The sequence below is a fragment of the Hoeflea sp. BAL378 genome (genome assembly GCF_000759435.1).
Classification (GTDB): domain Bacteria; phylum Pseudomonadota; class Alphaproteobacteria; order Rhizobiales; family Rhizobiaceae; genus Hoeflea.
The window spans coordinates 172,638-230,003 of record NZ_JRJG01000038.1 but is presented as its reverse complement, the minus strand read 5'-3'; the positions used below and the strand labels follow the sequence as shown (position 1 = coordinate 230,003).

Sequence of the window (57,366 nt, the reverse complement as noted above, 5' to 3'; positions counted from 1 at the left end):
CCGTCGCTCGTCGCCGATCTTCGAGGCGGTCGACGGCATGTCCTGGCGCGACGAGCTGCAGTTCTGGCCGCGCCCGCCGGTCCCCGAAATCAGCGACATCATCCGCATCTGCGGCGAGGAACTGCACGACATGCTGCGCGGCCTCATCACACCGCGAGAAGCCCTGCGCAAGGCACAGGCCCGCGCCGATTCAATCATCAAAGACAACAGCGATTAGCTTACCGAGGAGGACATCATGGATCCCACCCGCCTGAAAGGCAAAAACATACTCATCACCGGCGCCGCCCGCGGGATGGGCGCGGCTAATGCCCTCTGCTTTGCCCGGCAGGGCGCTAATGTCTGCCTAGGCGATCTCGACCTCGATGAGGCCGCCAAGGTTGCCGACCAGATCAATGCGGACGGCAATGGCAGGGCGATCGCGGTGCGGATGGATGTCACCCGACGCGAGGACAACAAGGCCGCGGTCGCAGCCACCGTGGAAGCGTTCGGCTCGATCAATGTCGGCCTGTTCAACGCCGGCCTGAACAAGCCCCGTTTCTTCATGGACATCGACGAGGACAACTGGGACCTGATCATGAATGTCAACACCAAGGCCATGTGGCTCGGTATGCAGGAGACCGCCAGGCAGATGATCGCCCAGGGGCCGATGGAAGGCCATCCCTACAAGATCATCAATGTCGGCTCGATCGCCTCGCGCAAGCCGCTGGTCGACGTGACCGTCTACTGCACCTCGAAATATGGCTGCCTGGCGCTGACCCATTGCGGCGCGGTGGCGCTGGGCGAGCACAACATCACCGTCAACGGCTACGCGCCGGGCGTGGTGGTGACGCCGCTCTGGGAACAGCTCGACAAGGATCTCGTCGAGATCGGCTTCAAGCAGCGCGCCGGCCAGGCCTACGAGGACATCGCCAACAACGAGCTGGTGATCAAGCGGGTGTCCTATCCCGACGACATCACCGGCACCGCCTCCTTCCTTGCCAGCGACGACAGCGACTACATGACCGGCCAGATGATCCACATCGATGGCGGCTGGTGCATTCAGTAAGCCAAGACTAACCAAACCACCGAACCAGACCGAAACCGGGTGCGCAGGATCGCACCCAAGGAGAAAGCCATGTCCCGCGCGCTCATGCCCAACCTGTTGACCCCCCAGGACACGGAGCCCCACTGGAAATGGGAGGGCCGGCTGCCGGCCTGGGGTCACACCAGCGTCGACTTCGAGCGCCGGGTGGATCACGACCGGCTGCGCCGCTACCGGCTGGGCCGGACGGTCGAGGCCCTGAAGAAGTCGGGATGCGGCTCGCTGCTGCTCTTCGACGTCAACAACATCCGCTATGTCTCGGCCACCAAGATCGGCGAATGGGAGCGCGACAAGATGTGCCGCTTCTGCCTGCTGACCGGCGACGAGGCGCCCTATGTCTGGGATTTCGGCTCCGCCGCCGTCCACCACAAGAAATACGCCGACTGGCTGGTCGACGAGCACTGCCGCGCCGGCGTCGTCGGCATGCGCGGCACCATCCCGCCGTCCTTCGGCCTGATGAAGCGCTATGCCGAGGAAATCGCCGGCCTGATCCGCGACGCCGGCATGATCGACATGCCGGTGGGCGTCGACTACGCAGAGACCGCGATGTTCTTTGCGCTCAAGGAAGCCGGCATCAATGTCGTCGACGGCCAGCAGATCATGCTCGGCGCCCGCGAGATCAAGAACTGGGACGAGATCCAGCTCCTGACCCAGGCCGCCTCCATGGTCGATGGCGTCTATCACATGATCTACGAGGAGCTCAAACCCGGCATCCGCGAGAACGACATCGTCGCCATGTCCAACAAGCTGCTCTATGAAATGGGCTCGGACGATGTCGAGGCGATCAACGCCATTTCCGGCGAGCGCTGCAATCCGCATCCGCACAATTTCACCGACCGGCTGTTCCGGCCCGGCGACCAGGCCTTCTTCGACATCCTGCAGTCCTATCAGGGCTACCGCACCTGCTACTACCGCACCTTCAACATCGGCATGTCGACGCCGTCGCAGCGCGACGCCTATGTCAAGGCGCGCGAGTGGATCGACGCCTCGATCCAGGCGATCAAGCCCGGCGTGACCACCGACCAGGTCGCCAAGCTCTGGCCCAAGGCCGAGCAATTCGGCTTCCCCGACGAACTGAGCGCCTTCGGCCTGCAGTTCGGCCACGGCCTGGGTCTCGCCCTGCACGAGCGGCCGATCATCAGCCGCGCCGTCAGCCTCGACAATCCGATGGAGATCCAGACCGGCATGGTGTTCGCGCTCGAGACCTATTGCCCGGCCAGTGACGGCTTTTCCGCCGCCCGGATCGAGGAGGAGGTGGTGGTCACCGACACCGGCTGCGAAGTCATCAGCCTGTTTCCGGCGCAGGAACTGCCGATCGCCAACCGCTACTGACCCGGATGGCCCGGCCCCTCGCCGGCCGGGCTTTCCCCCGCATCAATGGAGCCAGACCGATGAGCGCTGCCAAGAAAGACAAGTCGAACCGGGAAGACTACCTCAGAATGTACCGGCAGATGGTGCGGATCCGCGCCTTCGAGGACAACGCCAACCAGCTCTATCTGTCTGCCAAGATGCCCGGCCTCACCCACATGTATTCCGGCCAGGAGGCGGTCGCCGTCGGCATCTGCGAGGCACTGACGCCCGACGACAAGATCACCTCCACCCATCGCGGCCACGGCCATTGCGTGGCCAAGGGCGCGGAGTTCAAGCAGATGTTCTGCGAGCTTCTCGGCAAGGAGGAAGGCTATTGCCGCGGCAAGGGCGGCTCCATGCACATCGCCGACCAGGCCAACGGCAATCTCGGCGCCAATGCGATCGTCGGCGGATCCATGGGCATTGCCACCGGCGCGGCGCTCTCGGCCAAGCGGCTCGGCAAGACCGACGTCACGGTCTGCTTCTTCGGCGACGGGGCCACCGCGCAGGGGCTGCTCTACGAGGTCATGAACATGGCCGCGCTCTGGAACCTGCCGGTGATCTATGCCTGCGAGAACAACGGCTACAGCGAATACACCCGCACCGACGAGATCGCCGCGGGCTCGATCACCGCCCGCGCCGAGGCCTTCGGCATCGAAAGCCACACCGTCGACGGCCAGGATGTGCTCGCCGTCAACAAGCTCGCCACCGATCTTGTCGCCCGCGCCCGCAAGGGCGAGGGCCCGTTCTTCATCGAGCTCATGACCTACCGCTATCACGGCCACCACGTGGGCGACATCAACCGCGAATATTACCGCCGCAAGGACGAGGAGGCCGAGTGGAAGACCGATCGCGACCCGATCACCAATTTCGGCAGATGGCTCGAAGAGCAGAAGATCGCCACCGCGGACGAACTGGCCGGCATCACCACCGGGATCAGGGCGGAAGCGGAAGCAGCCGTCGCCTACGCCGAGAAGGCGCCCTACCCCTCCGTCACCGAAGTGGACATGCACGTGTTCGCATCCAATGCCGCTTAGGAGCAAACCATCATGCGCGAGATAACGCTCTCAAAGGCCGTCAACGAGGCCATCGCCGAGGAAATGCGGCGCGATCCGACGGTTTTCGTCATCGGCGAGGATGTCGCCGAGGCGGGCACGCCCTTCAAGGTTCTGGCCGGTCTGGTCGAGGAATTCGGCACCGGCCGCGTCATCGACACGCCGATCGCCGAGCCCGGCTTCATGGGCATCGCCGTGGGCGCCGCCATGACCGGCAGCCGGCCGATCGTCGACCTGATGTTCGGCGACTTCCTCTATCTGGTGATGGACCAGCTCTGCAACCAGGCCGCCAAGACGCACTACATGTCGGGCGGCAAGCTGAGCGTGCCCCTGGTGCTGCGCACCAATCTCGGCGCCACCCGCCGCTCCGCCGCCCAGCACTCGCAGTCGCTGCACGCCCTCGTCGCCCACATCCCGGGTCTCAAGGTGGCCATGCCCTCCTCGGCCTACGAAGCCAAGGGGCTGATGAAGACCGCCATCCGGGACAACAACCCGGTGGTCATCTTCGAGGACAAGCTGATGTACAACGACAAGGCGCCGGTGCCGGAGGAGGAATACCTCATCCCGTTCGGCGAGGCGGCCATCTTGAGACAGGGCAGCGACATCACCATGGTCGCCACCTCCTCGATGGTGCAGGTGGCGCTCGCCGCCGCCGAACGCCTGGCGAAGGAAGGCATCTCCGCCGAGGTCATCGATCCGCGCACCATCGTGCCGCTCGACGAGGACACCATCCTCGCCTCCGTCCGCAAGACCTCGCGCGCCATCGTCATCGACGAGGGCCACCAGAGCTACGGAATCACCGGCGAGATCGCCAGCCGCATCTCGGACAAGGCGTTCTACCATCTCGATGCGCCGGTGCAGCGCATGGGCGCGATGGATGTGCCGGTGCCCTTCTCGCCCGTGTTGGAGGACATCACCGTGCCGACCGCCGAGACCGTGGCGGAACGGGCCCGCCGGACGCTTCGCGGGGACCTGTTCCATGCCGCATGACGTCATCATGCCCGCCCTGGGAATGGCCCAGGACACCGGCAGGATCGTCGCCTGGCTCAAGCAGCCGGGTGATCCGGTCAGGATCGGGGACGCCCTCATGGAGGTCGAGACCGACAAGGCGACGATGGAAGTCGAGGCCCAAGCCGACGGGTTCCTGACCGGCATCACGGCCCGCGCCGGCGAGGACGTTCCCGTGGGCAAGGCGGTCGCGACGATCTCCGAAAGCGCCGGCGACATCCCGGCCGCCTCGCCGGCCGCGGCAGGGCAGGCGCGGAACCCGGCGCCCTCCGGCTCCGAGCTGCCCGAGGGCAAATCGGTCATCATGCCGGCGCTCGGCATGGCGCAGGACACCGGCCTGATCGTCGCCTGGCGCAAGGCGCCCGGCGACCGCGTTGCTGCCGGCGATGTGCTGCTCGAAGTGGAAACCGACAAGTCCGTGATGGAGGTCGAGGCCGGCCATGACGGCTTCGTCGCGGCGATCCTGGCGCAGGCGAAAGAGGCCGTGCCCGTGGGCAGCGTGATCGCCATCATTTCCGACGCCTCGCCCGAAAACCCGGTGTCGCGCAGCCTTGCCTCAACGCCCGGTCCGGCCGAAAAGCCGGCCCCCGAAACACCCGTCCCTGCATCGGATGCCCCACCGCAGCCGGTGGCGTCCGTCGCGCCGCGCCCGGCTCCGGGACCCTCCCTAAGCCCCGCCCCCGGACTGGCTGCTTCCGGCGGACGCATCCTCGCCTCGCCCAAGGCCCGGCGTCTTGCCCGTGAACAGGGCCTCGACCTCTCCCGCCTGGTCGAGCACGGCGTCGCCCAGCCGTTCCATGTCGCCGATCTCGAGACCTTGCGCGCGCTTGCGCCTGTGGCGCCTGCCGGCAAGCCGGAAGCCCCGGCCGCAGTCGCGCTGCACATCTCCGCGCGCGTTTCCACCAGCGGATGCGACGAGTTCGTCCGGTGGTTTGCCGAGGACGGCAAGATCGAGATGGAGCCGGCCGCGCTCTGGTTGAGCTTCGCCGCGGCCGCCCTGCGCGCCACAAGGAACACGCAGTCCGGACCTCTGGTGATCGGCCTCGACAGGCCAGGCTCGGACCGGGCGCAGTATGCCGATCCCGACCGGACGAGGCTGTCGCACCCCCGGGAAGCCGATCCCGACGCATCAGCCGACCTGATCCTGCGCGATCTGAGCGGCAGCCTGCTGACCGCGGTCCGCCTGACCGCGGGCGAAAGCCCGGTCCTGACCATCAGCCGCGACGACAGCGCCTATGTGCTCGGCCTCGACTTCATGGCGACGCAGCTCGCCGAAAAAGACGCGATCCTGTTCGTCACCGACTTCGCCGGGCGCCTGCAGCAGCCGCTCCGCCACATCCTCTGACCGGGAGAACCCCATGGACCATACACAGCTCTACATCAACGGCGAATGGCGCGAGGGCGCGGCAGGCGCGCGCATCGATGTCATCAATCCCGCCACCGTGGAAGTGCTGGCATCGGTCGCTTCGGCGGAAATCGAGGATGCGGACGCCGCCCTCGAGGCGGCCCAGGCCGCTTTTTCCGACTGGGCGGGCCGCAAGCCGCGCGAACGCTCGGAAATCCTGCGCAAGGCCTGGGAACTGATGACGGCGCGGCGCGAGGATTTCGCCCGGCTGATCACGCTGGAAAACGGCAAGGCCCACGCCGATGCGATCGGCGAAGCGACCTATGCCGCCGAGTTCTTTCGCTGGTTCGCGGAGGAGGCCGTGCGCTCCGACGGCATGGTTGCCCACGCGCCCGCCTCCGGCGCCCGCATCATCGTCCAGCACAAGCCGGCCGGCATCGCCGTGCTGGTCACGCCCTGGAACTATCCCGCCGCCATGGGCACCCGCAAGATCGCCCCGGCGCTCGCCGCCGGCTGCCCGGTCATCATCAAGCCCGCCTCGGAGACACCCCTGACGATGCTGGCGTTGATGCCGCTGCTGGAGGAGGCAGGTGTTCCCAAGGGGCTCGTCAATGTGCTGCCGTCCAGGAACTCGGGCCGGCTCGTCGACCACATGCTGCACGATCCGCGCGTCCGCGTGATCTCCTTCACCGGCTCCACCGACGTGGGCCGCAAGCTTCTGCATTCGGCGGCCGACCAGGTGCTCAAGCCCGCGATGGAACTGGGCGGCAACGCACCGCTGATCGTCTTCGAGGACGCCGATATCGACACCGCGGTCGAGGGCGCCATGCTCGCCAAGATGCGCAATCTCGGCGAGGCCTGCACGGCGGCCAACCGCTTCTATATCCATGAGCGGATCGCGCCTGCCTTCACCGAAAAATTCACCCGCGCCATGGCCGCGCTGAAGATGGGCAACGGCATCGAGAAGGGCATCGATGTCGGCCCCCTGGTCAACGCCGCCACGCGCGACAAGGTCGCGGCCTTTGTCGACGATGCGGTGGCCCAGGGCGCCAGGGTCGAGCTCGGCGGGACCCGCCCGGGCGGCGTGGGCTACTTTTACCCGCCCACCGTCCTGTCCGGCGTGCCCGAAACCGCCGATTGCGTCCGTGACGAGATCTTCGGTCCGGTCGCGGCCCTCCAGACCTTCTCCGATGAGGAAGACGTCATCCGTCGCGCCAACGACACCGAATACGGCCTCGTCGCCTATGTGTTTTGCGGCGACATGAAACGCGCCCTGCGCGTCTGCGAGCGGCTCGACTACGGCATGGTCGGCCTCAACCGCGGCCTCGTTTCCGATCCCGCCGCCCCCTTCGGCGGAGTCAAGCAGTCGGGCCTTGGCCGCGAGGGCGGGCACGAGGGCATGCTGGAATTCATGGAAACCCAATACATCTCGGCAGAGTGGTGAGATGGGCACGGAAACCTATATCGCCAGCCCTTCGGTCGTCGCCTATGCCGGGCGCAATCGGGTCGACCTGTCCGATGTCGCGCGCGCGTCCGGTCGGCTGACGCTCGCCAAGGAGGACGTGGACCATCATCTCAACGGCGGAACCGCCGCAGGAGCCCCCATGCCAGCAGTGGAAAAATACTGGGATGTCGATCATGCGGCCTTCGGCCCGGTGAGCCGCGAGCCGCTGTCGCGCCTGGCGCGGGTGGCGAGCGCGAACCTCGCCGCCGCCAACGCCATGATTCCGCAGGTAACCCATCACGACCGGGCCGACATGCGCCGGCTCGAGGCCTTCCGCGCCTCCCTCAAACCCGAGGCCGCGCGGCGCGGCGTGCGGCTGACGGCACTCGCCTTTCACGTCAAGGCGCTCGCACTCTGCCTTCGGGACTTCCCCCGGTTCAACGCCTCGCTGTCAGCGGACGGGGACACGCTCATTCTCAAGCACTATGTCCATATCGGCATCGCCGTCGACACGCCGCAGGGCCTGATGGTCCCGGTGATCCGCGACGCGGACAATAAGGGCCTGTGGCGGATCGCGGCCGACATCGCCGATCTGGCCGCGCGAGCGCAGGCGCGCAAGATCCGGCCGGACGAGATGGGCGGCGCCTCGATGTCGATCTCCAATTTGGGCGGCATCGGCGGCACGGCGTTCACACCGATCGTCAATCCGCCCGAACTTGCCATTCTCGGCATCACCCGCACGGAGACCGTTCCGGTCTGGGAGAACGAGAGCTGGCAGCCGGTGCCGATGACGCCGCTCGATCTCTCCTACGATCACCGGGTGATCAATGGCGCCGACGCGGCCCGTTTCCTGGCGCACCACGCCCGGCTTCTGGCCGATCCGCGCCGCATGGTGGCCTGATCGATGAGCCTCGCCATCGACCTTTCCGGACAGATCGCGCTCGTCACCGGCTGCAAGCGCGGCATCGGTCTCGCCATCTGCGAGACGCTGGCGGAGGCCGGCGCCGACATCATCGGCGTCAGCGCCTCGCTCGAAGCGCAGGGCAGTGCTGCGGAGGCTGCGGTCCGCTCCGCCGGACGGGAGTTCACGGCCCGCCGGTGCGATTTCTCCGACCGTGACGCGACGCTCGCCTTCGCCGCCGAGATGGAGGCGCGCGACGACATCTCCATCCTGGTCAACAATGCCGGTACGATCCGCCGGGCGCCCGCTGCGACCCATCCGCTTCAGGATTGGGACCACGTCCAGGCCGTCAATTGCGACGCCCCGTTCATCCTCACCCAGGCGCTGGGTCGGTCCATGCTCAAGCGCGGATCCGGCAGGATTGTCTTTGTGGCCTCCGTGCTGAGTTTCCAGGGCGGCATCAACGTGCCGGGCTATGCGGCCAGCAAGGGGGCGATTGCCCAGATGGTGCGGGCGTTTTCCAACGAATGGGCGGCCAGGGGCATCAATGTGAACGGCATCGCGCCGGGCTACATCGCCACCGACAACACCGCGGCACTGCAGGCCGATCCCGATCGCACCCGCGCCTTGATGCAGCGCATTCCGGTCAACCGCTGGGGAACTCCCGAGGAGATCGCCGGGCCGATCGCCTTTCTGTGCAGCGACCTGGCGCGCTTCATCCACGGCGCGATCCTGCCCGCCGATGGCGGCTGGATGTCGAGATAGGGGACGTCCGCGGCCGTTGTCGATTGACGCCGCCGCCGCGCGATCCGACCGGAACGGGATCTACGCCTGATCCGGCAGGTCTCCGACAAGGATGGCACGGAAATCATTGACATTGGTCCCGGTCGGACCGGTGACGTACAGATCGCCGATGGCGCCGAAGGCGGTCCAGGCGTCGTTGGCCGCCAGGCTTGCGAGCGGGTCGATGCCCTTGGCCCGGAGCCGGCTTGCGCTGTCCGGCCCGGCGAAGGCGCCGGCATTGTCTTCCGACCCGTCGATGCCGTCGGTGTCGGCGGCAAGCGCGGCGATCCCCTCGACGCCGTCGATCGCCGATGCGAAGGACAGCAGGAACTCGCTGTTGCGCCCGCCCTTGCCCTTGCCGCGCAAGGTCACCGTGGTCTCGCCGCCCGACAGGATGACCACGGGCTTGGCGAAAGGCCGGTCGCGGCCTGCGACTTCCCTGGCGATCGCCGCATGCACCAGCCCGACATCGCGGGCCTCGCCCTCGATGGCATCCGACAGGATCACGGCGTCAATGCCGGCGCGCCTGGCCTGTTCGGCCGCGGCCTCAAGCGACAGGCCGGCAGAGGCGATGACGCGGACCTCGTTGCGGGCGAACACCGGATCGTCGGGGCGCGGCGGCAGATCCCTTCCGCTCGCCAGATGCGCCCGGATCCGGTCGGGCAGCGCGATGGCGCGGGCGGCGACCATCGCCTGGACTTCCGCCAATGTCAGCGCATCGGGAATGGTCGGGCCGGACGCCACCTGGCAGGCCTCGTCGCCGGGCACGTCGGAGACCACCAGCGACACAATCCGGGCCGGCCAGGCGGCGGCGGCGAGCCGACCGCCCTTGATCCGGCTTGCATGCTTGCGGATCGCGTTCATCACCCCGATCGGCGCGCCCGAGGCGAGCAGCACCCGGTTGAGCTCCTGCTCATCCTCAAGCGTCAGGCCCTCCGGCGGCGCGGGCAGCAGCGCCGAGCCGCCGCCGCAGATGAGCGCCACGACGAGATCGTCCGCGGTCAGGCCGGCAACCGTGTCGAACAGGGCCTGCGAGGCGGCCAGCCCGGCTCTGTCGGGCACCGGGTGGCTGGCTTCGAGCACGGTGATCGCCTTGCAGGGGGCGCCGTAGCCGTAGCGGGTCACCACAGTGCCCGTCAGCGGCCCGTCCCACAGCGTCTCGAAGGCGGCAGCAAGCTGCGCCGCTCCCTTGCCCGCGCCGATGACCACGGTCCTGCCCTCAGGCTTTGGCGGCAGCGCATCGCTGAGCGCGCGCACCGGATCGGCGCGAAGAACCGCGGCCTCGAACAGCCGTGCCAGGAAATCGCGCTTCCGGGGATCAATCACACTTCGACATCACAGACAAACACTCCATCCGCGCCGCCCTCGAGGTGGACCACGATCTCAGCGCCGATGGCCTCATGGACGCTTTCTTCCAGATAGGCATTTCGGACCGAAATGTCGGCGAAGTCAAACCAGAACACATCATTGAAGCCGCGCACCAGCGGCGTCTCGACGCTCACATTGGCCCGGTGCTGGAAATCGATCACCCCGTCGACATGGTCGACCAGGGTGGCGAGCCGATCGTAAAGCGCCTGCTTGTCGGCGTCGGTGGCGTCTTGGGCGAAGCGTAAATGCACGAAGTGACGGATCATGATCTGGCCTTTCTCGGAGGGTTGGTCGATTGTTCCTTTGGGCTGCACACAGGCGCGGGCTTGCCGTCTCCCCGTCGGACCGGCACGCGGCGGCCTCGCATGCGGCCCTGACGACGCCTGCCCAGGCTGCTCAGCCGATATGCACCTTTTCCATCTGGCTCCATCGCGTCTCGAGCTCTTGCTCGGTCAGCCGGCTCACCAGCAGAAACTCCGCGAAGACATCCTGCACCGCCTCCGGCTCCGCGGTCTTGCAGAGGGTTTTCACGGCCTTTACCTGTTCCACCAGCGGCCAGGCGCCGACAAAGCTTGAGGCGCTGATCAGTTGATGCGCCAGCTCGGACACGTCGAACAGCTTCCCGTTCTCCAGATGCTTCTGCATGCGCGACACCAGGTTCGGCATGTTGCTCTGATAACTGCGCACAACCGCGCGGCAGCGGTCGAAGCCGATGTCGGACAGCAACCGGTTCAGGTCCGAGGCGGAGATGTAGGCCGTGGTCTTCTCGGGCCGGGCTTCGCCCTGCCTGTCGATCGCATGGGTGACCGATGTGAGGGCGCTCGCCAATTCGGATCGCGAGAACGGTTTTTCCAGGAATAGCCTCACATCGGGCTGCTTCAGGCTGTTCGACGCATCCGGCGGCATCGCCGCGGTGACGACGATCACCGGAATCTGGACGCCCATGCGCTGGCCGGTCAGATGAACGACATGGGCGACGTCCAGGCCCGTTTTCACCCCCAGCCTGTAGTCCGTCACGACCACATCGAATACCGTGCGGCCCAGGGCATCGACCGCCTCGGCATAGGATCCGACCACCGTGACGCTGTGCCCGAGTTCCCTGATATAGCCTTCGATGACCATGGCGTTGACCGGGTCGTCCTCCACCACCAGAATCGACAGCAGCGCCGAATCCTGCGGCTGCAGCGACGGCTGTTTCGCCAGGGAGAATTGCAGGCTGAAGCCGAAAATGCTGCCGCCCTTCGGGTTGGGACGATAGCTGATCTCGCCGCCGAGAAACTCGACCAGACGCTTGCTGATCGCCAGTCCCAATCCGCTGCCGCGCAGGGCGGAGACGGAGGTGGCATGCGTTCCCTGGACAAAGGGCTCGAAAAGCCTGTCGACCTCGTCCCTGCGCACCCCGGGGCCGGTGTCGATCACCTCGAAACGCAGCGCCGGCCTGTCGTGAGTTCCCGACTGCTCCTTCGTCACCACCAAAGCGACGCTTCCCCGCTCGGTGAATTTCAGCGCGTTCGAAAGCAGATTGAGCAGGATGTGGCGCAGCTTCGGACCGTCGCCATGCAACTGCAGCGGCACGTCCGGAGCAAACCGCATCTCGAGCGTCCGCCGCTGATCGCCGTCTCCCAGTTCAAGCACCCTGAACAGCGCCTCGCACAGCACGGTGAGATTGAAATCCTGTTCAAGCAACTGGAAGGCGTTGGTTTCGGCCTTCGAAAGCCCGAGCACATTCTCGATCAGGGCAGACAGCATTTCCCCCGCCGCGCGGATGCTGCGCAACTGCGGCAGCTTGGGCGCGAGCAATGCTTCTTCCTCGAGCAGGCCGGTGAGACCCAGAATGCTGTTGATCGGCGTCCGGATTTCATGGCTGATGGTCGTCAGAAACACCGACTTGGCGCGGTCGGCCGTCTGCGCGGCTTCGATGGCTTGCAGATAGGCCGTCACATCCTGCAGGATGATCACCTGGCCCGAAAACTTCCTGCTGATGTCAAGCATCTGCTGGATCGCGACATTGAACACGCGTTTGCCACCGGGCGTGTCCAGCGTGACGCGGCTTTGCGCGTGGGACCCTGATTGCAGGATCTCCGCGACCAGATCATGCAGCACCGGATTGTCCAGATCGCCATAATAGCCGGCGCCCGGTTGCATCTCGCCCAGCAGCAAGCGGATGGCCGAGGCATTGACATGGGTCGGCTTGGCGTCGGTATCCAGCAGGATCGCCGGTTCCGCGATGCTTTCGAAAACCGTCAGATACTTGTTCTTCTCGTTGCTGAGTTCCCGGTTGCTTTTTTGCAGCCGGTCCATCTGGTCCGTGGTGCTCGATGCCGTGTAGGCGGTCAGCACCCCCAGCTCAATCGCGTCAAACAGCTCGAGAATGAGGGGCTGCAGCACATCCCGCTGAACGTCGGGCAGGCGCATTTCGGTGAAAAAATCGACATATGCCTTGCGGTAGAGCTTGAGCATGCCGACAAAATCGCGTCCCTCGATGCCAAGCGACCGGTGCTTTATCCCCTGCGACCGGCCGAACTCATCGGCCTCCCTCAGCGCCGTTTCCTGCGAGATCAGCGAGGATTCGGTCGCCTCGATCAGGCGCATCAGAGGCTCGCTCAGCTTGCATATCGAGATCCGCCAGGCCTCGCGAAGCGTCGAGGAATATTCCGTCAGCGATTTCTGTTGAGCGTAATGGACCACACGATCGGTGAGCCAATCCTCGTGGGTCTCTATCATGGCTTTGAGATTGAGCATGCCGTAGACCTCCCCGTCAGGCATTTTCAAACGATCCTGCAACGGCTTAACTCCTCGCACACCGCCCGTTTCCAATCACTGATCGCTGGGCTCACGGTCGTGCGCGGACCCGGGACCCCTGACTTCCAGATATCGCATTCCGAGAGCGGAATCGACCGGATACCTTGCGCCGTGGCCGTCGCCGGCATCTGCATCACCGCTTGCTCCGAGAATGGGTCGAAAGCCCTGGGTGTCGCAGCTCCTGTGCAAGAAAAACCGCCACGTCGGGCACGGCGTGTCAGGCAGCCCCGGCGCGCATGACACGCGCCGGGGCCGGTTTCAATCAGGCTTCCGCGGGAGCGTCGAAGACATTCACCTTCGGAAGCTCGCCGGTGAACTTCTCGACCTCGGCAAGGCCGGTATGGCCGCAATTGCCTTGCGCGAGCTTGGAAGTCCCGATGCCGACCGTCAGGCAGTTGGCATCGCCATAGGCGTCGAGCGCACCGACCTCGCCCCCGACCACCGGGTCGTACCAGCCGCCTTCGGAAATGCGCAGCACGCCGGGGCGGATGTCGTCCGAAACCACGGCGCCCACCAGCACCTGGCCGCGGTCGTTGAACACCCGCACCACATCGCCATCGGCAATGCCGCGCGCAGCCGCATCCTCGGTGTTGATCACGCAGGGTTCGCGTCCCGCCACCGCATATTTGTCGCGGATCTTGGTGCCGCAAAGCTGCGAGTGCAGGCGGTCATTGGGATGCGCCGTGTCGACATGCAGCGGGAAGCTGCCGGCGCCGCCGACGCGCTCCACCGGCTCGAACCACATCGGATGCGGTCCGCAATCGTCGTAACCCATCTTCTCGATGTTGCGCGAGAAGATCTCGATCTTGCCGGTTGGCGTGCCGAGGGGCTCGAGCAGCGGATCCTCGCGGAATTCGGCATAGCGGACGAACTGCTTGGCGCTGTCGGGAATCTCGAAGACCGCGACCCCGGTCTCCCAGAAGTCGGCGAATGCCGGCACTTCGATTCCCTTGCCGGGAGCCTGCTTGGCGGCATCGTCGTAGAAGCCCTGGATCCAGGTCATCTCGTCCTTGCCTTCGGTGAAGGCGTCGCCGGCGCCCAGCCGCGTGGCGATGTCGGCGAAGATGTCATAGTCGGTCCGCGATTCGAAGACCGGGTCGATGACCTTCTTCATCGCCAGGATGGCCTTGAGCGAATAGTCGCCGATATGCTCGATGTCGTTCCTTTCATAAGCCGTCGTGGCCGGCAGGACGATGTCGGCGAACCGCGTGGTCGCCGTCCACTGGAAATCCTGCACGATGACCGTCTCGAGCTTCTGCCATGCCTTGATCATCCGGTTGCGGTCCTGATGGTGGGCGAACGGATTGCCGCCGACCCAATAGACCAGCTTGACGTCAGGATAGGCGTTCTTGGCGCCGTTGAAGTCGAAGTCCTTGCCGGGATTCTCCAGCATTTCGACGATCCGGCTGACCGGGATAGAGGCGGCGCCTGCCTGCGTGAGCCATGCCGCGCCGTCGACCGCGGCGCCGCCATCCGAAACCCCCGGAAGCACGATGGAGTTGGCGGAAGGCGAACCGCCATTGGCATAGTGATAGCTCAGGCCGAAGCCGCCGCCGGGAAGACCGATCTGCCCCAGCATTGAGGCCAGCGTCACCAGCATCCAGTGCGACTGCTCGCCGTGATGCTGACGCTGGATCGACCATCCCGAGCCGAGCATGGTGCGGTTGGCGGCAAATAGGCGGGCGAGTTCCTTGAGCTTCTCGGCAGGGACGTCGCAGATTTCGGCGGCCCATTCGGGGGTCTTGGCCACGCCGTCGCTTTCGCCGGTCAGATACGGCAGGAACAGGTCGAACCCGGACGTGTATTCGTCCAGGAAGTCCTGATCGTGCAGGCCTTCGCTGTACAGCGCATGGGCAATGCCCAGCATCATGGCAACATCGGTGTGCGGACGGACCGGGATCCATTCCGCGTCGAAATACTTGACGGTCTCGGTGCGGATCGGGTCGATCACGATCACCTTCTTGCCGCTCGCCTTGATCTGTTCCATGTAGGGATAGGTGTCATGATCGGCGACCGTCCAACCGATCTGGTTGGTCTTCATCGGATCGGCGCCCCAGAACACCAGCACTTCCGTGCTCTCAAGCACAACAGGCAGGACGGTGGGTTGCTCGTAGACCTCGAGCGTTCCCAGCACATGCGGCATGATGATCTGGCTTGCGGCGGTGGAATAGTCGCCCGAGCTGTTCACGAACTTGCCTTCCAGGCCCAGGTTCAGGGTCCGGCGCAGCAGGTTCTGGCAGTTGTGCAGCTTGCCCGAGCTCTTCCAGCCGTAGGACCCTGCGAAGATGCCGGTCGGTCCGTAGGTTTCGCTGACCCGCTTCAACTCCTTGGTCACCAGCTCAAGCGCCTGGTCCCAGCTCACCCGGACGAACTCCTCGCTGCCGCGGTCTTCGGGCTTGGCGCCGGGACCGCCCTCCAGATAGGCCTTTCTCACCATCGGATACTTGATGCGCGTCGGTGAATAGACGCTGTCCATGACGCCTTCGAGCATCGGGGTCGGGTGCGGATCCTGCTCCCAGGGGCGGATCTTGCTCCAGACGCCGTCCTCGACAGTGGCGTGGAAAGCGCCCCAGTGCGATCCGGTTAGCACTTCACCCGCTTCGGCCGCGCGAACCGGTCCCGCGCGCAGGAATGACGGTGCGAACGCACCGAAGGCGCCGAGGGCCGTTGCGCCCTTCAGCAGGCTGCGCCGTGTAAGGGCGTTGGAATAAAGAACTGACATGTGAGACTCCATTTCCTGGTTGACCTGAAGACGAAGGGATTTGGCGAGCCCTCCGAAGGTTGGTTCAGTGTTTCAAAGTGATGTGAATGGGGTGTGGGAAACTGTTGAACGGCGCGTAATCCTGTGTAAACAGGCGGTAACAATGGCCCGCTTGGCTATTTGCAATAGGCCTCCGCCGCCTTGTAATTCATGCACACAAGCTGCAGCGCCACCCGCGCCAGCGCTTCGACCTTCACCGGATCCGCCGGTTTCACATGTCCCGCTTCGACATGCGCCTGGACCAGGTTCAGGGCGGAATGGGCCAGCATGCAGACCAGCCCTGGCTCGGGAAGCCGCGAGCACCGCTCCACGAAGGCCGGCAGCCAGCTCAGCACCTGCGTTTCAAGAAACAACACGCTGGAGACCGAGAAGGGTTCGCCGGCAGCCTCCCGGTCGCAAAGCTCCGCGGCCACGTTCAACTGGATGCCCAGATGATCGGCCGGCTCATTCAGCCCCTCCGGAAGGTTCATCTTCAACAGGCCAAGGATCCGGTTCATGTCGCGGGTGGGCTGCTGGAACAGCAGTCCGCGCTCGCTGAGATAGACCGAGGCATAGGGCGGCGCGGTCCGTGGGCCGGCCCTGTCGAAGGCCTCACCGGTCGCCCGTGCGAGCGCCGCCTGCAGGTGGGCCAAGCCCTCCTCCGTGGCGACCGCCGCCTCGATCAGTTCGGCGAGAGGAGCCAGCGCCGGGACCGCCTTGCAGGCTGCAAGGAAGTGTCGTCCGTCTTCGTCCCGGTATCGCCGCAGGTCCGCAAGGCCTGGCCGGTGCAGGAAGAACTGAGCCAGCCAACGATATCCCACCGCCTTGCCAAGTGTTTCCGTCTGATTAGCCATGATGCGCCCCTTCGGCCGTATCCTTTGCGTTAAGTTGAAGATATTTCTGCAGGATCCGGTACTCGTCCTTGTCGAGCGTGATGAACCGCTTCATCGACTTGAGGGTACCGATCCATTGGTTGGACAGATAATGACCGGGATCGGGCTTCGAGTGGCAGGTGCCGCAGGCGGCGCCGTACATCTCCGCGGTGTAGCCCCAGAGCAGGTCGCTGTTGCCGATCAGCTTGCCGGGGGCCACCCAGCCTTCAAGCGTGATCGCGTGCCAGACCAGGGCGGTCTCGGGATCGGTCTCGGTGGAGACATTCTGGATCACGTCGACCGCCGCCTTCTCGATCGTGGCCTCGAAGATGCGCTGTCCCCTGAGCGCGTAGACCACCTGGTCGACCTGGTCCTGCTGCCAGCCGGTGACCCGCACCTTGAGCATTTCGCCGTCATGATCGATCACCTTGAGCGGCGTTCCGGCAAGAACCTGGCCGATGCCGTCCTTCTCGGCCTTGGCGTCTGCCGCAGCGTGGTACAGCGGAAGCGTGGCGATCGGAAAGACGGTGTCTCCCTTCGGAGGGCTGGCCGCGGCGATCGCTTCCATCTCTTCGAAGAGCTTGCGATAGCCCTGGGACAGGTCGGGCAGCTTGTGGGCAATGCCCTTGTGGCAATCGATGCAGGTGTCGCCGCGCTCGAACCCGGCCTTCATCAGCTTCGCGGCCTCGGGCTTCTGCTTGGCGAAATCCATGTGGGTTTCGTTGTGGCAGTTCCGGCAGACCAGCGAATCGGTCGCTTCCATCTCGGCCCAGACCCGCTTGGCCATTTCTGCGCGATGCGCCTCGTATTTTTCAGGGGTGTCGAGAGTCCCGAGGAGATGGTGGTAGAGGTCCTTGCTCGCCCGCACCTTGGCGATGATCTTGGGAATCCACGGCTTGGGCACATGGCAATCGGGGCAGCTCGCGCCCACACCGGACGCATTCATGAAGTGGACCGACGCCTTGTACTCCTGAAAAGGCGTGTCGTTCATCTCGTGGCAAGAGATGCAGAACTCCTGGGTGTTGGCATGTTCCATGGCGGTATTGAACCCGCCCCAGAAGATGATGCCGCCCGCGAAGCTGGCGATCACGAGCAGGCCGAGCGACACCGCCCCTGCGGGTCCCCAGAATTTGGTCCAAAGTCGCCTAATCATTGCATCAGCCTCCGTGTTTGGCGGTGTCTTAGACGGCGGCTGTAAATGCGTTGCCTTTCGGCTTTGAACTGTTGGTAAAAGTATGTAAACGTGTCGTAAACGGGGTCGCTGCAGCATGAAATTGCCGAAACAAATCCTGGTCGTGGAGGACGATCCGACCAGCCTGGAAGCCGTGTCCAGCTACTACGAAGTGGAGGGCTACCGAGTCCTGCGCGCGCGCGACAGCGAGGAAATGGAGCAGGATCTCAAGCGCCATGTGATTGACATGGTCGTGCTGGATCTCAGGCTCCCCGGCAAGGACGGGCTGACCCTTCTGCGCGAGCTGCGCGCGCATTCGGACGTGCCGGTCATTGTCGTCAGCGCCCGCACCGAGGACGTGGACCATATCGTCGCGCTGGAAATCGGCGCGGACGACTATCTCGACAAGCCGATCAACCTCAGGGAGTTGCTGGTCCGCACCAAGAACATCCTGCGCCGCGCCTCCACCCCGTATTCCCCGGCCAAGGACGAAGCCGAGGTTCAGGAATTCGCCGGCTGGTCGCTGGACCGCGCCGCGCGCAGCCTCACGGCGGCGGATGGAACGGCCGTGCATCTGACCCGCGGCGAGTTCGAACTGCTGAGCTACATGGCCTTGCGGTCGGGCCGGGTGCTGCAACGCGACCAGCTTCTCGATTGTCTCGCCGGTCGGGAGTGGCAGCCGTTCGACCGCAGCATCGACGTGCTGATCGGACGCCTGCGCACCAAGATCGAGGCGGATCCCAAGGCCCCGAGACTGATCGTGACCGTGCATGGGGTCGGCTACGTGTTCATGGGTTGACGCCGCTCCCGCCACATCCAGCCATAGGCGAGCCGACCGCCCTGCGGCCAGCGGCCCGCCGCTCGCATCCCTCCGATCAAATCTATTTGTAGGATGAATACCCCTGTCGTGGCGCTGACACACGTGATTGGGTCTCTTGACAGCGAAATATTTCCGCAGTTATCCTTTATTTGTCCAACAATAAGGGTGAGTGGCCTTGTCCTTTTCTTCCGACACTTCCTCCCCAGCGCCCGGCGAGAAGGCCGCAGCCGAACTCCCGGCAACGGTGGCTGAACCTCCGGCGTCGCGGACATCGGCGGTGGATGAACTGGTCGACCATATCCGCGCCCTGATTTCGGAAGGCGGCCTGAAGGTGGGCGACAGCCTGCCCACGGAAAAGGAACTGTGCGAGCGCTTTGGCGCCGGGCGCAACACGGTGCGCGAGGCCATGCGGATGCTCAAGACCTACGGCGTGGTCAAGGTTCGTCCCAAGATCGGCGCCGTCATCATCGACGAGCGCATGGCGCGCGCCTTCGACCTGTTTTCCTTCAACACGCTCGAGGTGTCGCGCGAGACCTTTGTCGACATCCAGGGGTTCCGCAGCCTGCTCGAGGTGGCCTCCTTCGAGACACTGTTCGACAAGGTCACGGCCAGGGACATCGCCGACCTGCATCAGGTGAACAGGGAGCTCCTGAACGCGAAGACCGCAGTCGATGCCTCCGAGGTCGATTTTCGCTTCCACACGCGCCTGGTGGCCGTGATGGGCAACAAGGCGATCCTGGACGTCTACAAGATCATGAAGCCGGTGATCATGAAGATCATGCTCAAGGCCAAGACACTGCATACCTTCTCGACGGTTACCTATGCGGAGCATGCCGAGATCGTCGATACGCTCGAAAGGCGCGACCGGACCGCCTACCAGTACAAGATGAAGTCCCATCTGGACGCCGGTTTCCGCCATTTCGTGGACTAGCGCAGTCAGCAGGAAGCCGCTGCGACGCGCGGCGGCTGGGGAGATGATCGCCACTCATGGTGGCATCAGGGAGGGTGCGATGAAGCACCAAAGGAGGAGGACTTAACATGAAGTTGCCAACAGTCATTTCTGCCGCATTCGTGGGCCTGATGCTTTCGACAAGCCTGTCCCTCGCCGGACCCGAGGTCGTCTCCGGCCCCGGCGCCGATCCCGAATGCTTCGCGCCCTGGAGCGCGGAGACCAAATACATGCAATGGCCCGCCAAGCCGGGCCCCTACAAGATTGCCGTGGTCAACGGCTTCGTCGGCAACGGCTGGCGGATCCAGATGATCAAGACCGCCAAGGCCTTCGCCGAAGACCCGTCGATCAAGGACAAGATCGCCGAATTCAAGGTGGTCTCGACCGGGACGGACGCCCCGGCCCAGCTCGGCGCCATCGAGGATTTCATCAACCAGGGCTACGACGCCATCGTCACCATCGCCGTTGCGCCGGATGGCTTCGACCGGGTCATCCGGCTGGCCGACAAGAACAATGTGGTGCTGGTGCCGTTCGACAACGTGCTCGACACCGACGCCGTCATGCAGGTCAACGAGGACCAGCTCATGATGGGCCGGATGTGGGCGCAGTTCGCGCTCGACGAGCTCAAGGCCAAGGGCGTCACCGCGGGCAAGATCCTCGAAGTGCGGGGCCTGCCGGGCAATTCGGTCGACCGCGATCGCTCCATCGGCATCAACGAGACGTTCAAGGCCGACGGCGGCGCCTGGGAAATCGTCTCGGTGGTGGGCAACTGGGACGACGGCACGACCCAGAAGGTCGTCGCGGACGCCATTGCGGTGCATGGCCAGTTCGAGGCTGTCGTCGGCCAAGGCGGCTCCAACGGCGTCATCCAGGCGCTCTCGGATGCCGGTCATCCCTGGGTTCCCGTCGCCGGCGAGTCCGAGAACGGTTACCGCAAGGCCATCGCCAAATATTCCGGCGAAGGGCTGAAGGGCATCTCGATCGGCCAGTCTCCCGGTCTGGTCGCCATTGCCATGAAGGCCGCGGTCTCGGCGCTCGAGGGCAATGTCATGCCGCAGCTTATCTCGGTGCCGCTGCCGGTCGCGACCTACAAGGATCTCGAGGACGGCAAGAACTACTGGAGCGACCTGCCCGACAACTTCTTCACCGTGAACGAGTTCCCGCCCTGCGGCGTCAACATCTCGGGTCCGTCGATCATGGCGCAGACCGAAGCCGACTTGAACTAGTCAGTTGAAGAGTGACGGGGCGCCGCACGACGTCCGGCGTCCCGTTCCAGCCTGAACCTGCCCGTCGACCGGACACTCCGCCGCCGCCCGAAGGTCTGCCCGCGCATCCCACCCGAGACAGTGGCGCGCCGCAAGCCACGCTCAGGGGCATCGTTTGCCGGCCCACGGGATGGGCAGGGACCGGACAGCGCAGCCAACAAGGAAAACCGAGGCAATGACCGCAGACCGCCCGATCGTCCAGTTGTCTGGCGTCTCCAAGCACTTCTCCGGCACCCGCGCTCTGGAGAACGTCGATTTCGCCTGTTTCAGCGGCGCGATCCACGGCATCCTGGGCGAGAACGGCGCCGGCAAGTCGACACTGATCAAGATCATCTCCGGCGTCCTGCAGCCGGATTCGGGCGAGCTGAGCGTGAACGGGACCAGGGTCAGCTTCGCCAATCCGACGCACGCGGTCGCCTCCGGCATTGTCTGCATCTTCCAGGAACTGTCGCTGGTGCCGGATCTGTCGGTCTCCGACAATATCTCGCTGGCGTCGCCGCCGCGCAGGTTCGGCCTGATCGACAAGCGCGCGCAACGGCGCTGCGCGGAGGAGCTGCTGGCCCGCATCAAATGCGAGGATGTCGACCCCAACGCGCTGGTGCGCGAACTCTCGCTGTCGCGCCGGCAGATGGTCGAGATCGCCAAGGCGCTGGGCAAGGATCCGAAGGTTCTCATTCTCGACGAGGCCACCTCGGCGCTCACCAGCCGCGATGTCGGCACCGTCTATGAACTGCTGGCCGACCTGAAGGCGCAGAACGTCTCCAGCCTGTTCATCTCGCACCGCATGCACGAGATCGAGCAGCTCTGCGACACGCTGTCGGTGTTCCGCAACGGCCAGCACATCGAGACTTTTGCCAAGGGCGCGCGCACCGACCGCGAGATCGTGCGGCTGATGATCGGCCGCGAAGTCGACGCCCAATACCCGCCGAAACCCGCGCCGAAACCACGTCCGGAGCATCTGCGGATCGAAAATCTCGCCTGGGAGCGCCAGATCAAGGATGTGAGCCTCAGCATCGGCAAGGGCGAGATCGTCGGCCTCGGCGGCCTTGACGGCCAGGGCCAGAAGGAGCTGCTGCTCGGCCTGTTCGGCGTGCTGCGCGGCATGCAGGGGCGGGTCACCATCGCCGGCAGGCCCTGTACACCCGGATCCCCGGCCGAGGCCAAGCAGGCCTCCCTGCGCATCGCCCTCGTGCCGGAGGACCGCAAGACCGAAGGCCTGATGCTCGCCATGTCCATCGCCGACAATCTGCTGGCGGCGTCCTACGCCCGCGTGTCCGACGGGATTTTCATCAATGCGGACAAGGCGAGACAGGCGGTCGAGGACGGGATCGCGAAACTCCGGATCAAGACCGGCAGCGCCGACGACCCGGTCGCGACCCTTTCCGGCGGCAACCAGCAGAAGGTGGTGATCGCCAAATGGCTGATGACCGATCCCGACGTGATCCTGCTCAACGATCCGACCCGGGGCATCGACGTGGGCACCAAGCAGGAGATCTACAGGCTGATGCGCGACCTCGCCGATCAGGGAAAGACCATTCTCCTCTACTCCAGCGACTATGCCGAGCTGATCGGCTGCTGCGACCGCGTCATGGTGATGTATGACGGCGGCATCGTCGCCAGCCTCAGCGGCGACGCCATCACGGAAGAGGCAATCGTCGCCGCCTCGCTCAATGTCGGCGGCGCCGTGCCTCACGCCGTGCCGGGACCGTCCCATGCGTAACGCCCGCTCGCCGCTCGCCGCCACGATCCGGCAGAATTCCGGCTTCTTGGGCGCCATCATCCTGTTGCTGGTGCTGTACCTGATTTACAACCTCCTGCATCCGCGCGGCTTTTCCGCCGCGCTTCTCATCCAGAACACCAATGAATCGGTGGCGATCGTCTTCCTGGCGATGGCCCAGACCGTGCCGGTGCTGCTGGGCGGGCTCGACCTGTCGGTGGGCGCGATCATGACGCTCACCAATTGCGTGGCGTCCGTGGTGGTCAGCGGCTCGCCTCAACAGATCCTCCTCGGCATGGTCGTCACGCTCGCCACCGGCACCGCCTTCGGCGTGGCGAACGGGCTGATCGTCGTCTACGGCCGGCTGCAGCCGATCATCGCCACGCTCGCCACCGGCGCGATCGCGGTCGGGCTCGCACTGTTCATCCGCCCCGCGCCGGGCGGCACTGTCGATGACGACATCAGTTGGGCGCTCACCAACGATCTTTACGAGCTTGTCGACACCTATGGCTGGTTCGACGCGGATGCAGCCTGGTTCTCGTCCTTTGCCTGGGTTCCCGTGCCGCTGCTGATCGTCATCGTCATCGCCTTCGGGGTCTGGCTGCCTTTCAAGCACACAATCACCGGCCGCACGGTCTATGCCATCGGCTCGGCCGAGGGCGCGGCCTACATGTCGGGCCTCAATCTCGATCGGGCCAAGATCGCGGCCTTCACCCTGGCGGGCTTCTTCGCCGGATGCGCGGGCCTCTATCTCGCCATCCAGACCTCGTCGGGCAATGCCGATATCACCCAGGCCGGTGCCTACACACTCAACTCGATAGCCGCCGTGGTGGTCGGCGGCACCTCGCTGCTCGGCGGCGTCGGCGGCGCCATTGCCTCGCTCGTCGGCGCGCTGGTCCTACGCGTCATCTCGTTCTACTTCCGCATCGTCTCCATCGACCCGCTGCTCCAGCCGCTGGTCGAGGGACTGGTTCTTCTGGCTGCGGTCAGCCTCGGCGCGTTCCGGACCCTCAGGGTCAAGAACCAGCTCGCCCTGTTCCGCTAGGAGGCAAGGACATGAAGATTGCGATCCCGAGCCTGAAATCCGAAGACAAGCCGATCTTCATCGCGTCGGGTTTCATTCTCGTCATCCTGTCTGTCGGCACCGTCTACACGCTGTCGACCCAAGGGACGGCGCCGCTGCTGTCGCCGGGCTACCTTTTGCAGCAACTGCAGACCGGATCCTTCCTCGGCATCGTCGCCGCCGGCATGATGGTGGTCATCCTTCTCGGCCACATCGATCTCAGCGTCGCCTGGACGATGACGGCGGCGGCGATGATGGCCACCACCGTCGGTGGCGATCTGGCCATCCCGGTCGGCATCGCCATCGGCGTCGGCGTCGGCCTGGTCAACGGCTTCGGCGTCGCCTATCTGCGCGTGCCGTCGATGATCTTCACGCTCGGCGTCGATTCGGTGCTGCGCGGCCTGATGGTCGCCCACACCGGCGGCTTCGCGCCCCAGGATTCCGCCACGCCGTTGATGCGCGCGCTGGCATCGAGCAAGCTCATGGGCATCCCCTCCGCCATCTTCGTCTGGCTGGCGGTCTCCCTCGTCATAGCCATCATGCTCAAGCGCACCGCCTTCGGACGGCAGATCTATCTGACCGGCAACCGCGAGATGGCCGCCTATCTGTCGGGCGTGCGCACCCGCCGGGTGATCCTGGCATCCTTCGTCGTCTCGGGCGTCTGCGCGGCCATGGCCGGCGTGATGCTGGCGGGCTATTCGGCCCGCGCCTTCCAGGGCATGGGCAACGCCTTTCTCCTGCCGGCGATCGCCGCCGTGGTCATCGGCGGCACTCGCATTCTCGGCGGACAGGGGCGCTATGCCGGCACGCTTGTCGGCGTCATCCTGATCGTCCTGTTGAATTCCGTGCTGTCGATCATGCAGATGCCGGAGGCGGGCCGCCAGGTGATTTATGGTTCGGTGATTATCTGTATGCTTCTGGTCTATGGACGCGGCAACAAGGTGCAGTCATGACAACATCGCCCACACCCCTCTATGACATCAAGGACTCCCGCTTTTCCGGCCTCATCCACGGCAACGCCGGGCTGGAGAGGCTCTGGACCGGCGGGCGCTGGTGCGAGGGGCCGGTCTACATGGCGGCGGGCAAATACCTCCTCTGGTCGGATATTCCCAATGACCGGCTGATGCGCTGGGACGAGACCGACGGCTCGGTGTCGGTGTACGAGCAGCCCTGCCGTCATCACAACGGCCACACCACGGACCGGCAAGGCAGGCTGATAAGCTGCGAGCATGGCGGCCGGGCTGTCAGCAGGATCGAGCATGATGGCAGCCGCACGATTGTCGCCGACCGCTTCGACGGCAAGCGACTCAATTCGCCCAACGACGTGGTGGTGAAATCCGACGGCTCGATCTGGTTCACCGATCCGACCTACGGCATCGACAGCGACTACGAGGGCCATGCGGCTCCATCCGAGATCGGCGCGTCCCAGGTGTATCGGTGCGCGCCCGATGGCCGGATCTCGGTCGTCGTCAGCGATCTCGTCCAGCCCAACGGCCTCGCCTTCTCGCCGGATGAGACGGTGCTCTATGTGGCCGACACCGGGCAAACCCACCAGCCCGACTGCGCGCCCAAGATCCGCAAATACCCCGTCGACGCAAACGGCTCCACATTGGGTCCCGGCGAGGATTTCGCGATGTCGGACTGCGGACTGTTTGACGGATTCCGCGTCGATGTCTCAGGAAATCTCTGGTCCTCGGCCGGCGACGGGGTGCATTGTTATTCGCCCGATGGCGAGCTTCTGGGCAAGATAAGGATCGATGAAGTGGTGGCCAACCTGTGCTTCTTCGGCCCCAACCGGAATCGCCTCGCCATCTGCGCGACAACATCGGTGTATTCGATTTATGTCCGGACGAGGGGCTGCTAGGACAGGATGCTCATGACCGCCGTCACTCGCTCCCGGATCGCCCCGTCGCAGGGCCAGCTCACACTTTCAGCCGCACACCAACCGGCTTTGGAGACCTAGATGTCAGACACGAAGAAGCCAGCCGCACTGCGTTCTCAGCTTTGGTTCGACAACCCAGAAAACAGCGAGATGACGGCGCTCTACATCGAACGCTACGTCAATTACGGGCTGACGCGCGACGAGCTGCAATCGGGAAAACCGATCATCGCCATCGCCCAGACCGGATCGGACCTGTCGCCCTGCAACCGTCACCATATCGAGCTTGCCAAGCGCATCCGCGATGGCATCATCGCCAATGGCGGCGTCCCGTTCGAGGTCCCGGTCCACCCGATCCAGGAAACCGGGAAGCGCCCCACGGCGATGCTCGATCGAAATCTCGCCTATCTCGGGCTGGTGGAATCGCTGTTCGGCTATCCGCTCGACGGGGTGGTGCTCACCATCGGCTGTGACAAGACCACGCCGGCGCTGCTGATGGCCGCGGCCACCGTCAACATCCCGGCGATCGCCTTTTCGGTGGGCCCCATGCTCAACGGCTGGTTCCGCGGCGAACGCACCGGCTCGGGCACGATCATCTGGAAAGCGCGCGAGCTCCACGCCGAAGGCAAGATCGACGACGAGCAGTTCGCGGAGCTGGTCACGTCGTCGGCCCCCTCGGTTGGCTATTGCAACACCATGGGCACCGCGTCGACGATGAACTCGCTGGCCGAGGCGCTGGGAATGCAGTTGCCCGGCTCGGCCTCGATCCCCGCGCCCTATCGCGAGCGCGGCCAGATGGCCTACGCCACCGGCAAGCGCATCGTCGACATGGTCCGCGAAGACCTCAAGCCGTCCGACATCATGACCCGCCAGGCCTTCGAGAACGTCATCGTCGCCAATTCCGCGCTCGGCGGCTCGACCAATGCGCCGATCCATGTCGTGGCGATCGCCAGACATGTCGGCGTGGCCCTGGACAATGACGACTGGCAGGCGCTCGGCCACCATGTTCCGCTCCTGACCAACCTCCAACCCGCAGGGACCTATCTCGGCGAGGATTTCCACCGCGCCGGCGGCGTTCCCGCGGTGCTGGGGGAATTGATCCGGGCAGATCTGCTGCCGCACCCGGGTGCCCTGACGGTCAATGGCCGCAGCATCGGCGACAATTGCGCCCACCGCGAAAGCGAGGATGCCGACGTGATCCGTCCGATCGCCGATGCGCTGTTGCAGGACGCCGGCTTCCTCAATCTCAAGGGATCGCTGTTCGACAGCGCCATCATGAAGACCTCGGTCATTTCCGAGGAGTTCCGCGCGCGCTACCTCTCCAACCCGGACGACAGGGACGCCTTCGAGGGCTTTGCCATCGTCTTTGACGGACCCGAGCACTACAACCGGATGATCGACGATCCGAGCCTTGCTATCGACGAGAACTCGATCCTCGTCATGCGCGGCGCGGGGCCGCTGTGCTATCCCGGCGGTGCGGAAGTGGTCAACATGCGTCCGCCGGACTACCTCCTGAAACAAGGCATTTCCGCCCTGCCCTGCATCGGCGACGGTCGCCAGTCGGGAACCTCGGCGTCACCCTCGATCCTCAACGCCTCGCCCGAGGCTGCGGCCGGCGGCGGGCTCGCCCTGCTCAGGAACGGCGACAGGATCCGCATCGACCTGGGCAAGGGCCACGTGGATGCCCTGGTGCCCGAGGCAGAATGGGAAAAACGCCGACAGGAGTTCGCCGAGGCGGGCGGCTACCCGATCCCGGAAAGCCAGACCCCGTGGCAGAAGATCTTCCGCGATCTGGCCGAACCCTTCTCTGAGGGCATGGTGCTGCGCGGCGCGGACTCGTTCCAGCGCGTCGCCCAGAAATCCGTTCCCCGCGACAACCACTGAGCCGAGCCGCCGGCGGGCGCCGGCCGAAAACCGAAACCGCAAGCATTTGACGCCGCTTGCCGGGCGGCGTCTTCAACCGCGCCGGAGCCTGGTCTCAGGGCGACCTGACTGGCCTAGAATCCCTCGCCCTCTTCCTGGAGAACGGTGAGCGCGCCGTTCTCGATGCGATGCACCACCATGCGCCGCTCGATCCGGCCGTCCGGCCGGAACCGGAACAGGCCGGTTGCGCCGCGGAAGCCCCGGGACGAAGTCAGGTTGGCGACCGTGATCGCATCCGGCCCCCCGGAACGCACCAGCCCCGCCGCAATCGCCACGGAATCATAGCCGATCGCCGCATCGTAGCTGGGCTCACGGCCATATCTGGCCTTGAAACGCTCGGAGATCACGCCCAGGCTCGAGGTCGAGGGCGTCGCCACGATCAGGCCTTGCGCCGAGGGCCGCCTGTAGATCTCTTCGGGGATCAGCGAGGTGGCGATGGCCGTGGAGATGGATTTGCCGAATTCGCCCGCCGCGAGAATGTCGATCACCTGCCCGATGGCCTCGCCGCCGCCAAGCAGGACGATGGTGTCGGCCTTGTTGAACACGTCCGCGCCGCTGGCGAAGGCCGCGCGCAGGTTCTTGCCGTCCGCCGGATAGGGCACGAAGCCGACCGTGGAGCCGCCCTTCAGCCGGATGCCTTCCCGGAGCCTGAGAAGGCCTTCGGCCGGAAACCCGGCTTCATGGACGACGACGATGTTCTTCTGCCTGGCGGCAACCGCGGCGCCGACGCCCTCGAGCGCGCTGTCGATGGCATCGCCGTAGAGCGGCCAGATGCTGGAGCCGCCGGCCGACCTGTTGGCGACCAGCGCCAGGACCGGCGGGCGCGGCTGGCCGGCGGAGCCGAGGCTGGCGACCTGGGCATTCGTCGCCGGGCCGATGATCAGTTTGCTGCCGGCAGCGGCCGCGGCCTGGACCCTGGCGGCAACCTCCCCGGCGCCCGGACCCAGGGGCTGGACCTCGATCCTGAGCTGGCCCGCACCGAGTTCGTCGAGCGCCAGCCTGGCGCCGTCGGCGATGTCGGCCGCCTTCGTCCTCAGCGCCGCATCCGACGGCAACAACATGGACACGGCGACCGGCCCACTGCCATGGGTCGAAGCGCTGACCGGCAGAACAGTGGACCCCGCAGCAGTGCCCAGCCCGTCATCCAGGCTAGAGGCCTGGCATCCGGCAAGGCCTAGACACGCCATCAGCACCAGCGCGGCAAACGCGCCGGTCGGGGAGACCTTTGAGGCTCCCGCCATGCGCTCGACGCGATTGTCGACCGCTCTCAAACACTCCGACACGTCCTATCCCCCCGAACAACCCGCTTCTCTGCCTTAAGGCGCCCCGCTGAACATGGTATAAAGCTGTAGTACTTTGAAATGTAAGACACAATCCCGGCCTTCGTCGACTCCTCCCTTCACCCTGGGCATCATTCTCGCCCGCCCGCCGTGTCGTGCCCGCGGGACCCGGTCCGGGGGCGCCTGTCGTCCGCGAACGACCGCGTCATTTCCATGGCTTTCAGCGCGTCGGCGCGGATCGATCGCGGCTTCGCGGCAGCACCGGCGCGGTGTGCGGGGACGACGGCCTCGGCAATGCTGTTGACCGCGATCCGACGACGTCCGGCACTTCGGCGGCAGACACAGGATCTTCACCTCATGTATATTTACATAAAATTTTACGGAATTTATGTATTAATTGGTAATACTGTTTATTTGCGTGATTTTATTCTCTGTTGTGTAGCCTTCCACTATCGCCTGTGGAAGGAAAGAAGATGTTTAAACAAATTGCGCGACGTTTCAAATACGAAACTCTTGCCGTTTTAGTCTCATTGATCTCCGCCACAACCGTCCATGCCGCCGCTCTCGAACGGCCGGTGCTCCGCCTCGACGGAGGACTATCCGTCTTGACAGGAACACCCGTTGCGCCCGCACCTGCGCCGGTGGAACTGGCGCTGAGGCAGGTGTCGGCCGCATTGCCGACGACCGGCCCCGGACCGGGGGCGCGCAATGTCGGGTTCGGCGCCATTCTTGGATATCCCGGGCGGACGGCGCCCGCCGAACTCGGCGCTCACGGGGACCAGGCCCTGACGACCGCCTCGATCGCCCCCGCCGCCTATGCCCTCCGGCAGGACCAGCCGCTGTTTGGCGCGCACCGGATCCGCTTCGGCAAGATCAAGAGCGGCGGCAGGATCGCCACGCTGATCCGCGGCGCCGCGGCGAGCGAACCGGGCACCCTGTGCGTCGGCCGTTGCGCCTCGCTTGCCGCACGGCTGACGCTTCACGGCGCCAGCGCCCGGCGTCAATTCGAACACGTCTCCATGAGCGTCAATCGGGCGGTCCGCTATGACACCGACGCCCGGATCCATGGCCGGCTCGATTACTGGTCGACGCCCGACGAAACGCTGGCGCGCGGGGCGGGCGACTGCGAGGACTACGCGATCCTGAAGATGGCGCTGCTGGCGCGCCTCGGCGTGCCGCTGAGCTCGATGGAGATCGTGGTGGTCAAGGACACCGGCCGGCGGCTGTTTCATGCGGTGCTGTCGGTCTCGCTCAACGGTGAGCACCTGATCCTCGACAACATGACCAACGCGGTCGAGGCCGACCTCGCCAAGCGGGACTACGCACCGCTGTTTTCGATCGCCGGCGCGGCCAATTACGTTTTTGGCTACAAGGCCGATCAACCCAAGCTGGTCGCCTCGATCGGCGAAGCCATCTCCGTGGCGCCTGGCGCCGGATTCTGAGGCCGGCGCCCGCGGCTACCGCACAGGCGCCCTGACGGACCTTGCCGTCTCGCTTACACAGAACCGGAAACGAAGGCGATGGCGGCGGGCGGTTTGACCATGCCGGGAACCGGCGCCATGCTGAGCCGGCCGCGCAATCTGCGCTCGCCATAGCCGATGGTGAAGCCGACCTGCTGGCTGCGCCCGCTCTCGGTCTTCATCTGCTCGATGACGTCCACCAGCGGCGTCTCCAGGCTGAGCCGCACGTCGGCAAGGGCGGCGGCGGTGTCGAGCCCGATGAACCTGGTCTGCAGATACATCAGAAAAGCGCTGTTCTGGAACAGGATCTTCTTGTCGACCGAAATGATGAAGGCCGGCACCGGACAGGCCGAGACGATCGCCCTTGATGTGTGCAGTCCGGTCCGGTCCTGCAGGCCCTCATAGCGCTCCAGGATCCTTTGCATGATCGAGGCGCGCAATTGCGAGCTCAGGCCGCTGGCGCCGGTCCTGTCGGCATCCAGCCGCTCGATATAGTCGGCCACCGACACGCCGTCCGCCTTGGTCAGTTCCTCGAGCGCCGTCCAGAACACCCGCTCGAGGCTGAAGCCTCGACGCTTGCCGCCGGACCTGATCGCCCGGAAATGCGGCTTGAAGTGATCGGACTCCGACATGCTGCAGTACTTTCCCTGTGCAATAAGTGCGACGGTAAAATCCGGAAGAGCCTCCTGACCGCGCCGGCCGCGGCGCGGCCAGGATGCTCTAACGTTCGGTCAATGCTTCGTAACGGGCCTTGCTGATTGGTTTCATGAGATAATCAAGGACTGTCTTTTCGCCGGTCAGGATTTCCACCGAGGCGATCATGCCGGGCCGGATGGCGTGGGTGGTCTTGCCCTTGCCGAGTTCGGAATCGCCGGTCTGCACCAGCACCTGGTAGTAGGTTTCGCCGGTTTCGGGATTGACGATGCTGTCGGCCGAGACATTCGAGACCTGGCCGTCAAGGCCGCCATAGATCGAGAAGTCATAGGCCGTCAGCTTGACCAGCGCCTTCTGGCCGGGCTGGACGAAGGCCACGTCGCGCGGCGAAATCCGCGCTTCCACCAGAAGCCTGTCGGTGATCGGCACCACGCCGGCGACAACCGAACCGGGCTGAAGGAAGGCGCCGATCGTGTTGACCTCCATGGTGTTGACGATGCCGTCGACGGGAGAGACGATGTCGGTCCGCCGAACCCGGTCTTCCGCTCCGGCGAGCGTCGCCTGCAGGACATTGACTTCCGCCAGCGTATCGCCCAGTTCGCGGCGCGCCTCCTGCTTGAACTGGGAATCGAGCTCGCGGATCTGGAGATCGGCCTCGTTCAGCGCGCTTTCGAGCCGCTTGAGGCTTTGGCTCACGCTTTCCCGCTGTCCGCTCTGCTGGGCGATCTCGCGGTCGAGCCGCAACAGGTCGATTTCCGGATGCAGCTTGCGCTCGACCAGAGGCGCGATCTTCTCGCGTTCGCGGAGCATGGCCTCGATCACCAACCCGGTCTGCTCGATGCTGGACCTGGCCTCGCCGATCTCATCGAGCCGTTGCTGCCGTCGCGCCTCCAGCACCTGCAGCTTGTTGCTGTAGTTTTCCCGTCGCGCTGCCAGCAGGCTGGCCTCATTGGCGCAGATGCCCTGCGAGACCTTCCGGGTGCGCTCGGGACAGACGAAGTCCGTGTCGAACAGCCCGCCGATTTCCAGCTCCAGCCGCGCGACGCGCGCCTGCAGCGCGTCATAACGGGCACTGGATTCCTCCAGCGACGTCAGGTTGCCGGAACTGTCCAGCCGGATCAGCAGCTCGCCCTTCTTGACGACCTGGCCGATCGTCACGGCGATGTCCTGAACAACGCCGGCTTCGCTGGATTGCACGATCTGCGTCTTGGACAGCGGAATGACCTTGCCGTCGCCGCGCGCGATCTCGTCGACCTTCGCCCAGGCCGCCCAAACCAGGAAAGCCATCACGCAGGACAGGCAGATCCAGACGATATAGCGCGAGAAGGCCGGAGGCGTGTCATGCTCCATCGATCGCATCACTGGACCCCGACCGGTTTGCGCTGCAGCGCTTCGATGACGCGCTCCTTGGGGCCGTCGGCGATCAGCTTTCCGTTCTCGATCACGATCAGCCGGTCGATCAGGTCGAGCATGCTGTAGCGGTGGGTGGAAAGCACCAGCGTCACATCGGGCGCGATCGCCTGGCGCAGGCAGCCGATGAGCTGCCGCTCGCTGGCGAGATCCATGGCGCCCGACGGCTCGTCGAGGAAGATGATCCTGGGCCTGGCCAGCAGCAGCCGGGCCATGGCGACCGACTGTTTCTGGCCGGCAGAAAGGTTGCCGCCGTTCTCGCCGACCGGCATGTCGAACCCGCGGGGATGGCGGACGATGAAGGATTCGATGCCGACCTTGCGCGAGACCTCGATCAGGTCTTCGTCGGAAGCCTTGGGATTTCCCATCAGCAGATTGTCCTTGAGCGACCCGGAAAACAGGTCGCTCGTCTGTCCCGCCACCGCGACGGCGGAGCGGACTTCGGAGGGGTGGAACTGCTGCATGTCGATGCCGTCGATCAGCACCCTGCCCTCGCGCGGCTGGTAGAGCCGCGACATCAGCCTGCCGACGGTGGTCTTGCCCGAGCCGATGCGGCCGATAATGCCGACCTTCTCGCCCGCCCTGATGGAAAAGGACAGCCCGTCAAGCGCGTCCTGGTCGGCCTGGGGGTAGCGGAAATGGACATTTTCAAGGGCGATGTCGCCTCGGCTGATGACCCGGTTGACGAAGCCGGTCGTCACCGGCGTGTCCTCCGGCTGCTCCATGATCCTGTCGAGGATCCTGAGCGACATCATCGCCTGCCGGAAGCGCGCCAGCGTCATGGCCAACTGACCGAAGGGGCTGACGGCGCGGCCGGCCAGGATCACCGAGGCGATGATGGCGCCCATCGTCACGCTGCCTTCCTGGAACAGATAGGCCCCGCCCAGGATGATGCCGACCGTGACCAGTTGCTGGACGAACTGCGTGGCGTTGACGGCGAAGGAGGAGATGCTCTTGATCTGCTCGTTGGTGGCGGAGCTGTTGATGGTCAGGTCCCGCCAGCGCTTGAGCAGGACGCCTTCCGCGCGCAGGCCCTTGACGGTCTCGGTCGTATAGATGGTTTCGACCAGCATCGACTGCCGCAGGGCGGCTTCATTGGCCGCAGCCGCCACCTTGCGGCTGATCAGCAACTGGGCGACCAGGCCGATGATGATCACCGCGACCAGCGCCACGGACGGCACCAGCGCCAGCATTCCGCCAATGGCGAAGATGACGGCGATGAAGATAAACACGAAGCAGGTGTCGATCATCGTGGCGATAGTGTTGGAGGTGAAGAAATCGCGCACGAATTCGTATTGCGACACCCGGCTGACATATTCCCCGGTCGACATCGACCGCGCCGACAGCGAGGTGTTCATGACCTTCTGGAACAGGATATAGGCGATCTTCAAATCGATCTTGCGGCCGGTGTAGTCGATCAGCTCTGCCCGGACGATTTTGAGCAGGAAGTCGAAGGTGAAGGCGACGCCGATGCCGATGGCGAGCACCCACAGGGTGGCGATCGCCTGGTTGGGCAGCACGCGGTCATAGACATTCATGGTGAACAGCGGCGAGGCCAGCGCCAGAATGTTGATGAACAGGGCCGCAAGCCCCACCCGGACGAACGACCGCCAATAGGGGCGGACGGCGGAAAAAAGCCAGTGCTGCTGTTCTATCCTGCCCGCATGCAGCGCGCCGATCTCTTCCTTGTTGTTGAAATAGTGCTTCCTGAAATCCAGCACCGTGGCGTCGATCTCGTCGATCCGGCCGCGAAGGTCCAGGCTTGCGGGCGCCGGATCGCCCGCTTCCTGCCGGCACTGGAAGGTTCCGTCGGCGTTTCTCGCAAAGATCGGATAAAACGTGCCGTCGCGCGTTCTGGCCAGCACCGGGAAGTTGGCATTGCCGCCCATGAGCTCCGACAGCGGCATCTCGGTGACGTCGAGGCCGATGCGGTTGGAGATCTCACGCACGGTCTCGATGTCGGGATCGTCGAACTGGTCATCCGGAATTCCGGAGAACAGCACGGTGGGAGATCCGCTGCGTTCGAAATGAACGCTGATTTCCCGGAACGCTTCGTTGAAATTCATCGCCGCCCGTCCGCTGTGAGTGAGCTGACCCGTCAGAAAGCTTCACTTCTTCCTGACGGGGGCAAGCAGATCGAGCGGAGCGCCGCTTTCCTGTCGCGACGGCAGCCGGTTGTAGACCGGCTCCACCGTGTGAGAGACGGTCTGGAATTCCTCGCGTGCGTAAGGCTCGGCCTGAGCCGCGCTCTCGAGCTTGAAGGCGCTGACCAGCGATCCCATTGCCGCAAGCGCCTGATAGTCGGCGTAAACCGCCGCATACTGGGCGGTCTTGGCCAGGACCTCGGTATTGAACCGGGTGTTCTGCGCGCTCAGCACGTCGAGCAGCGATCGCTCGCCGAGACGGAACTGATCGCGATAGGACGACACCAGCGACCCGGAGGCGGCAACCTGCTCGCGCAGGATCGAAGCCTGCTGCGCGCGCTTGGCGCGCTTGTCCCAGGCCGACTGGATCGCTTCCTGCACTTCGCGGTGCACGAGCACGTTGTCCATGCGGCTCTGGCTGGCGCGACGGATGCGCTCCTGCTCGACCGCCTGGTCGCGGCCGCCCTTGTAGAGGTTCCAGCGGGCGACCACTTTCGCTTCCAGGTCGGATGTCCGGCCTTCCGAGCCGTCGATGTCGTGCCCGACCCGGGCATTGGCCTCGAACGAGATGACCGGCAGGTAGGCCGACTTGGCGCCGCGCGCGAGCGCGTCGGCGGCATCGACATCCGCGCCCGCCGCGGCGATGCGCGGGCTCTGGCGACGGGCGATCTCGATGGCCTCGGCGACTGTGCGCGGCAAGGCGCCGGCGATCGAGGGCGGAGCCTTCATCGACCCGAGCTTGACGCCGACCAGGCGCAGGAACCGGATCTGCGCCTGCGCCAGATCCTCTTCGGCCTCCTTGAGCCGGGCCTGGGCGGACAAAAGCCGCTCCCTGCCCTGGGTCTGGTCGGCCGATGTCAGCGTTCCGCCCGACACGCCGGAGGAGATATCGTTGACGATCTGCGACAGCACACCCGCATTGTTGCGCGCGATCGACACGATCTCGGCTTGCAGAAGGATCTCGAAATATTCTTGGCTCACCGCCAGCGCCACGGCTTCGGAGCGCTCGGCCACCCGGAACGAGGCGCCGTCGACCCGCGCCGCCTGGCGCTCGACTTCCGCGCGGCGCGCGCCGCCGTCAAACAGCGTCTGCCTGAAGGTCACGCCGACGTCGGACGAATCGAGACTGTCGTCTTCGGTGCCGAGCCGTCGCCGTCCCGGACTGTCGAGCTTGCGTCCGCCCGCCGAGGCTTCGAGATCAAGCGTCGGAAGATAAAGCCCGCGCGCCTGCCTGAGCTCGAATTCCACGGCCTCCCGGTTCTCGGCCGAGGACAGTATCTCAGGGTTAGATTTCAAGGCCTCGTCCACCGCTTCTTTGAGCGTGAGCGCAGCGGCGGGCATTACTTGAAATGCCCCCAACACCGTGAAAAATATACATGAATACAAATGCGATCTATTAATCATGTAAATTTACTCGAAAACAGCCCCACCGGTTGGGTACATATAAGCCTGTCCCGTTACGAGTCATTACCGGCCATTTTCCATATAAATTTTTACCATAAAGTATCAGTGTTGCCGGAATACCACAAAATACAAGGGGCGCAATATGCCCAACAGCAACGCACAACTCCTGCGCTTATTTCGACTCTCTAAAACAAGTATAACGCCTCGACCCATTGCCGGTCTTGAGGGCCGAGCGCGCCGCAGGCGCGGCTAGACTGGACGCTTTCACCAAGGCCATGATTCTCCTCTGCAGGCACTCGGGTGTCCAGGCCGCGCAACGGCCCGGAACCGCTCGGCCTAGGCGAACTCGACAATCTGCCTGATGGCTTCGCCGCTCGCCAGCCGGTCGAACCCCTCGTTGATGTCGCCAAGCGCCATGCGGTGGGTGAGCAGCCTGTCGACCGGCAGCTTGCCGCGCTTGTAGAGCGCCAGGAAGCGCGGGATGTCGCGCGAAGGCACGCCGGAGCCGAGGTAGCTGCCCTTCAGCGTCCGTTCTTCGGCGACCAGCGAGACGGCCGGCAGCGTCAGCATCGCCTTGGGATTGGGCAGGCCCGCCGTTACCGTCGTCCCGCCGCGCCGCGTGATCGCGTAGCTGAATTCCAGCGCCTTGACCGACCCGGCAAACTCGAGCGCCGTTTCGACGCCGCCTTTGGTCGCCTCCCGGACCTTGGCCACGACATCGGGATCGTCGGCGCGGAAGACATGGGTGGCGCCGAGCTCGCGGGCGAGATCGAGCTTCTGCTCGAACCGGTCCACCGCCACCACCATCTCGGCCCCCGCGGCAACCGCGCCGAGCACCGCAGCGAGCCCCACCCCGCCCAGGCCGATCACCGCCGCGGTGCCGCCCGGCCTGACGTCGCCGCCATTGAAGACCGCGCCGGCGCCGGTCAGCACCGCGCACCCCATCAGCGCGGCAATATGCAACGGCACCTCGCGGTCGATCCTGACCAGCGAGTTGCGCGACACTGTTGCGTAGTCGGCAAAGGAGGAGACGCCCAGGTGGTGATGCACGGGCTGTCCGTGACGGCTGAGCCGGATCGCGCCGCTCACCAGATCGCCGGCGCCATTGTGTCGGGCGCCGGGCTCGCACAGCGCGGGACGCCCCTCGGCGCAGGGCGCGCAATGGCCGCAGCTCGGCACGAACACGCAGATCACGTGATCGCCGACGGCGAGATCCTGCACATGCGGACCGATCTCCTGGACAATGGCCGAAGCCTCGTGGCCAAGCGCCATCGGCACCGGCCGGGGACGATCGCCGTTGATCACCGACAAGTCGGAATGGCAAAGCCCTGCCGCCGCCATCCTGATCAGCACCTCGCCGGGCCCCGGACCCTCGAGATCGATCTCCTGGACCTTAAGCGGCCGGGACAGCGCATAGGGGCCCTCCCGTCCGATTTCCTCGAGCACTGCCGCCCTGATTTTCATGATCGCTCCTGTCTCAATTCAACGCGCGCTAGATTGCACCAATGCACGGCTTCGTACACGGTCTTTTCCTCCGTCGCGTCGTCCTTAGCCAAGTTCCCGGCATCCGTCGCCACCAAACCGGGCTCGGCCGGCCTGATCGAGGAGTCCGGAAGACTGGAAGCAAATCGCCGCCGCCGCCACGCCAGCGCCGGGGGGCTTGGCGACGACGCGGCACAAGAGCGCGATCATGCCGGCATCCGCCGCGCCCGCGGGATCATCGCCCCGTGACGACGCGTGTCGCGGGGCGAGAAAAGGCGCGACTCAGGCCGGGTCGGCCCTGTTCAACACGAAGTCGAAACGGGATTTCCACATCGTGTCGCCCGCTTCCCCGGCCACGAACTCGGTCAGCAACGACGCCTTGACGCCGAACACTGCGTCCGATGTGAGCCAGGGGTCGTCGGCCACGAAGGTGTGGGTCACGACCGTCTCGTAGCCCTCGGCAGCGACGATGAAATGCATGTGCCCCGGCCGGTTCGGATGGCGCCCCAGCGCTGCCAGCATTTGCCCGACCGGACCGTCGTCGGGGATCGGATAGGACACAGGCCGGATCCCGCGAAACGCATAAGCGCCGTCCTCGCCGGTGACGAAGATGCCTCGATTGTTCCATTTCGGCTGGATGTCGGGCTGCTGGACGTCATAATAACCGTCTGCATTGTCGCACCAGACATCGAGTTTCGCGCCCTTCACGGGCTTGCCGTCGAGGTCGAGCACCCGGCCTTCGAACAGGCAGCTCTCGCCCTTGCCGTCGAGCGAGATCATCTCGCCCATCGCCCGCACCGGCGCGCCCTCCACGTGGAACGGGCCCAGAACGGTGTTCTCGGTCGCCCCCGAGGGCCTGCGGTTGTTGATCGCGTCCACCAGCATCGACAGGCCCAGCACATCCGACAGCAGGATGAATTCCTTGCGGTTGCCGTCGCACATCTGCCCGGTGCGGGTGAGGAAGCCGATAGCCGTCGCCCATTCCGCCTGGGTCAGCTCGACATCCTTGGCGAAAGCATGCAGGTGCTTGACGAGCGATCCCATCACCTGGCGCAGGCGCGGATCAGCGTCCTCGCTCATGCGGGCGTTGACGCTTTCGACGGAAGCGGCCTCGGTGAAATAGTCGATCCCCTTTGCCGTGCTCATGCCACTTCCTCCTGTGTCTGTGGGACGCCGCCCGGCTCCCGTCCGAGGACCGAGCGCAGGGCGCGCATCAACTCGCCGGCCGGATCGTCCGGCAGGGTCATGGCGCGCCAGGCCACATGGTGGTCGGGACGCACCAGCACGCAGCCGCTTTCGGCGGTTTCCCGCGCGGTCGCCCAGTCGCCGTGATGATCGACCCATGTCCGGCGCGGGCCGATCACATGCACCACGATGGTGAGGCCGAGCGCCTTGCCGACGGTCTCGGCGGCGTCCGTCCACGCCTCGCCGGAGATCCCGGTCAGGATCGTGAACCGTCCCTTGCCGGTCAGATCGAGCGTGGAGTGCCGCTTGCCGGCCTGGTCATAGACCCAGGCATGCGGCAGGCGCGCGCCCGGCCATGTGGTCGGTTGATAGTGCAGTTCCTTGTCCCTGGAAAACGCCGGCTCCGGCTGGCCGTCCGTCACCGCAGCCGCGGACGCGTAACGCTGGTTCATCTCCACGCCATGGGCATCGAATTCGTACTTCTTGAACGCGAACGCCTTGCGCAGCGCTTCGCGTTGTTTCTCAGCCGCGGCGGTCGCGTCGCAGCGCGCGTCCATCGAGGCCTGGATCTTCTCGATGTCGGTGCCGCCATCCATGCCGAGCGCCTCGAAGATCGGGCCGAATTCGGCGATCGACTGGTTGGCGCGGGTGACGATCTGCCTGGCGACCGGCGCACGCTCCTGCGAATAGGTGTCGAGCAGCGCCGGGCCCGCCTCGCCGCGCAGGACGGCTGCTAGCTTCCAGGCGAGGTTGAAGCCGTCCTGGATCGAGGTGTTGGAGCCGAGCCCGTTGGACGGCGGATGCCGGTGGGCGGCGTCGCCCATGATGAAGACACGGTCCTTCTGCATGTGGGTGGCAAACATATTGTTGACGGTCCAGGTGTTGGCCGACAGCAGCTCGATCTCGAGATCCGGGTCGCCGACGAGCTGGCGCGCCACGCCGGTGGCGATCTCGGGCGTGACTTCCGGCGCGGGCTGGTTGATGTCGTAACCCCAGACGATCAGCCATTCGGTCCAGGGCCTGACCATGCGGACTAGACCCATGCCGATGCCGCCGACATCGGCGCCGGGCTGCATCACCCAGTAGAGCACCGACGGGCGGTGGGCGACATATTTGGAGAGATCGGCGCGGAACAGGATGTTCATCGAGCCGCCGACACCCATCTTGCCCTCGAACGGCAGGCCCAGGTCCTCGGCGACCTTGGAATTGCCGCCGTCGGCGCCGATCAGGTATTTCGAGCGGATGGTGATGTCCTTGCCGGTCAGGCGGTCGCGGCAGGTCGTCGTCACGCCGTCTGCGTCCTGGACGTGGGACTTGTATTCGGTCGACATCCGCGCCTGGGTGCCGCGCGAACAGGCGGTCTTGAACAACAACGGCTCCATCAGCGTCTGTGGCAGGTCGTTCATCATGGTCGGCGAGGACAGGTGATGCTCGGCCCGCGACAGCGGATGGCTGCCCCAGCTCTTCATCCGGCCGATCTCCTCGCCCGCCAGGCTCTCGCAGAACACATTCTCACCCATCAGGTCCTGCTCGGTGCAGTGCATGTAGGCTTCCGCCTCGACCTCGGGTCCGAGATCGCGCAGCACCTCCATGGTGCGCTGGTTGGTGATGTGCGCCCGCGGCGTGTTAGCGAGCCAGCGGTAGCGATTGACCACCATGTTCTCGATGCCATAGGACGACAAGAGCGCCGCGGTGGCCGAGCCCGCCGGCCCGGTGCCGATGATGAGTACGTCCGTGGTGATATCCGCCATGATTATTCCTCCCCTGATGAACTGGACCGGCCGTCGGTTTTGCCGCCCGAAAGGCGGCGCCGGATCGGAAACAACTGAATGCCGCTCTTGTCGCTGATCAGGCCCCACAGCCCGCGCGGCGCAAACAGCATGATGACGATGCCCATCCCGCCGAGCGCGATGAGGTACCAGGACCCGTAATCGGCAAACAGGGTTTGCAGCGCGAAGAAGACAAGCACGCCGAGGATCGGGCCCTCGATGGTGCCGATGCCGCCGATCACCACGATGAAGATCACGAAGGCGGTCCAGTCGATCACGGAAAAGGCGCTGTCCGGGCTGATCCGCCCGTTCTGCAGGAAGATCAGCCCGCCGGCGAGCCCGGTGCCGAAGGCGGCGATCAGGAACACCATCCACTTCATCCGCGCCGCATCGACGCCCACCGATTTGGCCGCCTCCATGTTGTCACGCACGGCGGCGAGCGCCAGGCCGCGCTTGGTGCGAAGCAACCAGTAGATGCCGCCGATCGTCGCCACCAGCAGCGCCAGCGCCAACCAGTAGGCGAGAATGTCGCGCGCCGCCGAATCGCGCACGTCGAAGACGGTCTCGATCCATTCCGCGCCCCACATCGCCTCGCGCGCGTCGCGCGGCAGCGAGGTGCCCGTGCCGCCGCCGACGGCGCGCCACTGCGCCACGACCAGCCGCGCCACCTCGGCCACCACCCAGGTGCCGATGGCGAAATAGGCGCCCTGAAGGCGGAAGGCAAAAAAGGCCGTGGGGATGGCGAGCAGCAGCGCGCCGACACCTGACAGGAAAAGTGCGGCGATCGGGTTCAGCCCCCACAGGATGACCGCGCCGAACAGCATGTAGGCGCCGAAGCCGACAAAGGCCTGCTGGCCGACGCTCACAAGCCCGCCATAGCCCGCGAGCAGGTTCCAGAACTGGGCCAGCACCAGCATGGTGAAGATGAAGAACAGGTCCTGGATCAGCCCGCGATCGGCGAAGGCCGGCAGCAGGATCGCCACCACCACCAGGCAGGCCGCGGCGATGGCCGCGAAAGTGGAGGTCCGTGTCCGGGTCGAAACGATGTAGGGGTTCGCGCGCATCAGTCGGTCGCCCTCGGAAACAGGCCGCGCGGACGGACCAGAAGCACAAGCAGGAAGGCCAGATGCCCGGCCAGGATCTGCCATTCGGGGTTGACAGCGGCGCCCAGCGTCTGCGCCACGCCGATGATGATCCCGCCCGCGAGCGTTCCCCACAGCGAGCCGAGTCCGCCGATGATCACGGCCTCGAAGGCGTAGATCAGCCGGGCCGGGCCGATGGTCGGATCGAAATTGGAGCGTGTGCCCAGATAGAGTGCCGCAATGGTGACGACGACCATGGCGATGCCGGTGGCCTGGGCGAAGACCCGCTGCGGCTTGATGCCCATCAGGCTCGCCGTCACCGGATCGTCGGACGTGGCGCGGAAGGCGCGGCCGAGCGAGGTGCGGTAGAACAGCCATTGCAGCGCCAGGATCACCCCGATCGCCGAGACCAGGGTCAGAAGCGGCATCAGCCCGACCGTGACCGGGCCGAGCGGCAGCGACGCGGTTTCGAGCGAGCCGGCGGGGATGCGGCGGCTGTCGGCGGAAAAGCCCTCCTGCAGCACGTTCTGGATCACCACGGAAAGGCCGAAGGTGACCAGCAGCGGCGGCAGGATGTCGGGGCCGAGCACCCGGTTGAGCACAAACTTCTGCAGGCCGTAGCCCACGCCGAACATCACCGGCATGGCGACCAACGCCGCCACGAAGGGATGCAGCCCGAGCATCGAGACGATGACGAGCAGCAGATAGGCGGCCAGCACGATCAGGTCGCCATGGGCGAGATTGACGAGCCGCATGATGCCGAACACCAGCGACAGGCCCGCCGCGAACAGCGCGTAAAGTCCTCCGAGCAGCACCCCCTGCACGATCGTGTCCATCCAGATCATGCGGCCACCCCGAAATAGGCCTTGTGGATGGCTTCGCGGGTCAATTCCGCCGGAGTGCCCTCGAGCGTTACCTTGCCCTCCATCATGCAATAGACCCGGTCGGCTACCTTGAGCGCCTGGCCGATGTCCTGCTCGACGATGATGACGGAGGACCCGGCTTCCCGGATCCGCGGCAGCGCCGCATAGATGTCGCGGATGATGACCGGCGCGAGGCCCAGCGAAAGTTCGTCGCAGAGCAGGACCCGCGGATTGCTCATCAGCGCCCGGCCGATGGCAACCATCTGCTGCTGGCCGCCCGACAGCGCGTTGCCCGGCGCGGTGCGCCGCTCCTTGAGCATCGGAAACATCGCATAGACCGCGTCGAGGTCCCAGGCGCCGGTGCCGCGTCTGCGGTAGGCGCCGATCCTCAGGTTCTCCTCGACGCTGAGCGAGGGAAACAGGCGGCGGCCTTCGGGCACCATCGAGATGCCGAGCGCGACGATGTCGTCCGCTTCGAGCGCCCCGATCGGCTGGCCCTCGAACATGATCATGTCCGGTTTCTGCCTGAGCACGCCCGACAGCGAGCGCAGCAGCGAGGATTTGCCCGCCCCGTTGGCGCCGATGATGGCGACGCATTCGCCCTCCTCAAGCGCGAGGTCGACCCCGAACAGGGCCTGGAAGTCGCCGTAATGGGCGGTCAGTCCACGGGTTTCGACCAGCGCCATCAAACCTCGATCCCCAGATAGATTTCCCGCACTTCGCTCGAGGCCATGATCGCCTCGGGTTCGCCCAGGCCGATGATCTTGCCGAAATCGAGCACCAGCAGCCGCTCGACCACGCGGTTGAGCGCGTGCAGCACGTGCTCGATCCAGATGATGGTCACGCCTTCGCGGTGCAGCGAGCGGATGGTGTCGACAAGGGCAATGCACTCGCCCTCGGTCAGGCCGCCGGCGATCTCGTCGAGCAGCAGCAGCTTGGGACCCGTTGCCATCGCGCGGGCGAGCTCCAGCCGCTTGCGCTGCAACAGCGACAGACGGCCGGCCAGCACATTGGCCGAGCCGATCAGCTCGGTGCGCTCGAGGATCGCAGCGCAATCCTGTTCCGCCTCGCGCTCGCTGCAGGGCCGGCCGTGGGTCGCCGCCACCAGCAGGTTCTCGAAAACGGTCAACTTGTCGAAGGGCTGCGGGATCTGGAACGAGCGTCCGACGCCGGCGATACAGCGCTGCATAGGCGGCACGCGAGTGACATCCTCGCCCATGAAGAGGATCGACCCGCTGTCGGCGCGCAGATTGCCGGTGATCAGGTTGAACAGCGTCGACTTGCCGGCGCCGTTCGGGCCGATGATCCCCAGCGCCTCCCCCGGCGGAACCGAAAACGTCACGTCGTCCGTCACCGTGAGCGCGCCGAACCGCTTCGACACGCCCTCAAGTTTCAGGATCGGTTCCGCCGGAATGGTCATGGGCTATCAGACCAGCTTCGCGGTCATCTCGACCAGCCGCTTGGCCTGATGCGACACCGAGGCCTTGCCCTTGTCGTCAATTGCGCCCGGCTGCATGGAGAAGCCGTATGGATTGCCGCCGGTTTCGAAGATGCTCGGGTCGGTGTATCCGGGCGCCACGATGATCGCGCCCCAGTGCATCGCCGTGATGTAGACGCTGATCAGCGTGGTTTCCTGGCCGCCATGCGCGTTCTGAGCGCTGGTGGTGGCGGTAAAGGTCTTGTTGGCGAGCTTGCCTTCCATCCAGAGCGGGCCGAGCGTGTCGATGAAGGCCCGGACCTGGCTCGGCGCCGAGCCGTAGCGGGTCGGCACGCAGAAGAAATAGCCGTCGGCCCAGAGCATGTCGTCGTGGCTGATTTCGTCGATCGAGGCCGCGCGCTCCACCTGGGCCTTCCAGGCATCCTGGCCTTCGACGACGGATTTCGGCGCGGTTTCCGCGAATTTGCGGAGCCGGACTTCGGCGCCGGCCGCCTTCGCCGCCGCTTGCGCGGCTTCGGCCACGCCCTGGTTGGTGCCGTAGGTGCTGTAGAACGCAACGAGTATCTTGGGGGATGCCATCTCTGTCTCCTTTGTGCCGGAACGCGGGCAGATGCCGCGCACGGGAAATGTGCCGCTCCGCGGCGCGGGGCGGCACGGTTGATCGTCAGGTCAGGGCTTCCATCGTGCCCTGCGTCGGTATGTTGGGCGCGGTCTGGTTGTCGACAACCACGAGGTCGAAGGTTCCGTCCTCCTTGCGGCGCCACTGGCCGCCGACCAAAGGCGTCTTGCAGACATTCTTGGCCGCGAACGGCGGAACGCCCTCGCCGTTCCAGGCGACACGGCCGACGATGGTGTTGAGATCGCTCTTGGCGATCGTCGCGGCCACGCCTTCCGCGTCCGTCGGGTCATCGGCGCGCTTGATCACGTCGGCCGCCATCTCGAACAGCGAATGGACAAAGCCGATCGGCTGGGTCCAGGGCCGTCCGGTCGCCTCGGTGAAGGCGGCCGCCAGTTCCGCGCAGCTCTGGCCGGTGAGCGAGGACTTGAACGGATGGTTGGCCGACCACCAGACCTCGGACGACAGATTGTGGCCCGCAGCCCCCAGCGTCTCCACCGATTGCGGGAACAGGATCGCCTTGGCGACGGTGATCGCCTTGGGCGAGAAGCCCTGCTGGCTCGCCTGGTTGCGGAAGGTGGTGAAATCCGGCGGGATCACCACGCCGGTGACGATATCGACATTGGCCTGCTTGAAGGCGTTGATCTGCGCGGTGAAATCATCGGTGAGGTTCTGGAACCGGCCCGGATCGACCGTCTCGTAGCCTGCGGCCTTGAAGCCCGGCGCCACGCCGACATTCGGATCGCCCCAGGCATTGCCGTCGGCGTCATTGGGGAACAGCCCGCCCACCTTCTTGTTGGTGTCGAGCTGGTTCCACATGTTGGTGAAGACGGCGATCACGTCTTCAAGACCCCAGAAATAGTGATAGGTGAAGTCGAACGGTTTCCAGCTTTCCGGATCGCCCGGATTTCCCTGCTGGCCGATGAACCAGGGCTGCCACGGCGCCTTGGTCGAGATCGTCGGCACCCCTTCGCTTTCGCACACGGTCGAAACCGGGTTGGTGGTCTCCGGCGTAGAGGCCACCAGCATCAGGTTGATCTCGCTGTCGATGATCAATTCCTGCGCCACGTCGGCGGCGCGGTTGGGGTTCGACTGGCTGTCCTTGACGATGACTTCGACATCCATCCCCTGTTCCTTCGCATAGCGGTTGAACATGTCGATGGTGAAGGCGTCGGCTTCGGCGAAGCCTGCCAGCGGCCCGGTCTGCGGACTGACATAGCCGATGCGGATCTTCTTGTTCTGGGCGATGGCCGGCATCGCCAGCCCGCCCGCGGCGACGATCAATCCCCCGGCGGCGGCTGTCTTGATAATGCGTCTGCGTGTAATCATCTGCTTCTCCTCCCGTGAACGATTGTTTCAGTGTTCGGGCCTCCGCCCCTCCCAGGCGGCCTGCAGCAGGGCGCGGATGTCGTCCTGCGTGAAGGGCCGCGGATTTGCATAGGAATTCTGCACGGCGATCTCCGCCGCGGTGTCAAGATCGGCTTCGCTCAGGCAGAGATCGGCGAGCCCGAGCGGCGCGCCTTGAGCCTTGGCGAAGTCCCACAGCCCCGCGCCCGGCGTGGCGCCGAAGATCTCCTCCATCGGCGTGAGCGCATCGGTCGCCGCTGCGTTGAAGCTCGCCGTGTGCGGCAGCAGGATCGCATGGGTCTCGGCATGCGGCGTGTTGAAGCTGCCGCCGATCGTGTGGGCGAGCTTGTGGTGCAGCGACATCGCCACATAACCCAAGGCCGTCGAGCACAGCCAGGCACCATAGAGCACCAGCGAACGCGCATCCGGGTCGCGCGGCGCGTCCCTGAGCACCGGCAATCCGGCCTTGAACGCCCGCATCGCCTCGACCGCCATCATGCTCGTCACCGGATTGGCGTCGGGCGCATAGAGCGCTTCGACGCCATGGGCGATGGCGTTGAGCGCCGAGGTTACGGTCATGTCGGCAGGAAGGGTCAGCGTCAGGTCGACGTCGTAGATGACCGTCTCCGGGCGGATCGAGGCGTCGCGGCGGGTGGTCTTGCGCCCGTTCTCGGTCTCGCCGAGGATGTCGGTCATCTCCGAGCCGGCATAGGTCGTGGGAATGGCGATGTGATCGACGCCGGTGCGGGTGGCGATCGCCTTGCCGAGCCCGATGGTGGAACCACCGCCGATCGAGACCACGCAATCAGCCTTGCTCTGCCGGAACGCGTCCAGCGCCCTTTCGGTGACCTCGACCGGCGTGTGCATGGCGGCCTCGCTGAAGGTTCCCGCCGACAGCGCGCCGAGTTGGTCGGCGAGCGCCCGGGCCTCGTCGGCCTGGTTTTGCGTCGACAGCACCAGGGCTTGGCTGCCGCCCAGACGCTCCACCTCTTCGCTTGTGCGGGCAATCGTCCCGGAGCCGAAGACGACGCGGGTCGAGATGCCGGGGAAGATGAAGCCGTCCGTGGACAATGTCATTTGGGGTACTCCAGAAGGTCCTTGCCCTCGGCGACTGCACGCAGCAGGTCGGAGAAGGCATCGATTTCGTCATCGGAGACGAGATGTCCGCGCCCGGGGAAAACCTCGGAGCGCACTCGCGCGCCCTGGCGGATCAGGGCGTCCTCGGCCTTCCGCCATGCCCAGAGCGGGATCCAGGGATCCTCGTCGCCGTTGGAGACATAGACCGGGATCGAGCCCAGCGGCGTTTCCGGCAGGTCGGAGTCCGGCGCGCCGACCCGGCATCCGGTCAACAGCGCCGCCGCATCGGCCTTGCCTCCCCGCAGCAGATACTCGGTGGCAAGGCAGGCGCCTTGCGAGAAGCCGGCGATGACCAGCGGCCGGCCGGGCACAGCCTCCTCCGCCGAGGCAATGGCCGCCTGAACGAGGGCCAGCGCCGCATCGAGCTGCACGGCGGCGGTCTCCGTCATCGGATCCACCGCCTTGGCGTCGTACCAGGCAGACCCCGGCGACTGCGGCAGGACGAAATGCACATCGGGCGCGTCAAGCCGTGCGATCACGTCTTCCTGCATCTGCGCGGCGGTCTGACCGCGCCCGTGCAGGAAGACGCAGACCGCGCGGGCGGTCTCGGCCAAAGCTCCTGATGTCAGCGTCTCAGCCATCCCGCCGGCTCAGGCGTTCTGGAAGTTGGCGGGCTCCAGCCCGGCCATCAGCTCTTCGCGGCGGTCCTCGAACCAGGGCGGGAAGACGAGCGTGGTGCCGATCGCATCCGCCGGCTCGTCCTTGGCCCAGCCTTCGGGTACCGTCCAGGCGATCTCGAACAGGGCGCCGCCGGGCGAGCGCACATAGCAGGACTTGAAGTAGTTGCGGTCCTTCTGTTCGGAAATGTCGGTGAAACCCAGGCCTTCGATATGCGCCCGGAGCTTCAACTGGTTTTCCTCGTTGCCGGTGTTGAGCGCGAAATGGTGGATCGTGCCGCCCGACAGCGTCCAGGTGCCCTGCGGCTGGTCCCGGATCTCGGTGACTTCCACGACGCTGGTCGGCCCGTTGGCGTTGGGCACCTCGTAGGCCATGCCGTCGGCGTCGTCGGCCATCTTCTTGAGCGGCAGGGCGATGGTCAGAAAGTCGTCCATGGCGTTGCGGTCGGTGACGGCGATGACGCCGCCATAGATGCCCTTGATGCCGTGCTCGGCGGTAATGCCCTGCGCGGGATTGGCGATCGGGATGCGGTTGTCCGCCGGGTTCTCCACCAGTTGCAGCTCGATGCCGCAGGGATGGGTGAACTCCACCCGGTCGATGCCGAAGCGGCTTGTTTTGCGCGCCGCGATGCCGCGCGCGCCGAGCCGTTCGATCCAGAAATCCGAGGCGCCGACGGGGATCGACTGCTGCACCACCTTCGACTGGTTGGTGCCGCGGCGACCGTAGATGCCCGGCTTGCGGAACGGGAAGGTGGTGATGATGGTCGATTCATCGCCGTTCTTCGCCCCGTAGTAGAGATGGTAGACCGGGATCGTGCCATCGAACAGCACGGTCCGCTTGACCGAATAAAGCCCCAGCACTTTGGTGAAGAAGTCGAAGTCTTCCTGGGCACCGTCGGTGCTCATGGTCAGGTGATGATATCCGCTGATTTGCGACACTGTCTCTCTCCCAAGGTTCATGTCTGTTTGCGATGGTGTTCATCCCGCGCCAGGATGAACGTGAAGCTGCACGCCACCCCGCCGTCCGGGGTCGCGGTAAAATCCGCCAGAAGCGCGGGATCGACGGCGAACAGGGGGTCGGCGGCAATCGCCGGGTCGCTCCTGTCGAAGACGTGGGTGATCAGCGTCCGGTAACCCGAAGCCGAGATCCGGAACTGCAGATGGGCAGGCCGCGTGGCCGGAAGCCCAAGCTGACGCAGCAGACGTCCCACCGGCCCGTCGTCGGGGATGCGGTAGCCGCGGGGACGGATGGTGAAAATGCGCACCGTTCCGTCCGGTCCCGAGGTGTAGGTGCCGCGCAGGTTGAACTCGGGCTGCATGTCCGGCGCCTGGTTCTCGTAGACGCCGTCGCCATTGGCATGCCAGACCTCGATGCGGGCGGCGGAAACCGGCCCACCGTCACTGCTCCGCAACCGCGCGGTAAACACCAGGGGCGTGCCCTTGCCATCAAGGCAGATGCTTTCCTTGTCGGCCCGGCGCGGCGCCCCCGGCCGGTAGAACGGACCGGCCAGCGTATTGGGCGTGGCCTCATCGGGCAGCCTGGCGTGGCGTCGCTCGAAGGCGCTGGTGAGGCCCAGCACGTCGGCCAGCAGCACCCATTCCTGGCGGCGCTCGGAACAGGCCTCGCCCACCTCGGTGAGAAAGCCGATCGCCGCCTGCAATTCGTCGCGGCTCATATCCATGCGGTCGGCTAGGTCGGCAAAATCAGTGAGGAGTTCGCCCATGAAACGGGCCAGGCGCTTGTCGGGCGCCGCGTGGAGCCGCTCGGCGAACGCCAATGCCGCGCTTTTCATGGTTATGTCGGTCGCCCGTACATCCATCCCAAACTCCTCCTCCGACCTGAGTATAGGTCACGGAAGAAGCGCAGCTATTATTTCTTTCTCGATTAATATACCATTTTGATATGAAGCTTGACGAGAAGCATCTCACCCAACTGGCGGCGGTCGTGGAGACCGGCAGCGTCACTGAAGCAGCCCTGCTGCTCGGCCTGTCGCAGCCGGCGGTGTCGCGCACCCTGTCGACGCTGGAAAAGCGCGTCGGCGAGCCCCTGTTCAAGCCCGGCAAGCGACCGCTCGAGCCGACCATCATCGGCCAGCAGCTGGCCGAACACGGCCGCGTCATCCTCGAAGCCTCGCGCCGCGCCTCCGAAACCATCCTCGGCTTCCGCGCCGGCTCCGTCGGCACCGTCCGCATCGCCGGCGTGCCGTTCTTCATGGATGCCTTCATCAGCCGCATGATCGGCGAGTTCCAGGTCCGCGAACCGGATATCCGTGTCGACCAGTCCTACGGCAATCTTCCCGAACTGGGCGCAGGCATCGTCGCCAACCAGCTTGATCTTGCCATCTGTCCGCTCGGTCTCGTCGACGCGGCAAAGGGGCTCACCTTCACGCCGATCCTCCCCGGCCGCAACATCGTCGCCTGCCGCGTCACCCATCCGCTCCTGAGCCGCCGGCGATTGAGCACCAATGACCTGATCGATTACCCCTGGATCGCGCCGCTTCCCGGTTCGCCGCTGCTGGCAGACCTGCATGCCATCCTGTTGTCGATCGGCATGACCGAGATCAGCATCCGCTATTCCGGCGGCTCGCTTCTGTCCGTGTTCAATTATCTCGAGGAGACCGACGCGCTCACTGTGCTCCCGCATTCGGTGGTCTTCGCCCACCGCAGGGACCGCAAGGTCACGGTGCTGCCGGTGGAAATCCCGCAGCCGACACGGACGCTCGGCATCTTGCGCTTGGAAGGACGACCGCGGATTCCCGCCGCGGAGAAACTGGCGCGCCACATCTCCACCCGCTTCGACGATCTGCGCCAGTTGATCAAGCGCCACGAGGACGCCGTGGTCTGGGGCAACAGCCCGCCCTGAAACTGCGCTCTCGATCGACGCCGATCAGACAACCAGCCTCTGGCCTTGCTGATCCACCGCGTGGACCGCGACCCCGGCAAACCGGCGCGCCATCGCGCGCAGCTCCGACTCCGTCTGCAGGACCGCCGCCGTGGACAATCCGTCCGCCAGGGCGGCCGAGCGATGGATGACGCTGACCCTGCGCCAGGCGGGGGCCGCGGCCCTGCCGGTCGCCGGGTTGAGAATGTGCCCCTCCGGGCCCGGCCCGAACAGGGTTCCGCGCGGGCTCGAGGTGGCAACCGCTCGGTCGCGCAGATGGATGGTGGAGTCGGCGAGCCCATCTTCGTGATCGGCCAGCCCCACCGCCCAGTCCTCTCCGGTGGGCGACACGCCGACGGCGGAGATCTCGCCCACCGACACCAGCCCGGCCTCGAGGCCCTGGGACTTGAGCAGACCCACCACCCGGTCGGTGATGAAGCCCTGGGCAATGCCGTTGAACGTCAGCGCAGCGCCCGGCGCAAGCCGGATCCGGTCCGCGGAAATCTCGACCCTGGTCCATCCGACCGCCGCGCGCGCGGAGTCCAGCGCCTTCCGGTCCGGAGCGCCCTTCGCGTCCGCATAGGCCGTCCACAGCGGCTGGATGCTCGGATCGAACATCCCTCCGCTTGCCGCATGGATGGCGGAAACCAGCGAACACAGTTCGAGCAAGTCCGGTCCGGGCTGCTCCAGAACGCCCGTGGCGTTGAGGCGGGTGAGCGCGCTGTCGTCGCGGTAGAGGCTGAAGATCCGTTCCAGCCGCTCGATTTCGCCACGGGCCGCGCCGAGCAGCCGCTCGGCCTCGCGCGAGGGCAGTCCGACCAGGCGCAGGTCGGCATGGGCGCCCAGCGCGATCCCCTGCCAGCGGGCGCCCATGGTGTCGGCCGCGATAGTGCGATGCGCGCCCAGCGCGCTCACCGCGGCGATGCAGATGAAGCGACGGCGGGACAGGCTCATCGGATCGCTCCCGTAACCGGATTGGGCATGTCGGCATCCGTGACGACGGGGCCCAGCACATAGGCGTCCGGGACCCCGTCCAGCCGGACGACCATGCCGCCATTGTCGGCAGCGAAGCTCGATGCCGTTGTCTCGCTGCCGAAGGGAATGACCTCCGGCGTCCCCATGCCGCCGGTCTTGCGCGACCCGATCACGAACCAGGCCTCGCTGGCGTCGATCCAGGTGTCGTTCTCGGGAAAATCCCAGTCCTTCGCCTTGCCCATGTCGTTGACATAGGTGACGACCGCGTCTTGCTGCTCCTCGGGGGAACGGAGGAAGGCGATGCCGTCGCGCACCTGGCTGAACCAGATCGGATGCGGATTGCCGGCCAGGTGAATCTGCGCCTTTGGCCCCGTGTGTTCCAGGATTGTCATGTTGCAGTAGTGCCCGACGGACTCTTCCGAAAGGGCCACGGGCTGCGGCGCCTCTACCGCCGATTGTTGTTCGCTGCATGCCGAGATCGTGACCGCCACGGCAGCGATCGCCGCCAGTCTCATGAGCCTGTTCATGGCCGGATCCTCTTGAGGATGAAGGTTGAGAGCCCGAGCGCGATGACGGCCCAGGCAAGCGGGCTCAGCAGCGTGGCAAGCCCCGCGAGCGGCAGCGCAGATCCGGCGCCTCCGCCAAGATTGCTGCCTACGGCGGCGGCGTCGATGGCGCTCATGTTGTAGAGCCGGAACGCATCCGCCGGATTGAGCACCAAGAGCCAGGGGAAGATGTCGCGTGCGAAAACGCCATCCTGGCTGGCGAGCAGCCCGCCCAGCAGCGCCAGATCATAGAGCACCACGGAAAACAGCCAGATCGCGATGGCGAGCGCCGCCGCGGTTCCGGTCTGGCGCACGCTGGCGCTGGCGATATAGCCGATGGCGATGAAGGTGGCGCCCAGCATGACGGAGGTGGCGATCAGCCGCCCAACCCCGACCAGCGCGCCGGCATCGCCGCCGCCATGGGCGAAAAAGGCGACAAGCCCGGCGATGCCGTATCCGGAACTCACCGCAATCGCCAGCACCGCGACATGGCCCAGGAACTTGCCCAAGAGCACCGCGCCGCGCGAGACCGGGCTTGCGAGGACCAATTGCAGGGTGCCGCGGTCGATCTCCCCGGCAATGGCGTCGAACGACAGCAGGAGCGCGATCAGCGGCACCAGATAGACCGACAGCGTCGCCAGACTCGCGACCACCACGGTGACCGCGTCGGTCTTGACCTCGCCGCCCGGCGCGCTGCCGAGAAGCACGAGGATGAGCGCAAAGGCCAGCAGGATGAGCGACGACAGGATGATCCAGCGGTTGCGCAGCCCGATGCGGATTTCGGTTGCGGCTATGGTCAGAACGCCACCCATCACTCTCTCCCCTGCCGGGCTTCGTCGGCCCCGATCTTAGAAAAATGCCTGTAGACCTCGTCGAGCGTCGGCGCGGCGACGTCGACATCCTCCACCTGCGCGCCGAGCCCGCTGATCTTCGACAGAAGGCGCATCTTGTCTCCCGGGGCGCAGAACAGCTCGACGGAGGCGCAGTTGAGGCGTCCGCCGCCGATTTCCGCGTGGACGCTTTCGATCGCGCCGGGCGCGGCCCGCACCCGGATCCGGATCGGCAGGTTTGCCTGGTGCTGCAGGTCGGACAGCGGTGCATTGGCGACAAGCCGGCCCTTGCGCAGGATCGCCACCCGGTCGGTCCTGGCTTCCAGCTCGCTCAGCCCGTGGGAGGACAGCAGCACCGACCCGCCCTGGCGGGCGACGTCGGCGATCAGTTCATAAAAATGCTGGCGTGAGAGCGGGTCGAGCCCCGAAGTGGGTTCATCGAGCAGCAACAGGGCGGGCTTGCCGACCAGCGCCTGCGCCAGCCCCAGGCGCTGGCGCATGCCCTTCGAATAGGTCTCCACGCGCCGGTCTGCCGCATCCACAAGATCAACTTTCGCCAGCACGGCCTGCACATCGTCAAGCGGCGCTCCCTTGAGCCTGGCATAGAAGCGGACGACCTCGCGGCCGGTCAGCATCTTCGGAAACGCCACCTGCTCGGGCAGGTAGGACACGATCTTGCGCGCCGCATCGCTGCCGGGTGCATGGCCGGCGATGGTGATCGAGCCTGCCGTCGGCCGGATGAATCCGAGCATGATCCGGAACAGCGTGGTCTTGCCGGCGCCATTGTGGCCGAGCAGCGCCACCTTTTCGCCGGGCGCGACCTCAAGCGAGACATCGGTCAACGCGTCGACGGACTTGAATTTCATGCTCACGGTCTGGGCTTTGACGATCGCGGTCATTGCAGGGATGCCTTCCAGTTGCGCGCCGTTTCGGGCAGCTCATGCGGCTTCATCAGGGGCCGGTCGTCGACGATGCCGCCGGGCAGCAAGGCCGGGAACTCGCTTTGCGCCCAGCGCACCAGCTGGATCGCCGGACTGCCGAGCAGGAGCTTCGCCGACGGCTGGGTCCACAGCACCTGGTCCATCGCGTCGTTGGGACGGAACGCCTGGTCGGCGATGCCGTCGCCGTTGACGTCATAGGCAGCGTGGTCGCTCCAGTAATTGCCGGACCAGACGTGATCCCTTGTGCTGACGAATTTGATCTGCGTGCGGTTGCCGACGAAGGCGTTGCCGGAGATTTCGTTGTCGGCCGAGCCGCCGGTGAAATGGATGCCGATCTCGCAACCTTCGATGCGGTTGCCTTTGATGAGGTTCTTGTTGGCGTTGTAGACGAACAGGCATTTTTCGCCGCCGCCGACCACGGCGTTGCCTTCGATCACGGCGTTGTTGGCGTAGTTGAGCATGATGCCGTGATCGCGGTCATCGAGAGAAATGTTGTCGCGCAGGGTGACGCGCTTGGAAAACATGATGGCGTAGCCGAGATGGTTGCCGATCGAGACGTTGCCGGACACTTCGCCGTCATCGGCGTTCATGTAGTGGATGGCGAAGCGCAGCTTCTCGAAGCGGTTGCCGGTGAAGCTGTTGTCCTGGCTGGTGTTGACGAAGATCCCGTCCCTGCCCTGCCGCATTGTGTTGCCCGACACCCTGGCCCCGGGCGCGTTCCAGACATAGACCCCATTGCCGCGACGGTTCATCAGCCGGTCGTCCCTGCCGATGATCGTGTTGTTCTCCACCAGCGCGTCGCGGGCGCCATGGATGTCCACCCCGTAGAGATTGCCTTCGATATGGCTGTCGCGGACGATGGCGCGGGTGGCGTTCACGGTCATCCGGACGCCACTGTCGATCGTCTCGTGGGATGACCCGGAGCCGGTCAGTTTCACCCCGTCGATGACGACGTCGCTTGCATCGATGGTGATGACCGAGCCTGTGCCCGGGCCGATCACATGGGCCTTGCCGCCACCGTCGAGTTCAATCGGCCGCGTGAGCACGAGGCCGCCCTGATAGTCCCCTTCGGCGAGGATCAGCCGGTCGCCCGGCCGGGCCAGTTCGACCGCCCGCACCAGCGCATCCGGGCCCGGCTCGACGCGGATGTCGGCGGCCAGCGCCGACCCCGCCAGAAGCGTGGTTCCCAGGAGCACTGAAACTATGCGGGCGGTCCTGTTCATGGCTGCATGTCCTCAGGCGGCGCGCGGTTCGACGAGCATGCGTCCGCGCATTTCCATGTGCAGCGCATGGCAGAACCACTGGCAGTAGAACCAGTGAACGCCGGGACGGTCCGCGGTAAACGTGATCGAGGCGGTCGCCTGCGGCGCCACTTCCATGGCGATCCCGTAGTTGGAAATGCAGAAGCCGTGGGTCACGTCATCGACATCATCGAGGTTGGTCACATAGACCGTGACTTCCTGACCCTGCTTGACCGTGAACTTCTCGAGACCGAACTGCGGCGCGACCGAGGTCATGTAGACCCGCACCTTGTCGCCGTCGACGATCACCACGTCATCGCCTTCAAGGTCCACCCCGTCGGCCTTGGCCTGGGTCACGGCGTCGGCGAACATCGGGTCCGTGCGGGACCAGACATTGACCGGATTGACGATGTCGGCGCGCACGATGATGCTGTCATGCGGTTCGGCGAAGGTGGGACCGTCATGAACCACCTTCATCTCGTCGGACGAGATGTCGATGAGCTGCTCGTTCTCGGGCTTCAGCGGACCGACATTGAGGAACCGGTCCTTGGAGAACTTGTTCATCGAGATCAGCCAGGCGCCATCGGCCTCGGCGGTTTCGCCCATCGAAGTCGAGTTGTGCCCGGGCTGGTAGTGCACATCGACCTTGGAGACGATCGGGTCGACGTCCTCGCCGGCATAGGAGCGGATGGCCTTGTCGATGTCCCATTTGACGATCTGGCTGTCGAGGAACAGCGTCGTATAGGCAAATCCCTTGCCGTCGAAGGCGGTGTGAAGCGGCCCAAGACCCAGTTCGGGCTCGCCGACGATGCAGGAGCGCGGATCCGCATCCGCGTCGAACAGGGCGTCAAGCTTGGTCACGTCGATGATCGAGACGGTCGGCGACAGCTTTCCGGCAACCATGATGTGCTTCTTGTCCGGCGCGGCGTTGACGCCGTGCGGGCTGTTGGGGATCGGGATGTAGCGCGTGTACTTCTTGTTCTGGCCCTTGCGGCCGTCGATGACCGGCACGCCGTTGAGCATCTGCACATCGCCCGCGGCGACGCCCTCCTCGATGGCCTTGAGGTTGAACACGACGACATGGTCGAGTTCGCTCTCGGTCATTTCCGTGAGGTTCATGCCCATCTCCGAGTTGTAGCTCGACGAGAAGGCGTATTTGCCCTGATAATCGCAGTCCGTGTTGTCGAGGTTGCCCGACACGATGACCTGCCAGGCCACCTTCATCTCATCGCCGTCGATGGCGGTGAAGATGTTCACATACTGCGACGGATCATCCAGGATCGTGCCGTCATTGACCAGCGGTGCTTCATGCTCGCCATTGGCGAAGATGTAGCCGGTGCGCGGGTATTTCTGCGGGCGCATGCCGTGAATGTCGTTGGCATTCGGGATCTCGATGATCTTGTCGCATTTCATCACGTCGCAGCGGATGCGCGCCACCCGCGTGTTGGCCTTGTCGTTCATGAACAGATAGCGGCCGTCATAGGTGCCGTCGGTGAACGACATGTGCGGATGGTGCAGGTCGCCATTGTCGTAGGTCTTCATGCCCTTGGCCGCCAGAAACGCCTTGGTCTCCTCGGTCAGGCCTTCGGTGAGCACTTTCAGGCTCTCATTGGTCTGGCCCCAGCCGGTGGCCGAGCAGCGGTTGAACACCGGAACCCGCATCAGTTCGCGCATGGAGGGAAAGCCCAGGATGCGCAGCTCGCCGCTCTGACCCGACGACCAGAACCCGTAATAGGGGTCGAGTTCGCCCGGTTCGAAATTGAGTTTCGGTGTCGCCGCATGGGCCTTGGATACGACGCCGCTGAGCAGGCTGGCTCCCAGTCCGGAGCCGGCGACCAAGGCGCCTCCGGCGGTGGCAGTCATCAGGCGCCGGCGTGAAAAGCCTTTGCTTCTGGTTTCTTCGGCTGACATTTTTTCGTTCCTTTCAGTTTGAAGGCTGGGTTGTGGAGGTGACTTGAGGCAGCGGCTGACCGGTTCCGCCAGACGGCGGAATGGGGTCGAGACCGTTGCGGATGCGGAATTTTGCCCGTTTGCTTTCCTTCTTGATGCACACCGGGCACTTGGTGGCGCTCTGGTAGAGCACCTGGCAGTGCAGGCACTGAACGCACTCGTTGGGATTGATATTGCCCTCGGGATGGATGGCCTGGACCGGGCACTCCTTGGCGCAGCGCTGGCACGGATCGCCGCATTCCTTGTAGCGCTTGAGCCAGTCGAACATCCGCAGCCGTGCCGGGATCGCCAGCGCCGCGCCGAGCGGGCACAGGTAGCGGCAGTAGAAGCGCTCGATGAACAGGCCGGCGCCGAGCAGCACGACGACGAACAGGATATACGGCCAGCCGCGCTGGAATTTCAGGATGATGGCGGTCTTGAAAGGCTCGATTTCGGCATAGCGCTCCGCCATTTCGAGCGAGTAGAGCGACAGGCCGAACAGGCCCAGAAAGACCATGTACTTGATCGGCCAGAGCCTCTCATGCAGGCCCCAGGGAAGCGTGTATTGCGGAACCTTGAAAAATCGCGCGATCTGATTGG

At 65.2% G+C, this 57,366-nt stretch carries 50 protein-coding genes (2 of these 50 running past the window's edge); 19 read left to right on the top strand and 31 right to left on the bottom strand.

What is annotated here, in order from left to right; translation table 11 throughout:
• The 9 genes from LL06_RS10990 to LL06_RS10950 all read left to right on the top strand — a co-directional run.
• Positions 1 to 217, top strand: partial view of an extracellular solute-binding protein gene (locus tag LL06_RS10990; protein ID WP_244447099.1) — the end only. The gene continues 1,499 nt to the left of window position 1, outside the view; 217 of the gene's 1,716 nt are visible here — the last part of the coding sequence; the start codon falls outside the window, past its left edge; the stop codon is at positions 215 to 217.
• A gap of 18 nt (positions 218 to 235) precedes the next feature.
• Positions 236 to 1,045, top strand: coding sequence for an SDR family oxidoreductase (locus LL06_RS10985; protein ID WP_035526061.1), 810 nt, complete (start codon positions 236 to 238; stop codon positions 1,043 to 1,045).
• Positions 1,046 to 1,114: 69 nt separating this feature from the next.
• Positions 1,115 to 2,413, top strand: coding sequence for a Xaa-Pro peptidase family protein (locus LL06_RS10980; RefSeq protein WP_035526057.1), 1,299 nt, complete (start codon positions 1,115 to 1,117; stop codon positions 2,411 to 2,413).
• 59 nt (positions 2,414 to 2,472) lie between these two features.
• The gene (locus tag LL06_RS10975) at positions 2,473 to 3,468 is read left to right on the top strand and encodes a thiamine pyrophosphate-dependent dehydrogenase E1 component subunit alpha (RefSeq protein WP_035526054.1); all 996 of its coding nucleotides are present in this window, start codon (positions 2,473 to 2,475) and stop codon (positions 3,466 to 3,468) included.
• Between the two features lie 12 nt (positions 3,469 to 3,480).
• Positions 3,481 to 4,476, top strand: a complete 996-nt coding sequence (locus tag LL06_RS10970; RefSeq protein ID WP_035526051.1) for an alpha-ketoacid dehydrogenase subunit beta — start codon at positions 3,481 to 3,483, stop codon at positions 4,474 to 4,476.
• Positions 4,466 to 5,839 (top strand): biotin/lipoyl-containing protein, encoded by a 1,374-nt coding sequence (locus LL06_RS10965; protein ID WP_035526048.1) that lies wholly within the window; start codon positions 4,466 to 4,468, stop codon positions 5,837 to 5,839. Before LL06_RS10970 ends, LL06_RS10965 begins: the two co-directional genes overlap by 11 nt.
• Before the next feature lie 13 nt (positions 5,840 to 5,852).
• Entirely contained in the window at positions 5,853 to 7,283 is a 1,431-nt protein-coding gene (locus LL06_RS10960; RefSeq protein ID WP_035526045.1) for an NAD-dependent succinate-semialdehyde dehydrogenase, read from the top strand.
• 1 nt (position 7,284) lies between these two features.
• Complete coding sequence (locus LL06_RS10955) at positions 7,285 to 8,184, top strand: 2-oxo acid dehydrogenase subunit E2 (protein ID WP_052161425.1); 900 nt, start codon at positions 7,285 to 7,287, stop codon at positions 8,182 to 8,184.
• A gap of 3 nt (positions 8,185 to 8,187) precedes the next feature.
• Positions 8,188 to 8,949, top strand: coding sequence for an SDR family oxidoreductase (locus LL06_RS10950; protein ID WP_035526042.1), 762 nt, complete (start codon positions 8,188 to 8,190; stop codon positions 8,947 to 8,949).
• Positions 8,950 to 9,009: 60 nt separating this feature from the next.
• Here LL06_RS10950 and LL06_RS10945 read toward each other — a convergent pair whose 3' ends face one another.
• The 6 genes from LL06_RS10945 to LL06_RS10920 all read right to left on the bottom strand — a co-directional run bounded on the left by LL06_RS10945 (position 9,010) and on the right by LL06_RS10920 (position 17,902).
• Positions 9,010 to 10,293, bottom strand: coding sequence for a glycerate kinase (locus LL06_RS10945; protein ID WP_035526039.1), 1,284 nt, complete (start codon positions 10,291 to 10,293; stop codon positions 9,010 to 9,012).
• The gene (locus tag LL06_RS10940; RefSeq protein WP_035526036.1) at positions 10,290 to 10,601 is read right to left on the bottom strand and encodes a Dabb family protein; all 312 of its coding nucleotides are present in this window, start codon (positions 10,599 to 10,601) and stop codon (positions 10,290 to 10,292) included. Before LL06_RS10940 ends, LL06_RS10945 begins: the two co-directional genes overlap by 4 nt.
• Before the next feature lie 130 nt (positions 10,602 to 10,731).
• A complete protein-coding gene (locus LL06_RS10935; RefSeq protein ID WP_081963897.1) occupies positions 10,732 to 13,101 on the bottom strand; it encodes an ATP-binding protein in 2,370 nt (789 codons plus the stop codon).
• A 298-nt stretch (positions 13,102 to 13,399) separates the two neighbouring features.
• Positions 13,400 to 15,859, bottom strand: a complete 2,460-nt coding sequence (gene torA / locus LL06_RS10930; RefSeq protein ID WP_035526030.1) for a trimethylamine-N-oxide reductase TorA — start codon at positions 15,857 to 15,859, stop codon at positions 13,400 to 13,402.
• A gap of 155 nt (positions 15,860 to 16,014) precedes the next feature.
• Positions 16,015 to 16,731, bottom strand: a complete 717-nt coding sequence (locus LL06_RS26375; RefSeq protein ID WP_081963895.1) for a molecular chaperone TorD family protein — start codon at positions 16,729 to 16,731, stop codon at positions 16,015 to 16,017.
• Positions 16,724 to 17,902: a NapC/NirT family cytochrome c gene (locus tag LL06_RS10920; protein WP_035526026.1), complete on the bottom strand. Its 1,179-nt coding sequence runs from the start codon at positions 17,900 to 17,902 to the stop codon at positions 16,724 to 16,726. The genes LL06_RS26375 and LL06_RS10920 overlap by 8 nt, the downstream gene beginning before the upstream one ends.
• A 115-nt stretch (positions 17,903 to 18,017) precedes the next feature.
• Between LL06_RS10920 and LL06_RS10915 the strand changes: the two genes are divergently transcribed.
• The 8 genes from LL06_RS10915 to LL06_RS10880 all read left to right on the top strand — a co-directional run bounded on the left by LL06_RS10915 (position 18,018) and on the right by LL06_RS10880 (position 27,497).
• Positions 18,018 to 18,719 carry a response regulator gene (locus LL06_RS10915; protein ID WP_035526023.1) on the top strand — a complete coding sequence of 234 codons (702 nt, stop codon included), beginning with the start codon at positions 18,018 to 18,020 and terminating at the stop codon, positions 18,717 to 18,719.
• Between the two features lie 298 nt (positions 18,720 to 19,017).
• Positions 19,018 to 19,671 (top strand): GntR family transcriptional regulator, encoded by a 654-nt coding sequence (locus tag LL06_RS10910; RefSeq protein WP_161784966.1) that lies wholly within the window; start codon positions 19,018 to 19,020, stop codon positions 19,669 to 19,671.
• A gap of 107 nt (positions 19,672 to 19,778) precedes the next feature.
• A complete protein-coding gene (locus tag LL06_RS10905) occupies positions 19,779 to 20,915 on the top strand; it encodes a sugar ABC transporter substrate-binding protein (RefSeq protein ID WP_052161423.1) in 1,137 nt (378 codons plus the stop codon).
• A 214-nt stretch (positions 20,916 to 21,129) separates the two neighbouring features.
• On the top strand, positions 21,130 to 22,674 hold the full coding sequence (locus LL06_RS10900) for a sugar ABC transporter ATP-binding protein (RefSeq protein WP_052161422.1): 1,545 nt from the start codon (positions 21,130 to 21,132) through the stop codon (positions 22,672 to 22,674).
• Positions 22,667 to 23,716 (top strand): ABC transporter permease, encoded by a 1,050-nt coding sequence (locus tag LL06_RS10895; RefSeq protein WP_035526016.1) that lies wholly within the window; start codon positions 22,667 to 22,669, stop codon positions 23,714 to 23,716. Before LL06_RS10900 ends, LL06_RS10895 begins: the two co-directional genes overlap by 8 nt.
• A gap of 11 nt (positions 23,717 to 23,727) precedes the next feature.
• A complete protein-coding gene (locus LL06_RS10890; RefSeq protein WP_035526012.1) occupies positions 23,728 to 24,687 on the top strand; it encodes an ABC transporter permease in 960 nt (319 codons plus the stop codon).
• Positions 24,684 to 25,598, top strand: a complete 915-nt coding sequence (locus tag LL06_RS10885) for an SMP-30/gluconolactonase/LRE family protein (protein ID WP_035526010.1) — start codon at positions 24,684 to 24,686, stop codon at positions 25,596 to 25,598. Before LL06_RS10890 ends, LL06_RS10885 begins: the two co-directional genes overlap by 4 nt.
• Before the next feature lie 99 nt (positions 25,599 to 25,697).
• A complete protein-coding gene (locus LL06_RS10880) occupies positions 25,698 to 27,497 on the top strand; it encodes an IlvD/Edd family dehydratase (RefSeq protein ID WP_035526007.1) in 1,800 nt (599 codons plus the stop codon).
• A 113-nt stretch (positions 27,498 to 27,610) separates the two neighbouring features.
• Here the strand turns inward: LL06_RS10880 and LL06_RS10875 are convergent, their stop codons facing one another.
• On the bottom strand, positions 27,611 to 28,819 hold the full coding sequence (locus LL06_RS10875; RefSeq protein ID WP_152599561.1) for a hypothetical protein: 1,209 nt from the start codon (positions 28,817 to 28,819) through the stop codon (positions 27,611 to 27,613).
• A gap of 602 nt (positions 28,820 to 29,421) precedes the next feature.
• Between LL06_RS10875 and LL06_RS26370 the strand changes: the two genes are divergently transcribed.
• Complete coding sequence (locus LL06_RS26370; protein WP_161784965.1) at positions 29,422 to 30,258, top strand: transglutaminase-like cysteine peptidase; 837 nt, start codon at positions 29,422 to 29,424, stop codon at positions 30,256 to 30,258.
• A gap of 53 nt (positions 30,259 to 30,311) precedes the next feature.
• On the opposite strand, the gene LL06_RS10865 is transcribed toward LL06_RS26370, so the two are convergent.
• From LL06_RS10865 to LL06_RS10785, 17 genes are all read right to left on the bottom strand, one after another.
• Positions 30,312 to 30,908, bottom strand: coding sequence for a ribbon-helix-helix domain-containing protein (locus LL06_RS10865; protein ID WP_035526001.1), 597 nt, complete (start codon positions 30,906 to 30,908; stop codon positions 30,312 to 30,314).
• Between the two features lie 88 nt (positions 30,909 to 30,996).
• Positions 30,997 to 32,289 carry an HlyD family type I secretion periplasmic adaptor subunit gene (locus LL06_RS10860; protein ID WP_035525998.1) on the bottom strand — a complete coding sequence of 431 codons (1,293 nt, stop codon included), beginning with the start codon at positions 32,287 to 32,289 and terminating at the stop codon, positions 30,997 to 30,999.
• Entirely contained in the window at positions 32,289 to 34,406 is a 2,118-nt protein-coding gene (locus LL06_RS10855) for a type I secretion system permease/ATPase (protein ID WP_052161420.1), read from the bottom strand. Before LL06_RS10855 ends, LL06_RS10860 begins: the two co-directional genes overlap by 1 nt.
• Before the next feature lie 42 nt (positions 34,407 to 34,448).
• Positions 34,449 to 35,825 carry a TolC family outer membrane protein gene (locus tag LL06_RS10850; RefSeq protein ID WP_035525992.1) on the bottom strand — a complete coding sequence of 459 codons (1,377 nt, stop codon included), beginning with the start codon at positions 35,823 to 35,825 and terminating at the stop codon, positions 34,449 to 34,451.
• A gap of 399 nt (positions 35,826 to 36,224) precedes the next feature.
• Positions 36,225 to 37,352: a zinc-dependent alcohol dehydrogenase family protein gene (locus tag LL06_RS10845; RefSeq protein WP_035525989.1), complete on the bottom strand. Its 1,128-nt coding sequence runs from the start codon at positions 37,350 to 37,352 to the stop codon at positions 36,225 to 36,227.
• Positions 37,353 to 37,652: 300 nt separating this feature from the next.
• Entirely contained in the window at positions 37,653 to 38,516 is an 864-nt protein-coding gene (locus tag LL06_RS10840) for an intradiol ring-cleavage dioxygenase (RefSeq protein ID WP_035525985.1), read from the bottom strand.
• Entirely contained in the window at positions 38,513 to 40,306 is a 1,794-nt protein-coding gene (locus LL06_RS10835) for an FAD-dependent monooxygenase (protein ID WP_052161419.1), read from the bottom strand. The genes LL06_RS10840 and LL06_RS10835 overlap by 4 nt, the downstream gene beginning before the upstream one ends.
• A 2-nt stretch (positions 40,307 to 40,308) precedes the next feature.
• On the bottom strand, positions 40,309 to 41,388 hold the full coding sequence (locus tag LL06_RS10830; RefSeq protein WP_035525982.1) for a branched-chain amino acid ABC transporter permease: 1,080 nt from the start codon (positions 41,386 to 41,388) through the stop codon (positions 40,309 to 40,311).
• Positions 41,388 to 42,251, bottom strand: coding sequence for a branched-chain amino acid ABC transporter permease (locus tag LL06_RS10825; RefSeq protein WP_035525979.1), 864 nt, complete (start codon positions 42,249 to 42,251; stop codon positions 41,388 to 41,390). Before LL06_RS10825 ends, LL06_RS10830 begins: the two co-directional genes overlap by 1 nt.
• Positions 42,248 to 42,955 carry an ABC transporter ATP-binding protein gene (locus LL06_RS10820; RefSeq protein ID WP_035525977.1) on the bottom strand — a complete coding sequence of 236 codons (708 nt, stop codon included), beginning with the start codon at positions 42,953 to 42,955 and terminating at the stop codon, positions 42,248 to 42,250. The genes LL06_RS10825 and LL06_RS10820 overlap by 4 nt, the downstream gene beginning before the upstream one ends.
• On the bottom strand, positions 42,955 to 43,689 hold the full coding sequence (locus LL06_RS10815) for an ABC transporter ATP-binding protein (RefSeq protein WP_035525973.1): 735 nt from the start codon (positions 43,687 to 43,689) through the stop codon (positions 42,955 to 42,957). Before LL06_RS10815 ends, LL06_RS10820 begins: the two co-directional genes overlap by 1 nt.
• A gap of 6 nt (positions 43,690 to 43,695) precedes the next feature.
• Positions 43,696 to 44,286 carry an NAD(P)H-dependent oxidoreductase gene (locus LL06_RS10810; protein WP_035525970.1) on the bottom strand — a complete coding sequence of 197 codons (591 nt, stop codon included), beginning with the start codon at positions 44,284 to 44,286 and terminating at the stop codon, positions 43,696 to 43,698.
• 85 nt (positions 44,287 to 44,371) lie between these two features.
• A complete protein-coding gene (locus LL06_RS10805) occupies positions 44,372 to 45,652 on the bottom strand; it encodes an ABC transporter substrate-binding protein (protein ID WP_035525969.1) in 1,281 nt (426 codons plus the stop codon).
• A gap of 27 nt (positions 45,653 to 45,679) precedes the next feature.
• The gene (locus LL06_RS10800; protein WP_035525966.1) at positions 45,680 to 46,747 is read right to left on the bottom strand and encodes a maleylacetate reductase; all 1,068 of its coding nucleotides are present in this window, start codon (positions 46,745 to 46,747) and stop codon (positions 45,680 to 45,682) included.
• Entirely contained in the window at positions 46,744 to 47,388 is a 645-nt protein-coding gene (locus LL06_RS10795) for a dienelactone hydrolase family protein (RefSeq protein WP_081963886.1), read from the bottom strand. Before LL06_RS10795 ends, LL06_RS10800 begins: the two co-directional genes overlap by 4 nt.
• A gap of 9 nt (positions 47,389 to 47,397) precedes the next feature.
• Positions 47,398 to 48,330, bottom strand: a complete 933-nt coding sequence (locus LL06_RS10790; protein WP_244447097.1) for a VOC family protein — start codon at positions 48,328 to 48,330, stop codon at positions 47,398 to 47,400.
• Between the two features lie 50 nt (positions 48,331 to 48,380).
• Positions 48,381 to 49,217, bottom strand: a complete 837-nt coding sequence (locus LL06_RS10785; RefSeq protein ID WP_161784964.1) for a dioxygenase — start codon at positions 49,215 to 49,217, stop codon at positions 48,381 to 48,383.
• Between the two features lie 110 nt (positions 49,218 to 49,327).
• Between LL06_RS10785 and LL06_RS10780 the strand changes: the two genes are divergently transcribed.
• The gene (locus tag LL06_RS10780) at positions 49,328 to 50,287 is read left to right on the top strand and encodes a LysR family transcriptional regulator (RefSeq protein ID WP_035525958.1); all 960 of its coding nucleotides are present in this window, start codon (positions 49,328 to 49,330) and stop codon (positions 50,285 to 50,287) included.
• 24 nt (positions 50,288 to 50,311) lie between these two features.
• Here LL06_RS10780 and LL06_RS10775 read toward each other — a convergent pair whose 3' ends face one another.
• The 7 genes in view from LL06_RS10775 to LL06_RS10745 are tightly spaced (at most 13 nt apart) and all read right to left on the bottom strand, a layout consistent with a single transcriptional unit that may run on beyond the window.
• Positions 50,312 to 51,259, bottom strand: coding sequence for an FAD:protein FMN transferase (locus LL06_RS10775; protein WP_035525955.1), 948 nt, complete (start codon positions 51,257 to 51,259; stop codon positions 50,312 to 50,314).
• Positions 51,256 to 51,807: a nitrous oxide reductase accessory protein NosL gene (locus LL06_RS10770; RefSeq protein WP_035525953.1), complete on the bottom strand. Its 552-nt coding sequence runs from the start codon at positions 51,805 to 51,807 to the stop codon at positions 51,256 to 51,258. Before LL06_RS10770 ends, LL06_RS10775 begins: the two co-directional genes overlap by 4 nt.
• Complete coding sequence (locus LL06_RS10765; protein WP_035525951.1) at positions 51,804 to 52,637, bottom strand: ABC transporter permease subunit; 834 nt, start codon at positions 52,635 to 52,637, stop codon at positions 51,804 to 51,806. Before LL06_RS10765 ends, LL06_RS10770 begins: the two co-directional genes overlap by 4 nt.
• Positions 52,637 to 53,554 carry an ABC transporter ATP-binding protein gene (locus tag LL06_RS10760; protein ID WP_035525948.1) on the bottom strand — a complete coding sequence of 306 codons (918 nt, stop codon included), beginning with the start codon at positions 53,552 to 53,554 and terminating at the stop codon, positions 52,637 to 52,639. Before LL06_RS10760 ends, LL06_RS10765 begins: the two co-directional genes overlap by 1 nt.
• Positions 53,551 to 54,819 carry a nitrous oxide reductase family maturation protein NosD gene (locus tag LL06_RS10755; RefSeq protein WP_035525945.1) on the bottom strand — a complete coding sequence of 423 codons (1,269 nt, stop codon included), beginning with the start codon at positions 54,817 to 54,819 and terminating at the stop codon, positions 53,551 to 53,553. Before LL06_RS10755 ends, LL06_RS10760 begins: the two co-directional genes overlap by 4 nt.
• A 12-nt stretch (positions 54,820 to 54,831) precedes the next feature.
• Complete coding sequence (nosZ, locus tag LL06_RS10750) at positions 54,832 to 56,748, bottom strand: TAT-dependent nitrous-oxide reductase (protein ID WP_035525942.1); 1,917 nt, start codon at positions 56,746 to 56,748, stop codon at positions 54,832 to 54,834.
• Between the two features lie 13 nt (positions 56,749 to 56,761).
• Positions 56,762 to 57,366, bottom strand: the end of a protein-coding gene (locus tag LL06_RS10745; RefSeq protein ID WP_201772329.1) for a NosR/NirI family protein. 1,645 nt of this gene lie beyond the right edge of the window; the window shows 605 of its 2,250 coding nt (coding positions 1,646-2,250); the start codon falls outside the window, past its right edge; the stop codon is at positions 56,762 to 56,764.

What these genes read in the sequence shown, in the direction of transcription:
- LL06_RS10760 (WP_035525948.1), bottom strand. Translation starts at nt 53,554, where the DNA reads ATGACCGCGATCGTCAAAGCCCAGACCGTGAGCATGAAATTCAAGTCC.
- LL06_RS10860 (WP_035525998.1), bottom strand. Translation starts at nt 32,289, where the DNA reads ATGCGATCGATGGAGCATGACACGCCTCCGGCCTTCTCGCGCTATATC.
- LL06_RS26375 (WP_081963895.1), bottom strand. Translation starts at nt 16,731, where the DNA reads ATGGCTAATCAGACGGAAACACTTGGCAAGGCGGTGGGATATCGTTGG.
- LL06_RS10795 (WP_081963886.1), bottom strand. Translation starts at nt 47,388, where the DNA reads ATGGCTGAGACGCTGACATCAGGAGCTTTGGCCGAGACCGCCCGCGCG.
- LL06_RS10865 (WP_035526001.1), bottom strand. Translation starts at nt 30,908, where the DNA reads ATGTCGGAGTCCGATCACTTCAAGCCGCATTTCCGGGCGATCAGGTCC.
- LL06_RS10850 (WP_035525992.1), bottom strand. Translation starts at nt 35,825, where the DNA reads ATGCCCGCCGCTGCGCTCACGCTCAAAGAAGCGGTGGACGAGGCCTTG.
- LL06_RS10980 (WP_035526057.1), top strand. Translation starts at nt 1,115, where the DNA reads ATGTCCCGCGCGCTCATGCCCAACCTGTTGACCCCCCAGGACACGGAG.
- LL06_RS10790 (WP_244447097.1), bottom strand. Translation starts at nt 48,330, where the DNA reads ATGAGCACCGACGGTGCCCAGGAAGACTTCGACTTCTTCACCAAAGTG.
- LL06_RS10805 (WP_035525969.1), bottom strand. Translation starts at nt 45,652, where the DNA reads ATGATTACACGCAGACGCATTATCAAGACAGCCGCCGCCGGGGGATTG.
- LL06_RS10950 (WP_035526042.1), top strand. Translation starts at nt 8,188, where the DNA reads ATGAGCCTCGCCATCGACCTTTCCGGACAGATCGCGCTCGTCACCGGC.
- nosZ (WP_035525942.1), bottom strand. Translation starts at nt 56,748, where the DNA reads ATGTCAGCCGAAGAAACCAGAAGCAAAGGCTTTTCACGCCGGCGCCTG.
- LL06_RS10880 (WP_035526007.1), top strand. Translation starts at nt 25,698, where the DNA reads ATGTCAGACACGAAGAAGCCAGCCGCACTGCGTTCTCAGCTTTGGTTC.
- LL06_RS10775 (WP_035525955.1), bottom strand. Translation starts at nt 51,259, where the DNA reads ATGAGCCTGTCCCGCCGTCGCTTCATCTGCATCGCCGCGGTGAGCGCG.
- LL06_RS10830 (WP_035525982.1), bottom strand. Translation starts at nt 41,388, where the DNA reads ATGCGCGCGAACCCCTACATCGTTTCGACCCGGACACGGACCTCCACT.
- torA (WP_035526030.1), bottom strand. Translation starts at nt 15,859, where the DNA reads ATGTCAGTTCTTTATTCCAACGCCCTTACACGGCGCAGCCTGCTGAAG.
- LL06_RS10780 (WP_035525958.1), top strand. Translation starts at nt 49,328, where the DNA reads ATGAAGCTTGACGAGAAGCATCTCACCCAACTGGCGGCGGTCGTGGAG.
- LL06_RS10905 (WP_052161423.1), top strand. Translation starts at nt 19,779, where the DNA reads ATGAAGTTGCCAACAGTCATTTCTGCCGCATTCGTGGGCCTGATGCTT.
- LL06_RS10770 (WP_035525953.1), bottom strand. Translation starts at nt 51,807, where the DNA reads ATGAACAGGCTCATGAGACTGGCGGCGATCGCTGCCGTGGCGGTCACG.
- LL06_RS10885 (WP_035526010.1), top strand. Translation starts at nt 24,684, where the DNA reads ATGACAACATCGCCCACACCCCTCTATGACATCAAGGACTCCCGCTTT.
- LL06_RS10840 (WP_035525985.1), bottom strand. Translation starts at nt 38,516, where the DNA reads ATGAGCACGGCAAAGGGGATCGACTATTTCACCGAGGCCGCTTCCGTC.
- LL06_RS10765 (WP_035525951.1), bottom strand. Translation starts at nt 52,637, where the DNA reads ATGGGTGGCGTTCTGACCATAGCCGCAACCGAAATCCGCATCGGGCTG.
- LL06_RS10965 (WP_035526048.1), top strand. Translation starts at nt 4,466, where the DNA reads ATGCCGCATGACGTCATCATGCCCGCCCTGGGAATGGCCCAGGACACC.
- LL06_RS10820 (WP_035525977.1), bottom strand. Translation starts at nt 42,955, where the DNA reads ATGGCGCTGGTCGAAACCCGTGGACTGACCGCCCATTACGGCGACTTC.
- LL06_RS10895 (WP_035526016.1), top strand. Translation starts at nt 22,667, where the DNA reads ATGCGTAACGCCCGCTCGCCGCTCGCCGCCACGATCCGGCAGAATTCC.
- LL06_RS10985 (WP_035526061.1), top strand. Translation starts at nt 236, where the DNA reads ATGGATCCCACCCGCCTGAAAGGCAAAAACATACTCATCACCGGCGCC.
- LL06_RS10835 (WP_052161419.1), bottom strand. Translation starts at nt 40,306, where the DNA reads ATGGCGGATATCACCACGGACGTACTCATCATCGGCACCGGGCCGGCG.
- LL06_RS10920 (WP_035526026.1), bottom strand. Translation starts at nt 17,902, where the DNA reads ATGATTAGGCGACTTTGGACCAAATTCTGGGGACCCGCAGGGGCGGTG.
- LL06_RS10970 (WP_035526051.1), top strand. Translation starts at nt 3,481, where the DNA reads ATGCGCGAGATAACGCTCTCAAAGGCCGTCAACGAGGCCATCGCCGAG.
- LL06_RS10855 (WP_052161420.1), bottom strand. Translation starts at nt 34,406, where the DNA reads ATGAATTTCAACGAAGCGTTCCGGGAAATCAGCGTTCATTTCGAACGC.
- LL06_RS10955 (WP_052161425.1), top strand. Translation starts at nt 7,285, where the DNA reads ATGGGCACGGAAACCTATATCGCCAGCCCTTCGGTCGTCGCCTATGCC.
- LL06_RS10900 (WP_052161422.1), top strand. Translation starts at nt 21,130, where the DNA reads ATGACCGCAGACCGCCCGATCGTCCAGTTGTCTGGCGTCTCCAAGCAC.
- LL06_RS10935 (WP_081963897.1), bottom strand. Translation starts at nt 13,101, where the DNA reads ATGCCTGACGGGGAGGTCTACGGCATGCTCAATCTCAAAGCCATGATA.
- LL06_RS10810 (WP_035525970.1), bottom strand. Translation starts at nt 44,286, where the DNA reads ATGGCATCCCCCAAGATACTCGTTGCGTTCTACAGCACCTACGGCACC.
- LL06_RS10915 (WP_035526023.1), top strand. Translation starts at nt 18,018, where the DNA reads ATGAAATTGCCGAAACAAATCCTGGTCGTGGAGGACGATCCGACCAGC.
- LL06_RS10960 (WP_035526045.1), top strand. Translation starts at nt 5,853, where the DNA reads ATGGACCATACACAGCTCTACATCAACGGCGAATGGCGCGAGGGCGCG.
- LL06_RS10890 (WP_035526012.1), top strand. Translation starts at nt 23,728, where the DNA reads ATGAAGATTGCGATCCCGAGCCTGAAATCCGAAGACAAGCCGATCTTC.
- LL06_RS10845 (WP_035525989.1), bottom strand. Translation starts at nt 37,352, where the DNA reads ATGAAAATCAGGGCGGCAGTGCTCGAGGAAATCGGACGGGAGGGCCCC.
- LL06_RS10975 (WP_035526054.1), top strand. Translation starts at nt 2,473, where the DNA reads ATGAGCGCTGCCAAGAAAGACAAGTCGAACCGGGAAGACTACCTCAGA.
- LL06_RS10825 (WP_035525979.1), bottom strand. Translation starts at nt 42,251, where the DNA reads ATGATCTGGATGGACACGATCGTGCAGGGGGTGCTGCTCGGAGGACTT.
- LL06_RS10815 (WP_035525973.1), bottom strand. Translation starts at nt 43,689, where the DNA reads ATGACCATTCCGGCGGAACCGATCCTGAAACTTGAGGGCGTGTCGAAG.
- LL06_RS10755 (WP_035525945.1), bottom strand. Translation starts at nt 54,819, where the DNA reads ATGAACAGGACCGCCCGCATAGTTTCAGTGCTCCTGGGAACCACGCTT.
- LL06_RS10785 (WP_161784964.1), bottom strand. Translation starts at nt 49,217, where the DNA reads ATGAAAAGCGCGGCATTGGCGTTCGCCGAGCGGCTCCACGCGGCGCCC.
- LL06_RS10940 (WP_035526036.1), bottom strand. Translation starts at nt 10,601, where the DNA reads ATGATCCGTCACTTCGTGCATTTACGCTTCGCCCAAGACGCCACCGAC.
- LL06_RS10800 (WP_035525966.1), bottom strand. Translation starts at nt 46,747, where the DNA reads ATGACATTGTCCACGGACGGCTTCATCTTCCCCGGCATCTCGACCCGC.